Origin of the sequence: Diplocloster hominis (assembly GCF_032380655.1) — a bacterium.
GTDB classification, from domain to species: domain Bacteria; phylum Bacillota; class Clostridia; order Lachnospirales; family Lachnospiraceae; genus Diplocloster; species Diplocloster hominis.
Map to the genome: position 1 here is coordinate 173,014 of NZ_JAWDIY010000005.1, position 57,671 is coordinate 230,684.

A 57,671-nucleotide genomic window follows, 5' to 3' on the forward strand; every position below is an offset into this window, starting at 1 on the left:
TAATCGAGCTTTGCCACAATTGCTCCATAAACTATGGTAATCGGACAGGACTGCAGGGATGGTCTCATCTGGCCGTAAAAGTCAGTAATCTTAAGGATTCCGTTTCCTTCTATGAAACTCTGGGCTTTTCCAAAGCGGGGGAAGGGTATCTGGATACCCCGGACGGCCGGCTGTACATAGGATTTGTCGACAATCATGGATTCCAGCTGGAGCTGATCCAAATGGTGGGAGAAGGGCTTCGGGATCTGAAAAGGCGGGGGAAAGGCCATATTGACCATATAGCCCTTGACGTAAAAGACGCAAAAGAGGCTTTTTATGAGGCCAGAAAATCAGGGTGCCGTGTCCTTGATCTGGTTTTGAAGGAGCTTCCATTGTTTGAGCATGGGATTCGCTATTTCACCATTCTGGGGCCTGACGGGGAAAATATTGAGTTGAACCAGAAACTATCCTGGTAAAAGGTTTCTGTTTTGCCTGCCGATGCCGGTGAAAAAGAAGGTCATATTTAGCAAAAAAATTATTTGAAAAATTTGTAAAAAAAGTATTGACTTTTAGTCGAACTCAATAGTATAATAGCAAAGCGGGTCAGCGGTAAGACAGGCCCGCAGGAAATGGGATCTTAGCTCAGCTGGGAGAGCATCTGCCTTACAAGCAGAGGGTCACAGGTTCGAGCCCTGTAGGTCCCATCCTTTAAAAATTATTATATTGATATGGCGGGATAGCTCAGTTGGCTAGAGCACGCGGTTCATACCCGCGGTGTCGGGGGTTCAAATCCCTTTCCCGCTACTAAAAAATCCGGATATTTGATCCGGATTTTTTGTATGGTCAGATAGGAATAGATATGATATAAAAGCACTTATATAATAAATAATTCCTCCAAAGAATAGTACTGCTGCTGCAATGAAGATAACACTTCTGCCGCAGCCGGAGATTTTCACAAATCCCCAAAAGGACTCGCATCGGGACGTCCGCAGCTGCGGATCTGCTCCGCCGTATTGGAGGAATTATTGCTCTATGAACTGCGTCTAATCGAAGAACAACTGGTACAGCTGGGAATTCTGGAGACAGGGACCCTCCTGATCCCCGGCGAAAACGAAGTCTGGGATCAGGAGGATTCGGATATGGGCGGCAGTTTATTTAATTTGACGGTAAATAGGGAGCCGATATTTTTAGTGCTTGTCACTTTGATTTCTCCGCCGTGCCGTTCCAGGATCATACGGACCACAGACAGACCCAGTCCGGAACCGGGAATCTGCTGGGAGCGGGAAGGGGCGGCCCGATAGAAGGCCTCAAAGATATGAGGGAGGGCGTCCGCTTCGATGCCGCTTCCGCTGTCGGCTACCTGGACCAAGACGGCTGCCGCTTTCTGTTCCAGGGTTATTTTCACGGTTCCGCCAGGGCAGTTATACTTGATCGCGTTTTCGATCAGGTTGAAAAACGCCCGGTAGAGAAGGTTTGCATTTCCCTGTACAGGTGCCGCCTGACCGGAGACGGATAGCGTGACGGAGTGATCCTTTGCCTTCCCGGACAGCTCCCGGACCGCCTGGTCCAGCAGGGGACGCAGTTCTACCGTTTCCCCTACGGGGGCGGACTCCAAAGTGGCCAGTGAGAGAAGTCCTTCCACTGTCTTTATGATACGCTCCAGGCTCTCACCGGTATCTGCCATGAATTCCCGGTAGTCGGATTCTGTGGGGTGCGGGTCCATCTCCAGCACTTGCAGGGAGGACTTTATGACAGCCAGGGGCGTCTTCAATTCGTGGGCCGCGTTGGAGGCAAAACTTTTCTGGATCAGGAAGGAGCCTTCCAAACGGTCCAGCATTCCATTATAGGATTCCGTGAGGGCAAGCACCTCCCCCCTGGCGCCGGCCTTTGGAACACGCCGGTCCAGATGCCGGTCATCCACTTTCCGCACAGACGCCGTCAGATTTTTTAAGGGGCGCAGCACATGCCCTGCAGCAAAAAAAGTACAAACCAAAGCCAGGAGCACGATAAGTGCCATGACAAAAAGGGCCTGGGTGGAGAATTTTTGAGATGCCTCCTGATAGAATTCGCGGGGGGACTGGAACGTGGGATCAAGCTTCGCGAGCTCTTCCAGGGCGGGGTCGGTATCTGTCAGTCCCGATTCAATCAGCTCGACGTAGTGGCCGTAATAGGTGCGGGCTGCAAAAAGAGAGTTGGTAGTCAGCAGCAGGCAGGTCACCAGCAGGATTACCCCTACGATAACCGTCAGACGAATCTGCAGATTCCATTTTTTCATGAGAGATCCTCCCTGGGGGGCTGAATACGGTAGCCCTGCCCTCTCTGGGTAATGATATAATCCCTTGCCCCCGCTCCGTCAAGTTTCTTGCGCAGAGAGTGGATGTGGAACCGGAAGGAATTGGAGAAAGGGTCAGCCTCACTGTCCCAGGCATGCTCGATAAGTTCTTCCGCGCTGATCACCCGATCGGTATGAGTCAGCATATACTCCAAAAGCGTGTATTCCTTACGGGTCAGTTCCACCGGTTTCTCACCGCACCATACCTGGCGGGCAGCCGTGTCTGCCCGCAGAAGGCCGCATTTTTGTCATAGAGCGGGGCCTGGAGGATACCGGCAGGGAAGATCAGTGTGTTGGTGTTCCGGCTGGCGGCTGCGTTGACGGTGAAGGCTGCCATGGGAAAACGGCGGGGGTCCACCGGCTCGTCCAGTCCTTGTACCATTTTTTCCCACTTGTCCGCTTCAGAGGCCGCTACGTTTGCAAAATAGCTTCCGCCGTCTGTGACGCTTTTGATCTTTGCATTGTTAAAGTCCCATTTATCCGGATAACCGATGAGTACAGTGAGGGAGTCCAGTTTCTTAATGGCCTCCTGTTTGGTGGTTTCATCCATCCAGTCCAGACGGCCGATGCGGGTCTTAAAGGCTTCGGTCAGCAGATGAACCATTTCCTCGATTTCAGATTTGGACTCCGCTGGGAAATAGCGGGCTACATAGAGCTGGCCCAATTCTTCGGACAGATAAGACTGTACGGCTTCGTTGGCGGCCTCATTATAATCCGTGTCCGGGCAGCCGTTCATATTAGCCAGCTCCTGGCTGAGGTAACGGCTGAATCCGGTGACCAGGGCAATCTTCTGTATGGCCTTGAAGAGCTCCAGATTCTCTTCTGTGAACCAGGCGGTGTAGGCGGCAAACTGTTTGTCGTCAAAGACCTGCATCCGGACATTCGATTTTAATCCGATGGCGTTTAGAAGTTCCGAGGGTTTGGCCTGGGGCATGAGTTTGTCCAAAGATTTCGGGGTATAACGGTTGGTCTGGCTCTGTAAGTTCCCTAATTCTTCGGAACTGGAGGCGTTTTCTGCCAGGGCCTTTTCTATACGGAGGATTCCATCGGCCAGCCGTTCCGCTTCAGTCCGGCTCTCACCTGCCGCCGCGAGCTGATCCACCATGGAAGCCCGGTATTCCTTTATCATCTCATTGTCTGAGGCAGCGTAATCCTCCGGGGAAAACATGGGGGTCAGGGTCATCAGCTGCATGACCTTCCGGCTGCTGTCCTGGGTATCGGTGACCGCCACCATGGGGAAGAGGCCGTTGCCGAAGTTGCCAAGGTCCCGGACTGCCTGGGCGATGGCTGCGTTTAACTCGGAGAAGTTCTGGGCAGCATCCGCAGCGTCCAGATATTTACGCAGAGGCTCGATCCCTGCCGTGCTGCGCTGCTCTACCGCCAGGACGCTTGTGTAAAAGTCCCGGATTTTTTGTTCGGAGCTGCCCGTAGGATAGTCTGTGCTGCTGTTAACGATCTCCAGAATCAGGTCATGAAGCTGCTTGTCTGTGGCGGAGGCAACCGCGCTGGAGCCACCTGCGGCGGAACCGTCTGCGGGAAGCTCAAGAGCGTCCATCTCGCTCTTATTGACAGCTGTGTAGAAATTGTCTTTCAGGTTGGTACCGAATGCCTGGAAGAACCGCTGTGCGAGGATCTCGGCATCCTTTTGGGTGACGGTGGCGTTCATCTTATCGTTACCGGAGCTGCCTTTGGAGGCTGTCGGCTCCATTTCAGTCAGGCCCAGGTCAGAGGCTGCCAGTATACCGCCGTTAGACAGACTGCGCAGTGCGCTCCAGGACCATTCGGGGGCGTCCGTCAGATCTACGGCTGGAGGTGCGGTGTACCTGCTGCTGCCGGAAGGAACAGGCAGTTCTCCAAAGGCCCGGCCGGCCAGGACATACATCTGCAGCCGGGTGGCCGGTTCCGACCCGGTCAAGCCCTCCAAAACCTCGGCGCGGTCTGCATTGGGATGATAGTCATCCGCCGCCTTAATGAAGTAATCGGCAAGCTGTCCTGTTGTAAGGGCCGCCCCATTATCCGCCGGAGCCGGAGAGGTTCCGGGCGCCGTACTGTCTCCAGGGGCGGGGCCTGCACAGGCGGTCAGTGTCATGATAAGCAGGAGAGTCACTGCGGTTAGCCGGGTAAAAAGCTTCGTTTTCATAAAAATTATCCTTTCTGTTCCCGCGGTGTATCAGAGTAATACGGGGTACTGGGGAAATAATAGCATATGGATTGTTAGATTTTTGTTAGGACGAGAAGGAATGTGAGATTTTCTTTACTTTAAATCATACTATTCCGGACATAAATTAGGAAAACAAATCAGGATAACGGAAATTTTTATTTTCACGAAAAAGGAACTGTGATAAAATACGTATGTGTATTTAAAAGACTGTTGGAGAGGAAACCTTGTTATGGCCGGACCTGGATAATGCGGAACATTCGTACCGGGACCGGACAGAGCTTTGGGAGATAGATGGAATTAAGGATGCCGGATAACGGCTTCGGATACATATTGTATGGAAAAAACAGGATACTAGTGTACAGAAAGGATGAGAATCATGAGAGTTGGTATGGGTTATGATGTTCATAGATTAGTTGAGAAAAGAGATTTGATTCTGGGCGGTGTTCACATTCCATTTGAAAGAGGGCTGCTGGGCCATTCGGATGCCGATGTGGTGGTGCATGCGATCATGGATGCCCTGCTGGGAGCCGCTGCCATGGGAGATATCGGAAAACATTTTCCGGATACGGACCCGGCTTACAAAGGAGCCTCAAGCATCGCACTGCTTCAGGAGGTAGGGCAGCTGCTGGCACAGGAATGCTATGTGATTGAAAATATAGACGCCACGATTGTCGCCCAGCGGCCTAAGCTCAGGCCGTATATCGAAGAGATGGAACAGAATGTGGCAGAAGCCCTGCTGCTGGCGAAAGACCAGGTGAATATTAAGGCTACCACAGAGGAAGGCCTGGGATTCACCGGCACAGGTGAAGGGATATCCGCGCAGGCGATATGCAGTCTGACAACCCCGGCCAATATGGTTAGCCTGGATCCGATGATGCAGCGCTCCTGCGAAGGCTGCGGGGGATGCAGCCGGAGGATGAATCAGGCAGAGGATGATAAATGATGCAGATCAGATATCTGGAACAAAAAGACAAAACAGCTACCAGAGCGCTGTATGAAAGCGCGTTCCCTTCCGATGGCAAAGGGTTCGTGGATTATTATTATCAGGAGAAGATAAGGGACAACCGGATACTGGTCCTTAAGGAGGAAGGGCATATTCGATCCATGCTGCACCTGAATCCGTATGCGGTGTCGGTGCGCGGCCGATGTTACCCATCGGAATACATCGTGGCGGTGGCTACGGATGCTGCTTACCGGCACCGGGGATATATGCGTAAGCTGCTGGAACGTACGCTGGCAGACATGAATCGGGAGGAGAAGCCGTTTGTCTATCTGATGCCTGCTGCCGAGGCCATCTACCTGCCGTTTGGGTTCCGGACGGTTTCGTCCCAGGTCAGCTGCGAGCCGGTGATGACGGGGGATAGCGGTCTGAGCGCCCGGGAGGCAACGGAGCAAGATGTTTCCCGGTTGGCCGCGTTTGATGAGAAATACCTGCTGCCCGGATATGATATCGTGACGGCGCGGGATGCCGCCTATTACCAACGGCTCCTGGCCGAACAGAGAAGCGAGGGTGGATGTATCCGGATCTTTGAGCAGGACGGTAAGATCTCAGGGCATGTGATCTGTGACCGGACAGAGGAGGAAGCAGTCGGGGAAATAGGGGAAGCTGGCCGGGAAAAGGTGGAAATAATCCGGGAAGAGGGGCAAGCAGACCGGAACTGTAAGGAAACCTATCGGGATCCTGTGTTTCTGCCGGGGGGCGGGGGGATTATGAGAACGGCGGCAAAGGAAAAACCTCCGCTCATTATGATTCGCATCACCTGTCTGGAACGGATGGTGGAACAGATCACCTCGTCAGAACCGGTGGAGCTGATCCTGGAAGTGGAAGATCCGATCGTGGCGGACCAGGCAGGGATTTTCCGGTGGAGCCTGAATTCCGGCGGAAGCTCTGTGCAGGCTTGCAGCGAGAGGCCGGAATGGAAGGTTACGATCGAAGAGCTGGGAGAATTTCTGTTCGGGGTAAAGAAAGCAAAAGTGTGGGAATCGGAACCGGTATTTTGTAAACTTCGGGCTATCCAGCCGTTCCGCAGCATATATATACAGGAAATTGTATAGTAATCTCCTTATTTTAAGGTTATTGACAAAATCAGGGTTATTACATACACTATATAAGATAAGGCTCTCACGCAAATTCAAAGGTTTTTTGGAGCTCGTGACTGTAAACAGAAAAGGTTGAGGATATGGGGATTATACGTTATATTAAGGAAGAAATAGAAGTAATCAGGGAGCGGGACCCTGCCATCAAGACCGGCATGGAGGTTCTTTTGTATCCCAGTTTTAAGGTGATCCTGCACTACCGTCTGGCGCATAAGCTGTATCTGTCGGGCCATTACTTCTGGGCCAGATGGATCTCACAGCGCGGAGCCAGGAAGACCGGGATCGAGATTCACCCGGGAGCCACGATCGGAAAGGGGTTTTTTATCGATCATGGGAGCGGGGTAATCATAGGAGAGACCGCCATCGTCGGAGATAACGTTACTTTATATCAGGGCGTCACCCTGGGTGGTACAGGCAAAGAGCACGGCAAGCGGCATCCGACTCTGAAGGATAACGTCATGGTGAGTGCAGGGGCGAAGATTCTGGGTTCCTTTACGATCGGAGAGAATTCCAAGATCGGGGCCGGAAGCGTGGTGCTGGAGGAAGTACCTCCCAACTGCACGGTTGTGGGTGTACCAGGGCGTATCGTAAAGCAGGATAATATCAAGATACCGAGAAGTGACATGGACCAGATCCATCTGCCGGACCCGGTGCTGAGCGATCTGTCGCAGCTGCGCAAAGAAAATATGGAACTGCGGGAGCGTCTGTCCCGACTGGAAGAAAAGCTGGATAAAGGAGAAGAAAAATGAAGTTATACAATACACTGACCAGAAAAAAAGAGGAATTCATACCGCTGGAGCCGGGCAAGGTGAAAATGTATGTCTGCGGCCCTACGGTCTATAATCTGATACACATCGGAAACGCCAGGCCGATGATTTTCTTCGACACAGTGCGCCGGTATATGGAGTACAAAGGATACGATGTGAATTATGTATCGAATTTTACGGATGTGGATGACAAGATCATCAACAAAGCCATTGAAGAAGGCGTATCGGCCAATGAGATCGCAGAGCGGTATATAGAAGAGTGTAAAAAGGATATGGCCGGCATGAATGTGAAGCCAGCCACCGTTCATCCTCTGGCAACCCAGGAGATCTGCAGTATGCTGGATATGATCGGCACGCTGATCGAGAAAGGGTACGCCTACGATGTGAATGGCACAGTCTATTACCGGACCAGAAAATTCAAGGATTACGGTAAGCTGTCTAAGAAAAATATCGATGACCTGGAGGCAGGAGCCAGAATCGCCGTGGCGGAGCAGAAAGAGGACCCCATGGATTTCGTGCTCTGGAAACCGAAAAAAGAAGGGGAGCCTTACTGGGAGTCTCCCTGGAGTGAAGGACGTCCCGGCTGGCATATTGAGTGCTCTGTTATGTCAAAAAAATATCTGGGTGATGAGATCGACATCCATGGCGGCGGCGAGGATCTGATTTTCCCGCACCATGAGAATGAGATCGCTCAGAGTGAGGCAACCAGCGGAAAGTCTTTTGCGAAATACTGGATGCACAACGCATTTTTAAATATTGACAATAAGAAAATGAGTAAGTCTCTGGGCAATTTCTTCACTGTCCGCGATATCAGTGAAAAGTACGATCTTCAGGTACTGCGTTTCTTCATGCTGAGCGCTCATTACAGAAGCCCGCTGAATTTCAGCGCAGATCTGATGGAAGCGGCCAAAAACGGCCTGGACCGGATCGTAACCGCGGCTGAAAATTTAAAACATCTGGTGAAATCGGCCGGACAGGGGAACAGGAGCGAAGAGGAAGGAAAGCTGATTGAGGAAGCGGATTCCTTTATTAAAAAGTTCGAGGAGGCTATGGATGACGATTTCAACACGGCAGATGCGGTATCCGCGCTGTTTGAGCTGGTGAAGTTCGCCAATACCCATGCCGGCGCAGAACGGTCCGCAGATTTCCTCCAGAACCTGTTGGATATGATTGTGAAGCTCAGCGACATCCTGGGCCTGATCGTATTGAAGAAAGAGGAGATTCTGGATGAGGATATCGAAGCACTGATCCAGGAGCGCCAGGATGCCAGAAAGTCGAAGAATTTCGCGCGGGCGGACGAAATCCGGGATCAGCTGGCCGATATGGGAATCCTGCTGGAAGATACCCGGGAAGGTGTAAAGTGGAAGAGAGCGTAAGGGTAAATGTAGGGAGCGGCATAAGTACGGAAAATAGTAAAACTGTGGATACAAGTAAAAATATAGCAAATGGCAGCGTGGATTTGATTGCCTACATGAAGGGAGCTTTCCAGCTGCCGGCGGTGGATGTGGGCCTATACTCTCCGTTAGCTTTGGCTTATATAGGGGACGGAGTCTACGAGCTGATTATCCGTACCATACTGGTGGAGCAGGGCAATACGAAGGCAGCCAAACTGCATAAGCGGGCCAGCGCGCTGGTAAAGGCATCGGCACAGTCGGCCATGATGGAAGTGTTAAAACCGCTTCTGACAGATCAGGAAATGGCGGTTTATAAGCGCGGGCGTAACGCCAAATCACCTACTATGGCGAAAAATGCCACGGTGGCGGATTACCGCAGGGCCACTGGGTTTGAGGCGCTGATCGGCTGGCTGTATCTGAGCGGGGAATATAAGCGTATGGTGGACCTTGTGAAGGCCGGGTTAAAAGAAGTGGCCTAAGGAAGCAGACAAAAGAAGCAGTCTGAGGAAGTAGCCATAAGAAGCATCATGAGGAAGTAGCCGAAAGAAAGAGCCAGAGGAAGTAGTTGAAAGAAGCAGTCAGAGGAAGTAGTTGAAAGAAGCAGTCAGAGGAAGTAGTTGAAAGAAACAGCCAGAGGAAGTAGTTGAAAGAAGCAGTCAGAGTAAGTAGTTGAATGAAGCAGCCTATGGAAGCAGCTAAAATCGGAATTTTAAGAATATAAAAAGATAAAAAATAGAAGTTGAATAAGGAGCGTATAGAGAGTTACGCCAGAAGGAGTTTACAAGCAGGATGCGATATGAAGAATTTACGATAGAAGGCAGAAATGCCGTATTGGAGGCTTTCCGCTCAGGCAAGACCATCGACCGGCTGTTTGTGCTGGATGGATGCCGGGACGGGGCGGTTTCCACGATAACCCGGGAAGCCAGAAAGCATGACACGATGATCCAGTTCGTCACCAAAGAGCGGCTGAATCAGATGTCGGAGACCGGTAAGCATCAGGGAGTGATTGCCTATGCCGCAGCCTATGAATATGCCGATATCGATGACATGTTCCGGCTGGCTGAGGAGAAAGGCGAACCGCCGTTTCTGATTCTGCTGGACAATATCGAAGATCCCCACAATCTGGGCGCGATCATTCGGACGGCGAATCTGGCAGGCGCGCATGGTGTGGTTATACCGAAGCGGCGGGCCGTGGGACTGACAGCCACTGTGGCGAAAACCTCTGCCGGGGCGTTGAATTACACGCCGGTAGCCAAGGTCACGAATCTGGGCGCCACCATCGAGGAATTGAAAGAGCGGGGCATGTGGTTCGTATGCGCGGATATGGACGGAGAGCTTATGTACCGGCTGAACCTGACCGGACCGATCGGACTGGTGATCGGCAGCGAGGGAGAGGGCGTCGGCCGTCTGGTAAAAGAAAAATGTGATCTGACCGCCTCTATTCCGATGAAGGGCGAGATCGATTCACTGAATGCATCGGTAGCAGCGGGAATTCTGGCGTACGAGATCGTCAGACAACGGTTGGGGTAGAAGATGAAAACATACGGTGATTATTCCGACGAAGAATTGATACGGATGCTTCGGAGCGGAAAGGTAGAAATCACGGATTTTATCATGGAAAAATATAAGAATCTGGTCCGCAAGAAGGCGCGGGCCATGTACCTGATCGGCGGGGACAATGATGATCTGATCCAGGAGGGGATGATCGGACTGTTCAAGGCGATCCGGGATTACCGGGAGGAAAGGGAAGCCTCCTTCTTTCATTTTGCCGATCTGTGCATCAGCAGACAGATCTACAGTGCGGTGGAGATGTCCAGGCGGAAGAAACATCTGCCGCTGAATACATATGTCTCCCTGTATGAGGATACCTCGGAAGGCGGTGAGGACGGACTTACGCTGGTGGAAGCGCTGCAGTCCATTTCCGATAAGAATCCGGAGGAGCTGCTGATCGACCAGGAAGCCGCCGTGTCGCTGGAGAAGCGGATCGATCGGTCATTGAGCGATTTTGAGAAGGAAGTGCTGGACCGTTATCTGGCCGGCAATAATTACGCACAGATCGCGGCAGCCCTGGAGAAAACGCCGAAATCGGTGGATAACGCATTGCAGAGGGTGAAGAATAAGCTGATGGATGTGCTGGAGAAACAGGGGTAGGGAAATGCTTTAAAACCGGAGCGGGACAGAGTTAGAAAATCGAAAAAAAAGAGTCATAACTTATTTAAATAGGTTTCCTTCGATTTCGTAAAATCATGGGAATTATTTAAAGGCTATGACTCTTATTTCTATTTTAAGCGATATTAGAATTTCTGATGCTCAGTAATACGTGTGATACTTCTTATTATTAATGATAAAATACCGCAGTGAATGAATTATATCCTACGATATAATCTTTTGACAGATTTAATTTTTCCTGTAAAGCCCCGGTATTGTAATGTGTTTCTTTTCCAAAATAGCCATCTTCTTTGATCGAGGTTCCCAGGATTTCATTGGTACGATTCTGCCAGTATTTTACAAGAGCCCCTCTGGAGCCGACCGCTATTTTTAATCCGGATTTTTTTGCTTTCAGTGCGACCTTTTTACGCACATACCGGGTTTTCGGTCCATCCAAGCCGTCTTCGACCAGAGGATGTCCGTTCATATCCCGATAACCGTCGGTGTTCGCAGCCTTTTGGAATTGAAGGATGTGAAGGTTGCGGGCGGGTATCGATGGATTAGAAGGAACGGCTTCCTCAGGTGCAGCAGTATTTTCGAAATCCGTATAGAATTCGTTGACATCGACTTTTCCGCTGATACCGGGGATATTTCCGGATGAAGTTTTCTGCCAAATGGCGCAGGAGCGTTTTTCCGTATCACTCAGCTTGGAGGTGTATCGGGCGTACCACAGATAGGCATCGATCCGGTCGAGGTCGAAATAATTTTTCAGATAATCTTTATTGGAATACAGGACAGGAATGTAGCCGGCAATAGACACTTCTTCACAGAAAACACGGGCCATTTCCGTTGCAAGTTCACGGTCTATAGGAACGCCTTTGGTACGGGCGTACCGGACGGAGTCGTATTCCAGGTCATAGGCAATGAGGCATTTTGTATTATATTTACGGACCGCCTCGATTGCATAGCGGGCTTCCTGACGGGCCATATCCACGGTCAAAGCGTAGCTGAACCAGTAGATGCCGAAGGGGATCTCCTGGTTTGCACAGGCGGCGGCATAGCGCTCGAAGGCCTGATCTATGTTGTTCTTGCCGTATCCGGCCCTCAGGATTATATATTGGCAACCGGCGTCTTTTACGCGGGAAAAATTAACAGATCCATTGTGATAACTTAAATCGATTCCAGTAAACATAGTAATACTCCTTCCTAGTAATGATTAGTTGACGATATGGGGAGTGAGGGATTCTTTTTCGGTCTGCATAGCCAGAAGTTCGTCTTTTAATTTGGTGGCCACATCGTTTCCATCCAGCTTATGGTAGGGATGGTACATTCTGCGGATACTTTCCTTGGCGTATATGGGACAGTAGCCCTTATCCTTGTAGTGATTGTAGGACTGTATGATATTTTCCCGTAAGAGTGCCTGTATACCTTCCGCGATCGCATCATTTTTTTCTTTCTGTTCTTTGATAGAGCGGCTGATCCGGTGGTAACCGAATAATGCGAGAGTGGCTGCCGCACCGAAAAGCCACTCGACGATGTGGGTGCTAAAATAGGTGATTATCGCTTCAATGGGTATCACTTCCTTTCTGGTTAACCAAATGCAATAAAATTATAGTTTTTATTCCGGGCGTGGCCGTCCGCGATCAGAGGAAGTGTCACTCCGTTGGACTGTCTGACGGCGGTTCCCCCAAGGGCCCCGTGGGTTTGACCGTTGCCCCATTTCACACTCCAGACGTTGTTGGACGAATCCATGGACAGGATGTACCAATATCCTTCAATGTCGGCATTGGCCATAATCATCTGCGGGTAGAATCCGCAGCTACACCAGAGCCGGTCGTCGCTGCTGGATATGCCTATGCCGGTGGTGTAATACCGGACACCTGCTGTCCCGGTAAGTTTGGAACCGTTGACCCAGGCGGTGTATCCGGAGTGGATGTTTCCGGCGGAAGCGGTGGCGGAGGTCTGGCTGACCAGGCTGTTGGCGGTAATTCTGCCGCTGCCGCTGTGGTAACCTGAGGGTATCGTGTAGGAACCGCCGCAGTTGAGGGAAGAACTTACGCTGCCGCGGTTCGGCATGGTACCGGTTAATTTACTTCCGTTGACCCAGGCAGTGGAGCCGGTCAGGATAGAAGAGGCGGAAGCGGTGGCAGAGGTCTGACTGGCCAGGCTGTTGGCGGTGACCTTTCCGCCGCCGGCGTGGTAGCCGGCAGGGACGGTATATGATCCGCCGCAGTTTAAGGTTTGGGAGATATTGCCCCGGTTGGGCATACTGCCTGTCCTGACGGTGTCCGCCTCCCCGGCGTAAAAGGTTTGCCCGGAGAGCACCTGCGCTTCAGCGGCGGTGGCGTCGGAGGTATCTGTGCCCCCGGATATTGTATTGAATCTAACAGGCATATGAACACCTCCAATCTTTTATAATTGGGCGAGAATTTCTTCTTTTTCCGAAGCTGTTAATTTCGTATATTCCTGAATAATGTCCGCCGCGGTTCTGTCTTCGCGTTCCATACGGACTTTGATTGCATTTACAAAAATATTTAATTTCCATTGCGGCATCATTTACACCCCCAGTAATTCGGCCATAGCCAGTGTCAGATCGTCGATCTGTGTTTTCAGTTCATCCATGGTGATCATTCCTTTATGGATCACCGGTGTGTGCGGCGTTGTGGTAACATCCATGCTTTCCACGTAGTCACCGGGTTCCAGCTGCAGTTCCATGTACTGCAGACCGTCCGGGGTGCCCAGGCCGGAGCCTTGATACCATACTTTACCGGTATTGTCGTAAATAACAACGACAGAGTTTAATTGATTCATTCTGATTTCCTCCCTTGATTAAATTCTTCGTAATCGTATTTGTCGTAGAGTCTTTCTTTATAGAGATGATTGTGGATATCAACCGATTTTACATAGAGATCCCTTGGCGGGACTCCTCCGGCGGCGATAAATAAGAGCCGTCCTTCTTCGATGAGACATTGTATACCATATTTTGGAATATCCGGTATGCTGCGCGGATCGAAGGTAATATCGACAGCGCTGACCCCTTCCAGGAATACATCGCTGTACATGATAAACAGATTGTTTTCCCAGGAATGGGCGGGGATGGTAAATGAGGGAAAATGAACGGAAACATCCCGGACCGATGTCTCACGGTCCGGAAGATAATTGGGATTTTGCTGCAAGTAATTTCGCTCCTCTCAAATTATTATGCACTGCAGGTGACGGAATAGTTGCCGGATCCGCTGTGGCCGTCTCCGCCGAAGCCTGGAATGTCCGGTCCGTCGGAATAGCGGGCAACGCCGCCATTTAACCAGCAGTGGTCATTCTGCTTTGTGAGCCATGAGATCGTTGCATCGTAAGGATCTAGTGATACGGTGTACCACCAGTCTGCTAAATGAGCCCGGCCAAACAGAAGAGTAGGATTAAAACCAGGCCGGACCTGAAGGTAATTACCATTAATGATATAACCTGTTCCGGACCAATAGTATCTTACCCCGGCGGTACCGGTGATTTTTGCACCATTTACCCAAGCGGTATAACCGGAACGGATATGCCCGGCAGATGCTGTGGCAGAGGTCTGACTGGCCAGACTGTTTGCAGTGATCCTGCCGCTGCCGGCATGATAGCCGGCAGGAACAGTATAGGTGCCGCCGCAGTTCAGGGAGCCGGATACATTACCTCTGTTTGGCATTGTACCGGTTATTTTACTTCCACCGACCCAGGCGGTTTTTCCTGTTAGTATATGGGAGGCAGCAGCAGTGGCGGAGGTCTGACTGGCCAGGCTGTTTGCGGTGATCTTGCCGCTTCCGTTGTGATAACCTGCCGGGATGGTATAGCTGCCTCCACAGTTTAAAGAAGAAGTGACGCTGCCCCGGTTCGTCATGGTTCCGGTCCGGATGTCTGTATCGGAGCCGGAGAAAAAGGTATTTCCGGACAGCACCTGGGTTTCTGTCGCATTTGCCTTCGAGGGATCGATCCCTCCTTCTAAATTAAATCGTACTGGCATTAGGGATTCACCACCTTTATCACGTCAATTGTTAATTGGGCCAATGGGGTTTTTTGAGCTGTGAGTACCAGCCGGCCGGAGAAAGTTTCCCCTGTGATTCTGGATTTGGCTGCTTCTGCCAGAGAATCGTTAGAAAAATATACATCACAGATACTGTTTGCTTTAATCAGAGAATTTGTGATGGTATAGGTATTCGTAGACCAGAGTTTTATAGGAATCTGGATGGAAGAGATCGTTTGAATTGCATTTTTTATCTCGTTAACAGCGGATACAATGTTTGTCTTTGATGTGGTCTGTAAGGATTGCAGAGTTCCAATTTTATTGTCAACAGCGTTTAACTGGGCATTCGTGACGACGTCGGCTCCGTTCACGAGATCTTCTGCGGCCTGTGCGGCTTCGTTCGCCCGGGTAATAGCGGCGGCTGTGTCTGTCTGACGCTTTGTTTCTGCAGTCTGTCTGGCGGTTTCCGCGGTTTTTCTGGTGTTTTCCGCTGATACACGGGTGGATTCGGCACTTGCCCTGCTTTGTTCCGCAGTGACCCGGCTGGTTTCCTGGGACTTTCTGGTATTTTCAGCCTGAACTCTGGCGGATTCTGCGGAAGCTCTGGCAGTCTCTGCAGTAACTCTGGCAGTCTCTGCGGTAACTCTGGATTTCTCTGTCTGAACCCTGGAAGATTCTGCTGTGGCCCGGTTCGTCTCTGCCGTTTTGCGCTTGTTTTCCTCTGAAACCCGTCCGGATTCCGCAGTTTTACGGTTGGATTCGGCTGTTGCTATAGTGGATTCTGTTGCTTCCCGGGATTCTTCGGCGGTTACGCGGGCAGCTTCTGCATCGGCTCTGTTTTCTTCCGCGGTTTTACGGCTGTTTTCCTGGGATACCCGGGTGTTTTCTGCGGTTACACGGGCAGACTCTGCATTTTTTCGGGCTGTTTCCTGACTGGATCTGGTGGATTCTGCCTGAGCCCTGGCGGTTTCGGCTTTGGCCCGGTCAGATTCTGCGGAACTGCGGTTGGTTTCCGCGGTTACCCGGGAGGACTCTGCGGTCTTCCGGTTGTTTTCAGCAGTTACCCTGGCAGATTCCGCGGTTGCCCGGGATGTCTCGGCGGTGACTCTGGCAGTTTCCGCCTTTGCACGGTTCTGCTCAGCGGTAACTCTGCTGGTCTCCTGAGTCTTACGGGTGTCTTCTGCAGCAGCACGGGCAGTTTCAGCATCCTGTCTGGTGGTTTCCTGGCTGACCCTGGTATCTTCGGCCTTGTTTCTGTTGGTTTCTGCTGTGCTGCGTACGGTCTCCGCGGACTTGCGTTTGTTTTCCTCGGCTACTCTGGCGGATTCCATTGTTTTACGGCTGTCTTCCGCGGAAACTCTGGCAGATTCCTGAGAGGCTCTGGCAGATTCCTGGGTGTCTCTGGTAGTTTCCGCGGTGGCTCTGTCTTTTTCGGCGTTTACCCTGGAGGTTTCCGCTTTTACACGGTTCTGTTCAGCAGTTTCTCTGTCGGTCTCCTGTGCGATTCTGGCATCTTCTGAAGCAGCGCGGGTGCTTTCAGCGTTCTGCCTAGCGGTTTCCTGGCTGACCCTGGTATCTTCGGCCTGGTTCCTTTTGGTTTCCGCTGTGTTTCGGGCGGTTTCCGCCGTATTGCGTTTGCTTTCCTCTGATACTCTGGAGGTTTCCTCAGTTTTACGGCTGTCTTCCGCGGAAACTCTGGCGGATTCCTGGGAGGCTCTTGTGGTTTCCGCGGTGACTCTGGCTTTTTCGACGTTTACCCTGGAGGTTTCCGCTTTTACACGGTTCTGTTCAGCAGTTTCTCTGTCGGCCTCCTGTGTAATTCTGGTGCTCTCTGAGGATGCGCGGGTACTTTCGGCATTCTGTCTGGCGGTTTCCTGACTGGCTCTGGTATCTTCTGCCTGCCCCCTTTCGGTTTCCGCAGCAGCACGGGCAGATTCCGCAGATTTGCGTTTGTTTTCTTCTGTAACTCTGGCGGATTCAGCAATCTTACGGCTATCTTCTGCAGAAACTCTGGCAGATTCCTGGGATGCTCTTGTGGTTTCGGCAGCGGCTCTGTCTTTTTCGGCGTTTACTCTGTCAGATTCCGCTTTTACACGGTTCTGTTCAGCCGTTACTCTGGCTGTCTCTTGAGTTTTCCGGATGTCTTCAGCAGAATCGCGGACGCTTTCGGCGTTCTGCCTTTCGATTTCCTGACCGATTCTGGTATCTTCAGCCTGGTTTCTGTCGGTTTCCGCAGCAGCACGGGCGGATTCCGCAGATTTACGTTTGTTTTCCTCTGTAACTCTGTCGGATTCGGATGTTTTCCGGTTGTTTTCTGCGGAAACTCTGGCAGATTCCTGTGAAGCTCTTGTTGCTTCGGCTGTGGATCTGGCTTCTTCAGCGCTGCTTCTGGAGGTTTCTGCTGCTTTTCTGGAATTTTCTGTCTGGATTCGAACGTTCTCAGCGTTCTGCCGGATTTCTTCATTGGAACTGCGGGTGGATTCCGCGTCATCTCTGGCTGTTTCCGCAGATATTCTCGCATTTTCCTGAAGATCCCGCTGTTCTTCTGCGGCAGTTATTTCATCGCTTAGCTGACGGCTGTCCTCCGTGGCTTGTATACAGTCGTCAGAGATCTGCCGGAACTCCTCATTGAGGATCGCGAAGTCGTTGAAGACTTTGTCTGCCCGGCCGAGGATGACTAAAAGATCGCTGAATTCATCGGAGCTTATAATATGGGCTTCATCGATCATGCCGCCGGAGATTTTGATTTTGAAAAGGGCGGATTTTAATATGGTGATTTCCTGGGTGGCTTCACCGGCTTCGTTGAATTGGGTATCTGTATAAAAAGAAATCTTGCAGACGCAGATGCCTTCGGTTGTGCACATCTGCTCGGTGAAGGGGATGACCACTTTGTTATCTGTGATCTCTACATTTTTGGTTACGGTTTTGCGGTCCGGTTTGTCGTACTGGATCTTTGCTTTTACTCCTTCGGGGATGGGATAGGGTTCCCCGTGTAGGCGGGGTTCTACCAGGAGAACGCGGCTTCCGCGCTCTCCCTGCTGAAATTCTGCAAAGATTCGGTCTTCGAACCGGCCGATGTCAACTTTAATTAATTCTTGCAAATTAGTTCACCTCCTGGTTCGTGGGTGGGGTTTTTGTGGGTTGCGTTTTTGTGTGTTGCATGTTGGTTTGGGGGGCGGTAAGCTGATTGATCTTTTCTTCGAGGGCGGATACTTTGGCGGCCAATTCCTTGACGCCGCCCCAGAGGACGCCGATTGAGGAGTACATGTTAATCCGCTGGCCATCTTTGCTTAGAATCTTGTCACTGGTTTTGTAGCCGTCGCCGATTACAAATCCGTAGGTTGTATAGTCTACTCCACGGGCCAGTGAACTATTGTAATTATAGGAATATACATCGGTGTTCAGCACATCATCCAACAGATTATCTGGAATAAAAAAGTTAGATTTCAGTTCAGCTCCGGATCTTTTTTCCGGACCATCCGTAGTGTAGATAGTTCCGTTACCGTTGTCCAGTACGGATACAAATTGGGAATGAACCTGCGTTTCTTCTTTGCCGTTTTTCACTACCAGAGAGTTCGTGTTGGCTTTGACAACGATGTCTTTGTTAGAGGTCTGAAATATGTGGAAACCTCCTCCATAGAGGTCGGTTTGGTAGGTCCCACCAGTGTTATGTACGATACATTTTACACTGTCTTCTTCACCGCCGTTGATGATAACGTTTTCGGTGTACAGCAATCCGTTATGTCCGATCCTGGTCAATGCATCATTTCCATCCGGATTATGGCCTCCGGCGGCAAAGGCATATTTCGACGGGTTAGAACTGATAAATACGTCGTTACTGCTGATACTGTCATTGGTGATCTGCCAGCCGCCGATCGTACCGCCGGTGGCAGTGAGATTCCCGGAGATGGAAGCGCCCGTGGCGGTCAGCCTTCCATCGGGTGTGATCTCTGAGGAAACGGTACCGGTACTGTTGATGATTTTCAGATGGCCGCCGATAATATTAGGAGAACGAATCTCCGTGGCGCTGATATAGGTGCTATTGAGGTAATCGGGAACTTTGGGTATTTCATCCTTCGTGGCCATATTATCCGGTTTGTTTACCTTATCCCAAGTGATCGTCCCGCCCAGGATTGTTATACTTTTGGCAGTTACATCGCCGTTTGGTGTGACTTTAAAGTTGTTTCCGTTGGTAATTTCATTAGCGACTAAATGAGAGGTGGCGACATAACCGGATAAAACAGCTTCGGCCATCAATCCGTATATTTTTTGACCTTCAACCTCAAATTGTCCCAGACCGGTCTTGGCTGTTTCCATGTTATCGCTGGAATAGATTAACTTATTCCCGGTCAGGATCGCTTCGCAGCTGCTGTAGCTGCCATCTTCCTCAAGCATGCGAAGATGGATACCGTTTTCATCGATTGTGATGTCGTTTCGGTTAGATGAGGAATGAATGGAGGTGATCGCCGTATCCAGGCCATCTTTAATCATTTTGTCGATATCCGTGATTTGATCGGCCGATTTCTGCCAATAGGATTTCCAGTCTGCTACAGTTTTTCCGGAAGTCACGGCCTGATCCAATAAGTCTGAATGGTTATCGAACTCACTTTTGCTGCGCATGGCATTACCGAATTCACAGGAGAATTCGGTTGGATTGTCAAATGAGATCGTATATTGCAGAAGCCGTACCAGGAAGGAATAATTTTCCCGAAGTGTTACATGAATGTAGTTTCCTACATCAAACCGGCCGGCCAGGGGGGTGAATTCCTTCAGGGCGAATATATTGCTCATATCCATGGAGAATGTGAGCTGTGGCCTGGAGATTTTTGTAAGATATTTTTTACCATATTCGAACAGCTCATTTCTGGTATTCTGTTCATCAACCAGAGATTCGTGATCGGTGACGACAAAGTTCGAATCCTGCCAGGTGTCTTCTCTTATGAAACGGGTTATTTTCTTTTGCTGCTCCGGTGTCAGATTATTCTTCCAATGGACGTCGGATGCTATCGCATTCATTTGATTTAGAATCTGTTCGATCTCTTGATTGACAGCGGTAATTTCATTCCGGCGTATCTCGAGTTCTTCTTTTGCAGCAGATAATTTATCGTATTCTTTTTTATATTGCTCATAATTCGGATTATCTTTATCCGACCAGCCCAGTTCAATCTTAAAGAGATTGGTGGTTTCTAAACTTTTGATTTTTCGTAACAGTGCTTCACGGCCGTATTTTGTCCAGTCCTCCTCTTCAGAACCAGGAGCCGGCATTCGGTTGATCAGTTCAGAGCACTCGAGATCTTTGGCATCTACCTGTGCGGCCAGATCCCCGTATTCTTTTGTTTTGGAATTGAATTTATCCAGATATGCGGTCCAGGCATCGTAAAGTTCCTGTCCCATCCACTCGGAAGTGTGATAGTAGGAGAGATCCAGTACGCTGTCCTGCCCCATGTTCAGGTTTCGAACGTCCAGGCCGTCGGCGCCGAGAATCGTGAGCGAAGTCACGATATCGTCCGCATTATAATTGACAGAGACGGTATTTGCCAGATTCTCATAGGAAATGTAGATGCTGGTGTCTTCCCCTATGTTATCCTCGGCATAGACCTCGATGGTGTTCGTGATGGTATCAAACACAAAGACACAGCCGAAAGTATCAGCCACGTCCTTCGTAAGAAAACTGTATACATCCTGTTCATCGATTTCAAAGGAGCGCATATGCGTTCGGATGCTGGCATCTACGTTACCGATCTTCCACTGGGGAAATTTTTCCAGGCACAGGTGCAGCAAAGACTTGGAGTGATCGATGTTCCACAATTCTACCCCTTCGATATCTTCTCCATTATACTGGTTGATATAAAAGGATTTCAGCCGTTTTTTTGTCAGTTCATATTGCAGACTGTAGGCTCTGCATTCCTTATGTTCCGAGACCGCATCTTTTTCGATGGAAGGTTCCTGTATTTCAAAATAACCAAAGTTTTCAATGTAGATCAAACGGAGGGCTTCTATTTTATCATACAAGGGTGTAAGGATTTTAGTACCGTAAATATCGGTGTATTCTCTGGGTACCTGGAAGGTGATCTCGTCGATATCATTGAACTTTCTGGTCAGATTGATGTCAGCAGCCGGAAGCGCTCCGAGGATTTCTTTATCCACTTCACACAGATAGAGGGTAGGGGGATCAGGCATGTCGTATAAATGAAACGGATATGACATTACAGATCACCGCCTTTCAGAAGGCAGCGATAGGTAAATTTCAGGGAGCTGTTTCCATTGACTCTGATTTCATTAACTCCGCGTTTCAGATGGATCCAGCCAAGATTGAAGTCTGAACCCAGATTTTTATAGCGGCCGTTGATCAGGATGATCTGATTCTGATTATCTACGGTGACCGTGTCGCTGGAGAGGATGTGATCTAACTGAAACGTATCGTTGGTAGTCAGGTTCTCGATCTTCAAAGTGGGGAAGGAAGGGGCCATTTGTAAGGTAATGAGCGGCCGGACCGGTGTCTCCTCATCGGAGTCGTTATAAAGGGTAAAGGTGTAATCGGGTTTATCGATGATAAAGCTTTTGGAGATCTCATCGGAAAAGCCGAAGGATGAATTACAGGTAAATACGATACTCAGGCCGATGACTTTTCCATATTGTTTTCTTTTGTAGATCTCCGTGGCCCGGCAGCAGTAGCGGACATCATCGTACTCCGGATCAAGGATCTGAAGCCAGCAGGGATGCCGGCGGCCGGTGAGCCAGGCTGCGATTTCCCGGATCTGAAAATAGCTGAAATAGGAACCGTCTTTGTGGGTTACGGTGATTCGGAAGGATAAGGGATTCGAATACTGGATACCGTAATCCTGCTTAAAGGGAAGCGGGCTTTCGGATACCAAAGGCTCGACATTCAGGCCCATGTCCACTTCGTCATCGGTTTCGTCGCCAATGCTGGCGAGTAATAATTGGTAGCGGTCTGAGCTGATTCCGTCGTATATAAAGCTTGATCCATAGACGGGCATAGCAACACCTCCTAAATGTTTTTTTGCTTTGTTGGTTACATTTGGTTCATTGTTGGTTTGATTGAGGCAGGTTGATGGAGACATGTATAACAGCTTGGGACATGTCCATTTCGAAATGGACATGTCCCGGATTATGTATTCTGGATTGAGGATTCCCAGATAACAGGTTTTTTTGATTGGACTTTGGTGTGTATGGCAGGGTAACAGATTTTTTTTAAATTTTAATTAGAAAAATATCTAATAGTATTTCGGTAATTGTCGGATATTGGTTATCCCCTTCTTGCACCTGATTTGTAAAGAGATTGGTTCAGCTTTCCTACTGCTTTGAGGATAGAATGGTCTATCTGTTTTTGGATTTTCTGGATATTCTGATTATCTACGCTGCCCTGAATGTAGACTGGACATTTGATGTCAATGTTGGTTGGCGAGTTGGTTTGCTGCTGATTGGATGCTCCGATTCCGGGGAGAGCGGGAGAGGCCATGGCGGATAAAAGCAGGGAAGGGGCTGCGGTGGAGAGACGGTAGAGATTGTCAGTCTGCTGCTTGGTGAATACCTGGTCGCCCTCGTTCATTAGGTGGAAGGAACCGGTTGGGGTTCTGGAGAAGATGGCTTCGGTACCCTGCTCGTTGACTAGGGCCAGACCTGAGGAGGCGTGGCGGGTACCCCGGGCATAGTATACAATATGATACCCCTTACCATCTTCAGCGTTATGCCTACTTAACCAATCTTCCGCATCCTCAGTAGAAGAGAATGTTCCCATAAGTTTTCCTAAGGAAGTAACAATCTGACATCTTCTCCAGTCCTTACTTTTTTGTGGGGAAGGTTTGCTGGATGTGGAAGAACCGCCTGAAGAAGAACCGCCTGAGCCTGAAGAGGAGGAAGAACCTTCGCTAGCTGATGAATCCATGGATTTATAGGACTGATCTATCTGACTGAGCATATTCAGTATTTTTTTAGCTGTTTCATCTGCTTTTTTGCCGAGTTCTTCGAAATCATTTCCCAGATTGCCTAATTCCGTAGTAAAATGGCTCTTTTTTTCGTCAAAGGATGTAGTAAATTCGGCCAGTGCGCCCGAGCTTTCTATCCATGGATTAACAATAGCGGCGGACAGTTGAATGCCATATTCGTCTCCCATTTGTGTTAGGGTATCATAAACAGCTGTGTGATTGTCCTGAACTGTTTGAAGACTGGTTTTGATAAGTTCTTCTTCGTTGGTAAGAGATTCTTCGAGAAGCGTAATTTTATTTTCCTGATCCGCCTTATAATTTTCAAGTTCAGTATCAAGAGCCGCTTTTTGCTGATCAATAGATTCATCATAATAAATCTCGTCCAGCTCTTTTTGCTTGTCAGTCAGTTCCGACTGTATCTTTTTTTTCTTAGCGGCCGCTTCCTGTGAGTCATCTGTTGAGAGACCATTTAACTGTCTTTGAAGCTTGTATATCTCATCCTGTTTTTCCTTGACGGAATCCTGAAAATCATGGCTTTCTTTCTCAATATCCAGAGCTTCTTTTTTCTTATTAATAAGTTCTTCGGTAGCGCTGATTTCTTTTTCAATACCCTTTTTCACGGCATCTACTCTGGCTTTGTTTAGAGCTACGATTCCGTCCTTTGCATCCTGGGCCGCTTTGACTGCATCCCATTGTTTGTTGGTTAATTCCTGGAGTTTTTCATTGTATTCCAGAGTGGAATACTCACCCCGGGCATATGCTTCGTTAAGTTTAGCGATCGCATCGCTGTATTCTCTGGCTTTCTTAATGGCCAGTTCATAAGCTTCACCATATAATGCGAGAGAAGTGAGTCCCTCATTAGTCCATTCTCCGGTATCCTCATCCACAAGATCCTTTTTGCCGAGGATATCGATGATATTATGGATCTCATTGTCTAAGCCATCGAGGCGATCAATGAATTTGTCGAATTGTTCCCAATGCAGCTCATTGATTTTATTCTGGAAATCTTCGACATTGGTGGTGCATTTCATAATTTCATCTTTGGTGTCCTCGACGGCTTGAGTCATTTTAAACCATTGTTCTGTGCCGACTTCAATTTGCCCCGAGGATACGCTGTCGTTAAGGAAAGATTCCAGATCGCTTCGTTTTTGAGTCAGAATTTGTATTTGTTTGTTTTGAGAGTTAATTAGTTCTTCGTAGAATGATTTACCTACGAGATTACCTTGGGACTCCTGAAGCTTAATGGCATCCTGGATTTTGTCATCACGGTCAGTAAATAAACTTAGACGCAGATTATGGCCTTTTCCTAATTCATCGAATTTTTTGATCAATTCATCGAGAGCTTTTTTGGCCTCGTCGGCAGCATCTTTTACAGTATCAGCTGTGTTCTTTGCTGTATCAGCAACAGATTTTGCATTATCCTTAAATGATTTTAGAAAGTTTCCCTCTTTAGAGTAATCGATTATTGGTGAAGTTACTTTAGGGGGCTTAGTATACACGGAATTTCGGGCAGCAGCGATCTCATCTAAAGCATTTTGCCTTAATTGTTCCATGGTTTCGGGACTTAGTTGGTTGGCGCTTAACGCATAGGAATACGTTTTAAGAGCAGAGTTGGCTCCACCTAAAGCGCTTATTAATGCACTAAGATTGTCTATATCGGCGCTGGTGTTTAATGAATTTTCATTTGCCAATGCTTTTTGAAGTGCATATGTATAGAGTGCCTGCTGGGCATCACTGCTAATGATATTCTCTTTAGAAAGTGCATCGATTTCTGCAGCTGTAATATTTACCAGATTAATGCCATGTGCGTTACTGACATCTTTTATTTGCGCATATTGTTCTTGTGTTAAGCCCAGCGCTGCCAAAACCATCTCATTTGCATTCAAAATCCCTAATTCTGTAAGTTGGTTTGCGACAAAATCGGCATTAGAAAGATTTAAATCTTCCATAATTCCCTGTTGCTTGATATATTCTTCTGTCAACCCATTAAAGGATTCCTGTATCTCTTGAATAGAGGAAGCGGAATTACTAATTACACTGATGAAATTCTCGAAACTATCTAAATCACCAAATGTTTGCGATAGTGAGGAATAGTTATCAAAAGTTAGTCCTTCAGGATCTTCTGTTAATGCATGATAAGCCTCACCTAAATTACCCATACCTTCTTTTAATGAGGAAAGTCCTGCTATTTTATCAGAAAGTCTGCTGAATGAATTGTCTGCATTTTTTGCAACCTCAGCTAATTGCTTGACCCAGTCTATAATTTCTGGCGGTTTATCTTCTCCGATAATTTCTAATAATGCAGATAATTGATTATCAATAAGATCGCTAATTGCATCTGACAGGTCTTCGGAATGCCCTTCTAATGTTGGAAATACGCGAACCAGCTCACCGATGTCTGATTTATCAAGATCTCCTGATCTAGATTTCTGGAGAGCATTTCCTAGTGTTTCAACGGTTGACTTGTAGTTGTCGATACTTTCGTTTTCATCGATTGTAAGTCCTATAGTCACCTTTTCTTGAGATGCGGCATCCTGTACTTTGCCGATCTCTGCCATGATCTTAGCATGAGTTGTATCGGCATCCAGGTTAAGTGTGGTCAGAATCTCTAACTGTTGATCATCCAAAGTATCTAAGTCGGAAGTTGAGAGATTATCAAATTTTAACAAGGCAGTTTCCTGCTGAGCTTTTTTTATACTTTCTAAATAGGAATTCGCTTCATCTAATTTACTTTGCCATTCATCTCGCTGAGTTTCCGCAGTCTTAAGGTCTTCACCGGTGAGATATCCATTATCAATAACTTGCTGTGCCTGTATGAGATTCTCATTAAATTGATTTCGCTTTTCAATTAAAACACCATATTGTTTTGATGCTTGATTCGTATATATATCTGCTTCAGATTTGATGATGTTTAATTTTCGAAGATTAGATTCATAAGACGAACTTCCTTCTGTATTTTTTAAATCTTCTTCGGCCTTCTTTAAGCGTTTTTTTAACTCATTGGTGGTATTTAATATATTGTCTGAAACTTGAGATACTGTCCTAAAACTATCTGAGCTAAACCAGCTGTTTTCTTTTTCTAACTGGCGCTGTAAACTGTCTTTCGCAAAACCTGTTCCAGGTACTCCTATAACATGTTTATCATATTCCTTTTGTTGAATTTCTAAACTCTCTTTTTCATATTGCAGCTGATTGTCAATGTTAACCAATTGGTTCTTTGACGCACTTTTATCGCCCTCACTATTATTAATATCTAAAATAAGAGAAACACGGGTGTCCTGGAGACCACTTATTTTAGTTTTTAAAGTATCGATATTGGACTGGATCTCTTCGAGCGATACATTCATTTTATCCCACATTGCGGCTAAAGCACTTACCGCTATATTTGCTGCAACAAATATTCCTGCACTTAAAGCGGAATTGAGAAAGGTGGTGCCGACAGTGGTCAAATCAATGGCAGAACCTAAGGAATCAAAGGAGCTAGTACATTTGTCTAAATAGGGGGATAAATCATCGAACTTTTTCTCCCCAGATTCTACTCCTTGAAAAAATGAATTTAGTTCAGGAAGCGCTTTTTTAAACTGGGACATTCCAGCGGCATCACCTGATTTTAAATAACTTTGATATTGTTTTATAATAGATTTTACAGGAATGCCTTGTGTCATAGAAAGCGCTGTAGGTTTACTTTTTGTTGGATTTACCAGACTACTTTTTGTTGTGATTAATATTAATATTTGCTATAATAGACTAAAAAAGGAGGCGGTTTTATGAGTGATATGGAGGACTATTTTTATTATTGCACAAAATGCGGATGGAATACTGTGATGCCAAGGGATAAGTGCCCTCATTGTAATATTGAACTTAATAAATATGATTGTAATACGGAAGATTTTTTTGATCTTTCAGATGAAGAACGAGAAAAGTTACAAGCAACTGTTGAAGAGATAATTGCTAATAGTCCAGATTTTGATCCTGTATTACGTGATGAAAGGTTAGCAAAAGAGAAAAGGTCAGATGAAGAGCTTAAAAGGAATATGCATAGAAATAGAGTAACAGTAACTTGTCCTTATTGTAATTCTACAGATACCAGAAAAATTAGTGCAGGTTCAAGAATTATATCCGCTGATTTATTTGGCCTTGCATCGTCAAATCTAGGAAAACAATGGCACTGCAGAAACTGTGGCAGTGATTTCTGATTTTTATACTATGCCATTCTACCGAAACATGCTGGCTAACATGTCACAACTACACACGAGTCCGTCGGTAGATACGGACTCATAATTTATATCGGAGCGTGTGCTGCTCCGTAGCCCTGAGTACACCTTAATGAATTGTTGATACAACAATCCAAATGACCCTGATACTCGATGAACCTAGTTCTCAATGAGAACTGTCGGCTGCGGATTATCCAAAACACTGGAGTTTTTACTATACCGTTAGTTTTCACTATTGCCATCATAAAGTCGCCATTATGATTTAGTATCCAGGGTTTATCGGACGTTCCCGTCCCCCAATTATGAAAGGGAGAGTATGGCATCACCCATACTCCATTTCTGTCATTTAACTATGGAAGTCCTTGCTGTAAAAAACAGCTCGTACACATCACTGCTAAACTTCCCAGTGGCATATTTTAATAGAGGGCAAAACAGCATAATTTGACCCTACCACTGCTTGTAATGATATCTGTAAACGAGGTAATGGTTCTTGTTCCCACACTGGTAATCATTGATTTCATTGTACTTGCAGTAATGTCTTTAACACCCTTCAAGGCCCCACCAATAGAACTATTCACCTTCCCCGTATCCACAGATATCTTCTCAATCTTCAAATTCTTAGATATCTGAGCCGATAACTGATCCACCGTTTTCTTCAACGAACTCTTATCCAATGTATAACTCAGCTTCACCGGATTCCGATTCAAATAATTCTGTATTTCTTTCAGGTCACTCCGGACACCGGAAGGATCCAGTCCGACAGCAACCATGTTTTCTGTATTTTCACTCATATATAATCACTCCTTTCGTCATTCCGGCACTCCTCCAAACGCCGGAACAACCTTTCACAATACCTGTTTTTTGGCCTGACTTTCCAAGCCAAGCCCATCCTATGCCACCACACCTTTCCGTTCCAATCCGACAGCCTCATCAGACCCCGATCCCCTGGAATCCTTACTGAAAGCGCCAACTGTATTACCGGTTGCGACCTGCCCTTCCAATCCAGACTCATTGCCAGCCCCGACAGTTCTGTCGCCATACATACCGCTATACATACCGTCAATCCCTCCTACACCGTCAATCTGCTGCATCCAGCTGAAATCCCCAGCCTTCGCCCGGTCCACCAGCGCCTCCATCAACTGACTGAATCCATCCTTCCCTTTCAGAGCCATCGATTTCCGATACTCAATCTTCTGATCACACAGCTCCTCCAGTCTTTGCAGGAATCCGATCGCATTGGTCTGTGTCCGGACCAGTTTTCCAACGGGGGACAGGCTGCACCGGTACATTTCCTCTGCATCAAAGTCCCCGAGCTTCACATCCGCGGAGAGGCTTAACACATAATACAACACCAGCAGGTCCCTGATCTCCGGGTGATACCCGCCGTCCTCCGGTACAACGACTTCTGCCACCTTTTCAGAAACAGCCGCGATCGTAGCAAAATCAAAAGGACGAAATACGATTTTCACCAATCCATCGGAATTCTCCACAAGCTCCTGCGGTACAAACCCCGCGTGGTCCTCGTGATAGCAATATACAGCAGTATAGTCGGCTGCTTTGACAATTTTCTTCATTTCAGTTTTATTCATGAAAACTTCCTCCTATCGAAACATTACTTTAAAAAGTTAAATTACAATTCCTCTTAGCTATATTCCAAAATGAAACAACGGATAACCGGCGTAGCTGATAACAAAGTATACTCAGCTCAATACAGCTCATGTCTGCACCAAAGCTCATAAGCCTTTTTCGTATCCTCCCTGTTAAATACAAACACGAGCGTATCCCTTGACCAAAACAAATCTACAAGCGGAATATTATGCTTTATATACATCCCCGCCTGCTTCGTATTCACGATGCGCACCGTATCCTCGATTTCATATTCCCTATGGAACATTTCCGAATATTCTTTAATGGCTGCTCACTCCTTATTAATTATAAAATTTTAAAATAAACGAATAATCCAAACGTACTCCAAACGAAACTCCAAATGAAGCTCCAAACGAAACTTCAACAATTTCGTAAAAAATGGACTGTACGAAAAGCGAATAGCGTTCCGTACAGCCCACATAGAAACAAAGGAAAAATCACTATTCAATATAGAGCGGTTGCCCATGTACTCATTTATGAAAATCGAATGTTCGTAACCGTGTGCATTCGAAATTATGAATGAAGAATCTCCTCGATTCTGGCCTGAATCTCCGGCAGGTAGGTGTCAAGATCAGAAAGATCGCATTCCGTCAGCGCATCCCGGGCCGCCTGGCGGCCCACAGAGCGGATTTCAAAGTCATGCAGAATCGAAAAGATTTTAAAGTGGCTGACCGTATCCGTAACCGTCCGCCAGGGTTTGAACTGCCTGGTTTCCAGACAGCTTTGGCAGACGTGGTATCCGGCGCCGCAGATCGCGCAGTGCGCATTTATATAATCCATATTTTCCTCCATGCGTACTTTACTGCGCATATCGGCATGAGTGAATATTTTTTGTTCAATCATCCTACTTGCGCATGTATTCACGCACATTCAGGTAAGGGTGAAATTTGTTAGCCATTACCACCCATGATAAAATGCCTGATGCATTCATTTGTTTGAGTGCCGAAATACACACGATCGAACATTCCGGCACTCAGTCCATTTTAATTAATCTCTGGACACCAAAATATCAAACAGCTTAGCAGAATCCGCACAATACGGTTTCTTCAGGGAATAAGTAAACGGATGCTTTCCGTCAGATTTCAGTGACAGGCTGATCGCCGTGGGATCCAGCTGCGCTCTCGGGCAGACGATAATACCGGCGTATACCAGATTCGCATCACAGGGATCATGGAAGATGGCATGGATGAGCAGTTTCTGCACTTCCGGAATCTTATCGGTGGATTTGCTGATCGATACGGCGTTATCACTTTCGTAAGCATAATTTACGAATACACGTCCGGTTGTACCTTCGGGTAAAGTAATGGTTTTGGTAGCTGCGGCCAGAGTAAACTTGCCTGCGCCAGCAGCAGCGGCTACTTCATAAGTTTCGCCAAACGTGTTATTATCGTTGATCACTTTGACATACTTGATTTCCGCGCCGGATGCACCTACGGGCACATGCTTCAGAACTACGGTCGCGTCCGATCCGATGGTGACGGTCTCAGAAGCATACATCGTAATCTTGTTATCTGCGGTAGCGACTACTTTCTCAGCGCCGAACTGGCTGGCAGCCAGATCCAGGGAGAACAGGGAATTGCTTCCGCTGAATTTACCCTGCTGTGCATTGTAGAATGTGTGAATCGGGGTTCCCATGGCGTCTACCACGTCCAGGGCGGTGGCGGACGTCTCCAGAACCGGTTCTTCGATCTGTGTCAGTCTGCCGATTAATTCGTCTGTAGCGGGATTATAGGCTTCTACCGCTCTGATCCTTTCGAGAATTAACTCATTGGGGTTAAAATTGAATTCCATATTGAATTCCTCCTTGTTTTTTATTTGGATTACCGTTTGCGGCATCCGATTTATATAAACCGGCCGCGTCAGTCCCTGACTGCGGCCGACTTATTTCTTAAAATATCTTAATTACTTATTCCAGATCTCCCATCCAGTCCAGCTCCTTCTTATTGATCTCCTTGAGCGAGATCCCAAAGCCGGAATAGCCGCTTTCCAACAAAAGTCCCGCGTTCTTGATCTTAGCGATCCGTTTCACGCTGTCCATAAAGGCATAGATTTTCATGTTCCATACCTGATCCAGATTGTATTTAAATCCTTCGCTGTTGACCATTGCGGAGATCAGGTTCCTCAAATGACTGTGGTATGGTTTATCTTTAAACCGAAGATACTCTTCTCTGGCATCTTCGATCAGGATCTGCTTCGTGGTCTCATTGGCCGGTTTCTTCTCGTCTTTGGTGAGGCCGTGCATCTGACGCAGATAATCTGTCAACTCCCCGTATAACGCAGCGTCTATGACAATATCCTGTGCGCTGTTATACATAACGACCTCCCTGGTTTCCCCATGGACAAACGGCTCAAACTGCTGCAGATCCAGATCCCCCAACAGGATACCGGTCTGTTCCCGGCTGTAGTATTTGGAGAGAAAACTGTAGAAGAGCTGAAACTCGTCAATCTGTGTATAATCGATCCCCATGTCCCAGAGCTGCCATTTTAAATCAGCCGGGACACTGCAAAGTGTGATCACCATCTGATAATATTCTTTTTCTCCATACATACAGATCTCGTCCAGAGTGGGCTGATGGATGAGAAGTTGGCCGGAGAGCGGATAATCCGCCCCCCGGTAGAGCAATAGTTCATCGACGGCTGCTTCTGATCGTTCCAATCTACCTACCCCCTGTCCTCACAGTAACTGTTCAGACAGCTGGTTTCGAACAGCAGCTTACGGTACAGGCAGTTATTTTCCAACACGCCTTCCGTATCAGAAGTCAGCAAAAACGGGCCGAAACTGCCCAGGTCATTTCGTCCGTGGAATCTCTGGGTCAGCAGGTCTGCCAGATAGTCATTCCGGTTGCGGAATTCCGGATCAGAACCTGCGGCGGCCGCTAAATGCTGTTCATGGGAAATAATCTGCAGTTCCAGAGTCGGGACCAGCCATTTCTTATCCTCGCTGACTTTTGGAATGTGCAGCTGCACCGTCAGATAGGTAGCTGTCTTATCCCAGGCGGCCGGATTTTTCTGGTGATCAAACAAAAACTGCCCATACGGATCGTTGGCAGTCACGGTGTCGCCCAGTTCTTTTGTCACGGCGGGGTCATTGCGGATCTCGTTGATCACGGCCTCTTTAAGCCTGGATAAATTCATACAATTTGCCATTGGCGTATGCCTCCTTAATTTGGTTCTTCGTAGGTAAGGGCGCGGCCGGAATCATTTACCCCCTTCGTGGTGGGGTCGATGAGTATGCCGAGGCCTGCCAGCATGTTAACGAGCAGCGGGAGAAGGGACAGGATATCATTCTGAGCCACAGCCGGGGTAATCCCCAGCAGCGCAAGAACCTGATAAATAAAAGCCACGACGGCTGTGATAAAAGCGATAACAAATGTTTTGTTTTTAAATCGTACTTTCCAATTGATTTTCATATTTACCTCCATTGGCACATGAATACTGCGCCTTACATTTAGCGAATAGGGTCCTGCTGACAATTCAGCAAATGGGTCTGCCGGTATTCTTCCAGCAGTTTACGGTTCTTCCTGTTTTCAATCATGTAGTACTTCTTGTATTTGTGTGTTTTATTTGTCATGGGGCAGAAGATACCGTGGCTTCTAAGATAGAAACATTCGGCTTGGGTAATTGGTATAATATGGCTTCACTCACTTTCTATTTGTATTTGTGTTGTTCCTGTTCATAATTTGGAAAACAATGATACGGCTTCCGGCAGCTCTTCGGCCTCCGTCATCCCGCTGCGTTTGTTCCGGTTGTTGATGAGGCGTTGCGGATGTATGCCGAAGAGCTGCCGGAAGCCGTATCCCGTTATCGCAGGGAGGCGGCTTACGTATGGCAGAAGAAAGAACAGAAGTGTGATTTTGATATCGAATCATACAAAACGTATGTTCGCGTTATGGCGCGCCAGAATCGCACACCGGATGTACACATTTTGCCTGCACTTATCTCTAGTATTCATAAACAGTCAGGAAAACACATTTTCATATAATTTGTGGATGTCATTTTGAACCAGCTCATATTCTCCGCTGTTGTGCAGCGAAGCCTGTATGCGGTACTTCGTGTTCTGCGGAGTGGACCAGGTATAATTGTTTTTGGGTTTTTCCAGTTCTTCCAGATATTCAAAATCGATCAGTTCCTGAATATAACGCCGTTTAAGCTGGGAACGGTGCATATCGATCCACGCACCCAGGGATACGGAGGAAATATTGAATTCCCGGTTTTTATTTCCAAATGCTTTGGCATAGCACAGCAGCGCCAAAGCCACCAGCCTTGTTTTGGGGTTATTCGTGATCCGGCTGATCGTATCCCGGTCTTTCCGATTGATTTTGACGGTTTTCATTTGCAGCGGGAGAGGATTGCTCATCACATAGGTGATGATGGCGTTCAGGTCATGTTTTATGTAAATGTGGTACTGGCTGGCCCAGTGGAAGATGGCATTGCGGATATCTACATGCTTTAATCCCTCCTCTTTGTAATAGCGCGCTATAATCAGGCAGGTCCGGTACATATTGTCCTCCTGAATATGTTTTCCCTGTAAATAGTCCAGTGCTTCCTGCTTTTCGTTTATCATATTTATTCCTCCGTTCGATTTGGGTTGATCGTTCCATTGCGATATTTGAATCCGGGTTAACGGTTAACTTTTTGATCCTGATTAATTTAAAACGTGTGCTGGTAAGCAGACAGACGATACCGCTTGCCCAGGTATTCATAATCGCCCTGCTCATCCTGCAGCGGAAATTCTGCCTTCTGTGTGCGGATATTTTGGAGGAGCCCGTCTGCGGCCACCCTCCAGATGAATTTCTTGTTTTTGTTCGGATATTTTTCATAGCATAGCAATACCGCGATATTGGCTAATACTTTCGGATCGGGGCAGACATCCCGGCAGGCCTTCTGATATTTGTTATAATAAAACTGCCAGTTTATCTGGAATTCATTCGCCTGTTCCCGTGTAAGCCAGCCCTCCAGCTCCTCTTTGTATTTGTCATATTGGTGGATCATGGACTGCTCTTTGCCCAGCTCCTGCATCTCCCGGCAGAAGTCCAGATAAATCTGCTCCACAGCCGGAAATAACCCGGACGGAATCGTGATATCCGGATCTAACATAATTCTGTAGTTAAAGTCCTGACTGGATTTTGTGAAACGGATGGTTTTGTCCCATTTCTCTAATTCCTTACACAGCCGGTTCATATTGCTGCGGGATTGGGAAAATTCCTTTAGTTTGGCATAATAAGGTCCGGCGTATTTCATAAAATAGGGCAGCGGCCGTCCGTATTTGGCGATATTTCTGGGTATCTGATAAAATACCCCGGTTTTGGCATAGTCGATGGCCTTTCCATTGATGATGCTCAGAAGATCGATATAGGAATCGTAGAGCTGCCTCTGTTCCTGCGTCCTCGGCGTTTTGTTGTGATAAGCGGTGGCACAGTTACTGGTTTCGCCGATCAGATTGTTCATGGTGCGAAGGATCATATCTGCCCGCGCTTCCGGTGTGTCGGGCTCCTCCATAGCAGTGACCTTGTCCTCCCGGTCCATCACGATCGGAATATCCGGGTCCACACCCTGAATCATCTGCGGCTCATCGATGACCAGCACCAGATCCCCGTCGAAGTCCGCACCGTTCAGACGCTGGGGGGTTATACTGAGGCCGTTGATGATACAGGTGTTGGCCAGATGGCCGCAGTATTTTTCCAGCAGATCACTGGTAACGGCATTCAGGAGCACGTGCTCGGAACGGCAGATGTGGGGATTCCGTTCGATCAGCCGTTTCCCCCGGTAAGTGCCGTGTATGTCAAAGGAATAGAACTCATCGCTCTTAAGGGCGCCCACCGGTTCCAGTCCGCCGATATGTTCCATCAGTAAAATGGGGTCGGCGACCAGGAATTTAAAGGTGGATTTCAGATACAGCTTGCCGCATTTGAATTCATCCCGGTACTTCCGAAGCTGGATGGTCAGATAGTTTCGCACGCCGTCTTCCTTCAGCATTTCAGGATTTTTCAGAACGGCTTTGCTGTAGTCGTTACATGTCTCTGGCGGGGAATCGGCGAACAGGCCGAGGAAGCAGCAGGCCGTAAAGGGATCTCCCTCTACGATGCGTTCCGCCCAGCGGATGGATTCCCGTGCCAGACCGGCGAATTCCTGGTAGGAAAGGTTGAGATCCTGCAGGATCTGGTAATTCGCCCGGGTATAGAGCGGCTCTTCCTCCACAGAGTAATTCCATTTTGCGGCGCCGATGCAGTGATGGTATTTTCTGAATATTTCCCAATAACGTTCCCAGTCGCTGTAATCCTGAGCCTTCTCAAAATATTTTTTTCCTTTGTACATCGATTCGGTCATGAGGATCATAGGCTGAGAGAAATCATGGGCCTGTCCCCAGATATCCACGATATGGTCCACGCCTCGTTCCCGGTAAAAGGCCTCATAGTCCATCTGATTGGTCACGCCTTTGATGAACGGCGCTCTCCACAGGATCGTGGTGGGATCAGTCCGGCTGCCGGTGAGCTCCTTAACCATGGCGGTGACAGCCGGGTGATGGATTCCGCTGCCGTCAAAGACGTTGATACGGATATCCGCGGTAGTTTCTTCGATTTCCTTCTGAACCCAGTCCCGTTCGATCCCGTCCCGGTCCGTGAACCGGCTGCGGTGATCGGCTGCGTAACGGATATGCTGGGAAGGGATCACCCTCTCATAATCCGGGACGATGACGATCTTTGGAAGCCAGCCCTCCAGGCAGTGGCAGGAGCTTAGGGAAAGTCCCCGGTATGCATAATATTTGGACAGGACGGTTTGATCCATGTGAAGATCCATCGTGACTCTTCGGTTTATTTCGGTTTCGATGGAGGAATCGATAAAGCTTAAGATCGAGGTGCGGGTCATGGACGCGGAGCGCTCGCTTAACAGGTATTTGCGGCCGTTCAGCCACAGACCGTCCCTGATCAGGACTGAGAGCTCCTCCGCATAGGATTTGCCGCCTTTGCAGTTCACGAAGATCAGATAGGGCAGATAGTCGCGGCTGTCCCCGGTAACCAGCCGGATCTGGCGGAATAACTGGTTGTCCTGCTGCTTGATATGATAGCGCTGTTCCTCCTGTGGGGAGAGCTGCAGGCGGAATTCATGATCGATTAATAATTTCAGCGGAAATTTCCGAACGATATAAGATTTGGGTGCATGCATGGATAGAAAGTACCTCCCTTTTTGTCTAAAGCCAGACTTCGAAATAACGGCCGGCCGGTTCGTAACGTGTCTTCAAAGTGTCGTGTTCATACCTCAGAAGATCGCAGATCTGGTAAATGTAGTAGCAGTATTCGATGTTTCCTTTTCGGATCTGGCGCAGTACATCATTTATGTAATATTTGTAGCGCTGGTATTGGGTATCACCGGATTCCGGCAGGCTGTAAATACCGCTGATGCGGATATGGCTGTTTCCGCCTTTCATTTTCGAGTTACCGGATGGTACGGTGTGCTGCTTGAGATCCGTAAAAAGGTATTGCCATTGCTCGTTGGTGAGCTCGGCCGGCGGAAGTCCAGTCTGACGGATTCTGGGACTGGGGTTCGGGCCGGGGTGATTCGCTGTGTGTTCCATTCTATTTTCTCCTTCCAGATATCGTTATAAGATAGTTCATTCGCCATTCTGCTGTCAGCTGCGGGTTGGTAAATAATGGAAAACGAACATACGTACGATTATAATACATCGAAACACAATACGTGTCAATATGTAAGATAATTAAAAATAAATATAGAATTTTGTTACATTTTATTCTTTGAATTTGACACATAAAGTGAATGAGTCCTAATGTTTTTTGAAATAAAATAATAATAATGTAGTTAAGGTCTTGACTTATCAGAACGTATGTTCTATAATATTAATTACAAAGCGTTATATATTTCAAGTGTGTAGAAATGAAAATTTAATTTCCAGTTGGCAAGAGTAGAACTTCCTTTTTCATTCAAGCTATATTTAAGCACATTTAATATGGTGTTTTTAATAATTGAATTTTAACGAAATAAGTGAGAATTCTCTCACCTCTGCAGGTGGCGAGATGAATCACCCAAAACAAGATTAACGGCAGTGGTGGGCGGAGAGAAATCGGTATCCCCCACTGACATGAGGTCAAGGCACGCAGCAATAAAAGTCGTATTCTGTGAAATTACCGAGCGTGGATTGAAACAATGGTGTTATTTGGGGAAAGTCATAGATTGACAAGATTTGTAATTATTGCTTAATGGGGCTTGTTTTTCGTGGAATTTTAGAATAGTTCCGTAGAGGATGCAAGATAAAGAAATAAAGATATAAAGAAAAAAAGATATATAAATATATAGGGGTATAGGATAAAACGATAATATATATATGACTACTAATATGGAAGATTATTTTGGATGCACCGTTTTACATCAATATCTTCATTAAAATAGGAGACCCAATCGGATCTCCATTAAAATAAAAGTCAACATTTTATTTTATGAATCGTAAAAGACAATAGTATTCCGGCCTTTTTTCTTTGCCCGGTACAGAGCCTGATCCGCTTCAAGGTACAGGGTATCAAAGGTTTTCCCATTCCCCAGATACATAGCGCCCCCTACACTGCAAGATACAAAGAGTTCCTTATTGTTTTCCACTTGATACAGAGGTACCGTCTGAAAGATCATGGAAGCCCTCTTTTTAGCATCCGCTTGTGAGGTGACATTTTTAAGAAGAATCAGAAATTCATCTCCCCCGATTCTGCCGATCACATCATCTTTCCGGAAGAGCAGCCTTAACATTTCCGCTATTTTCTGCAGGACAGTATCGCCAAAGGGGTGGCCAAGCTGATCGTTGACCTGTTTAAAATGATCCAGGTCAATAAATAAAAGAGCATGGTTTTTCTGAGGTTCATTCTCTCCGATGCATTCGATAATCTGCGAGATAGTGCTTTCCCGGTTATAGAGGCCGGTCAGAGTGTCGATTTCCGATTTTATTTTTAAACGCTCTTTATCGCGGATTTCTTCATCCAGATCATTTAAAACAATCGTAATTCGTAAAGTGTTTGTTATTCTGGAGAAGTAAAGGCGGGCCTTGAATTCCATCCATTTATAAGTTCCCCTGCTTATTAATATGTAAGTAATAAGGCTTAAATCCCTTTTTCCTTCCTTATATTGGTTCAGCATTAATTCAACATTAAAAAAATCCACAAATGCTTCTGCATAATCTTTGTGTATTATGTGGGCAGCCAAAAAGTTCATGGCTTCCGAAAAGGAGACGGTTTTTATCATGCTATGGGATAAGGAGCTGCCTTCCGCGAGCAATAATTTGTCTAAGGTCAAATCTGCTTCGATCACGCCTTCAAACATCTGCCTGGACAGCTTGCGGTTTTCTCTTTCCTCCGCCAGCTGTACCTGAGCGGTTACATCGCGGCCTACCCCATAGATCCCGATCACTTTTCCGTCTTGATTTTTAATCGGAAATTTTGAAGTGGAGGAATAGCTTTTCCGTCCGTCCTGATCCGGGATTGGTTCGATTTGCTCTTTTATTGGATCTCCGCTTTCAAGAAGCCTGAGATCATCCTGTGTGTAACGTTCAGCCAGATCCCATTCAAAAATATCAAAATCTGATTTACCGGACAGAGCATCCGCATTTTGATATCCGACCATATTAGCGAAAGCCTGGGATGCAAAGATATAATTCAGGTCGGTATCTTTTATAAAAATCAGATCCGGCGTATTGGACAGAAAAGACCGGAAGGTCATTAACATAAAAGTATCTTTATCCTTTTGACTATTCATAGAAAATAGCTCAACTCCTGCTCAGATGATTTTTTATACATTTCCGAACTTTCTATAAGTAAAAGTAAATTCCATGATGTCAATTCCTGAAAGACGGCGGAAATCTGTTCTTAACAAACCAGTAATAAGTTTAACATAAAGAAAAAGAGATGTCGAATATTTTAAGTATGTTTAAGAATCGTGATAAAGAATCAGCCATATGCATCGGCAATTATAAATTTATCGAATTGTGTAAAAAAAATACAGAATTTTGGAAAAATGATATTGACAATTAGTGGCAGCATATAGTATAGTATACAAGGTTGCTGAAACACGCTGTCATAGCTCAGACGGTAGAGCGCAGCATTGGTAGTGCTGAGGTCACGAGTTCGATTCTCGTTGACAGCTTATCGAAAGACTTTCCAGGGAATTTATCTCTTGAAAGTCTTTTTTTCATTTACTGCTGACCGTAAGCTTCCATGTATATTATACCACATATATTGAAAGTAAAAATGGAATACTAGTATAAGCGATAAAGGTTGAACGAATGTCCGCCTATATCTAATTTGAAAGCTTTTATTACAAATCCACCTGTAGGATATATATCAAATACCTTTATGTGCTAAGTTTAAAAAATACCTGTATGGGTTACTAATTGTGCTAACAAACGCACGCATGGAGGAAAACATGAGCCAAAAAGAAACAGAAAACAGAAAAGACCAGGAAGTCCAGGCCCGGAAAAAAGAAAATGAAGAATTCAACAGCATCACGAATAAAGTAAAAGTAGAAAACCAAAACCAGCGGCATAATGCACGTAAAGAAGGTATCGGGGCCATATACAAAAAAAGATAATAAGTTTAACTTCAAACCAATTCCCAAAACGGGTGTCGTAAAATCATTATAATAGATGATGAAGCGGCACCCGCTTCTGTTATCGGGGTGAAAAGTGAAAGCATTTTTGTCTTACGACAGTAGCCGGCCTTGTTCTTTGAGTTTTTTTGTATAGTATGTTAGTATTTATAAATAGATTAGCATAATTATATTTTTAATAATCTATATCCATGACACATCGTACGAAGTTTATATTAAATATAGGATAGACAGCGGGTAACGGAAGAACAGCATGATAAAAAATAAGAGAGATAAAAAGCAAGAGAGATAAAAAGCAAAAGAGATCAGAGGCCAGCGAGATAAGACCAAAGGGATAAATTAAAAACAAAGCTATAAAAGGAGGAATTAATCTGTGAATACGCAATCAATGTATCAAAAATTATTATCCGTACTCAAAGCAGGCACCTGCTGCCAGATCCTTTCCAAATACGCCGCGGATGCCGGCAAGCCGGCCGAAAAGTTGTTCCTGCCATCTGAAAGCGAAGAGGAATTTGCCGCTCTGTTTCCAAATGGCATGACTACCGTAGAAGAGACAGACGGAACCGTCACGATCCGGGAACCATTTTTTCCGGAGGAGCGGCTGATCATACTGGGCGGAGGCCATGTGGCTTTAGCGTTGGTGGAATTCGCCGCCAGAGTTGGATTTACAGTTACGGTTGTGGATGACCGTCCGTCGTTCGCCAACACAGCGCGTTTTCCGCTGGCCCGGCATGTAATCTGTGACGCTTTCCCAAAAGCAATAAAAGAACTGCAGATCACAGCTTACGATTATGTGGCGATTCTCACCAGAGGGCACAGATACGATCTGGACTGCCTGCGGATGATCTTAAACGGAACACAGCCCTATTACCTGGGTATGATCGGATCAAAGCGGCGCGTTAGCGGGATCAGGGAAATGCTGCGGGCAGAAGGCTGTACGGAAGAAACTCTTTCGCGTCTGTGTGCTCCGATCGGATTGAATATCGGAGCATTGACACCAGAAGAGATAGGAATCTCCATCGTGTCGCAGCTGATCAGCAAGAGAAGGCTCTGCGAAGTGACGGAGGCTGAGAAAAATCATAAGATCGTAAACGGTTCCGATGTGGATTTTGAGGTGTTGTCTGAACTGGCGGCAGAAGGCAGAGGTCCCAGAGCAGCAGTAACCGTGATATCCTCCAAAGGCCCGACCCCCAGAAAAGCAGGTGCGAAGATGGTGGTCTATTCCACCGGACAGTTGGTCGGCAGTATCGGAGGGGGATGCAGCGAACACGAGGTGATCGTACGCGCGCGGAAGCTGATCGGCACAGGTGCGTATGAGTTCTTTACTGTGGACTTAACCGGTGATGTGGCGGAAGAAGAGGGAATGGTCTGCGGAGGTATATTGACGGTATTGATCGAGGATCTGTCCTGATAATTTTGTGGACCATTTATGGATATCATAATGTATAATTTTACCAATTTCTTGCAACACTCTAACAAAGGAGTGAGCAAGCATGAAACAAGAAATGAATTATATCGTTAAATATCTGGAAAAATTTGATCAGGTGCCATTCTGTGTGGCGGTGGACCAAAAGGAATACCGGATCGGAGCCGGAGACCCAAAATTCCGGGTTGTGATGCGAAACCCGATCTCAAAAACCGCGCTGCTGACCAGTACCTCGCTGGCGCTGGGGGAATCCTACATGAAGGGGGATCTGGAGGTGGAAGGAGACCTCTTCGCGGCGCTGGATCTGTTCCTGGGCCAGATGGAACGGTTCATGACCAACAAGACAGCGCTCCATAAGCTGATCCACACCTCCACCTCTATGAAAAACCAAAAAGCGGAAGTATCCTCTCATTATGATATCGGAAATGATTTTTACCGGTTGTGGCTGGACGAGACGCTGTCCTATTCCTGCGGATATTTTGCGAAGCCTCAGGATACGCTCTATGAGGCGCAGATGGGAAAAATCCACCATACGCTGGATAAGCTGGAGCTGGAGAAAGACATGCTTTTGCTGGACATTGGCTGCGGCTGGGGATATATGCTGATCGAAGCGGCGAAGAAATATCACGTGAAGGGAATCGGGATCACACTCAGTGAGGAACAGTGCAAAGCCTGCCGGCAGCGGATCGAGGAGGAAGGACTGCGCGGGGAAGTGCAGGTGTATGTGATGGACTACCGTGAACTGGCCGGCTCCGGTATGCAGTTTGACCGGGTGGTCAGCGTTGGGATGCTGGAACATGTGGGCCGGCAGAACTATGAACTGTTTTTAAAAAGTGTGGACTCCGTCCTGAAACCATCCGGCCTGTTCCTGCTGCACTATATCAGTGCGCTGAAAGAACATCCGGGAGATCCCTGGATTAAGAAATATATTTTCCCTGGCGGAATGATACCTTCCCTGCGGGAAATGATCCAGTTGTTTGGTGACTACCGGTATTATACCCTGGATGTGGAAAGCCTGAGACGGCACTACGTGAAAACTCTTCTCTGCTGGAGAGACAATTTTGAAAAACACCGGGAAGAAATCGCTGAAATGTTCGATGCGGAGTTCGTAAGAATGTGGGAACTTTACTTATGCAGCTGCGCGGCTTCCTTCGATAACGGAATCGTGGATATTCATCAGATTCTTCTGTCCAAGGGAGTGAACAACCGGATTCCCATGACCAGGCCCTGTTAGGGAGCTCTGTCAGATCAGGATTGCGGCAGGGGCATGGAGCTTGCAGGGGCATGGAGCTTGCAGGGGCATGAAGTTTGCAGAGCTGATGAAAAATGTAGGTTTGCAGAGTTTATAGAGTTTGTGAAAAAATACTTTTCCAATACTAAGGTTTATGATATGATGATATATAGCATTCTGAAGAGAAGTGAAAGGATACCGGCGGAGTAACAGACGCCGGTATCCTTATCCGGTCTGAGCGCAGCCGCAAAGTATCATCAACCTGGCCTCAAACGCGGAACGCCGCAGTCCGGAAAATAAAAAACAGAAGATCATCGGAACGAGGAGGGCGTAATTCGCTATGGAAGAAACAGTTTCCAAAAATTTTATTGAGCAGATCATTGAGAAGGATCTGGCAGAAGGGCATTGTACCGCAGTATGTACCAGGTTCCCGCCGGAGCCCAACGGATACCTTCATATAGGACATGCCAAGTCTATCCTGCTGAACTACGGTCTGGCAGAAGAGTACCACGGAAAATTCAACATGCGGTTTGACGATACGAATCCGACCAAGGAAAAGGAAGAGTTCGTGGAGTCCATAAAGGAAGATATCAAATGGCTGGGCGCGGACTGGGAAGACCGGCTGTATTTTGCTTCCGACTATTTCCAGAAGATGTATGAGGCGGCGGTTACCCTGATTAAAAAGGGAAAGGCCTTTGTGTGCGACCTGTCGGCGGAGGAGATCCGGGAATACAGGGGAACGCTGACGGAACCGGGCAAAGACAGCCCATACCGGAACCGCAGTGTGGAAGAAAATCTGGACCTGTTTGAAAAAATGAAAAACGGCGAGTTCGCGGACGGAGAAAAAGTGCTCCGGGCGAAAATAGACATGGCTTCTCCGAATATCAACATGCGGGATCCGGTTATTTACCGGGTGGCCCATATTTCCCATCACCGGACAGGCGATCAGTGGTGTATCTATCCGATGTATGATTTTGCGCATCCGCTGGAGGACGCGTTCGAAGGAGTGACCCATTCGATCTGTACACTGGAATTCGAAGATCATCGGCCGTTGTATGACTGGGTGGTGAAGGAGGTTGGTTTTGAATGTCCTCCCAAGCAGATCGAATTTGCGAAGCTGTATCTGACCAATGTAGTGACCGGCAAGCGGTATATCAAGAAGCTGGTGGAGGAGGGAATCGTTGACGGCTGGGATGACCCGCGTCTGGTATCCATCGCCGCGCTGCGCCGCCGGGGCTTTACACCGGAATCCATCAAGCTGTTCGTGGATCTGTGCGGTGTCTCCAAGAGCAACAGCTCTGTAGACTATGCGATGTTAGAGTATTGCATCCGGGAGGACCTGAAGCTGAAGAAACCCCGGATGATGGCGATTCTGGACCCGGTGAAACTCATCATCGACAATTATCCGGAAGGCCAGGTGGAATATTTCGATGTGCCCAATAATTTGGAAAATGAGGAGCTGGGCAGCAGGAAAGTTCCATTCAGCCGTGAACTGTACATTGAGCGGGAAGATTTTATGGAGGAACCTCCGAAGAAATATTTCCGCCTGTTCCCGGGCAATGAAGTACGCCTTATGAACGCCTACTTTGTCACCTGCGTGGATTATAAAAAAGACGTGGACGGCAGGATTACAGAGATTCACTGTACCTACGATCCCAAGACCCGAAGCGGTTCCGGCTTCACGGAACGCAAGGTAAAAGGGACGATCCACTGGGTATCCGCGGCACAGGCCATACCGGCACAGGTGCGGCTGTACGAGAATATCATCGATGAGGAAAAGGGCGTCTATAACGAGGACGGATCCCTGAATCTGAATCCCAATTCCCTGACCGTATTGGAGAATTGCTGGCTGGAGCCGGCATTCGCAGAGGCAAAAGCCTATGACAGCTTCCAGTTCGTCCGGCAGGGGTACTTCTGTGTGGATGCCAAGGATTCCAGACCGGAAGCTCTGGTATTTAACCGGATCGTTTCACTGAAGAGCTCATTCAAGCTCCCGAAATAATGCAAGAGCTGACGATGGAGCTTGACAGTAAAAGTAAGACTCCGCTCTACGAACAGATCTATGAATTTATAAAATCAGAACTTCAGGCGGGAACGATACGGTACAAAGAGAAATTGCCATCCGCCCGCGCTCTGGCTGCGCATCTCGCGGTGAGCAGAAGTACGGTGGATCTGGCCTATGAGCAGCTCCGCTCAGAGGGTTATATAGAAGCGGTACCCTGTAAGGGATATTTTGCCTGCCAATTAGAAGGGGTATTCTGCTGGGATGAGAATCCCGGAATCCGGCAGAAGGAAGACCGTGACCCGCGCAAAGACTTTCTCTATGATTTTACGCCGAATGGAGTGGACCTGGAGCGGTTTCCGTTCAATATCTGGAGGAAAATCAACAGGCAGGTCCTGTCTGAGGAACATACAGACCTGTTTTTATTGGGAAATCCGCAGGGGGAGGCTGGTCTGCGGGAAGCCATCGCGCGTTATCTGCATCAGGCCCGGGGAGTAAACTGTACACCGGAACAGATCGTGATCGGTGCGGGGAACGATTATCTGCTGATGCTTCTGTCCCGCATGTTGGGGACAAAACGGCAGGTAGCGATGGAGGACCCTACCTACCGGCAGGCTTACTGTGTATTTGAAAATCTGGGATACTCCATGTGCGCTGTGGAGATGGACGCCATGGGTATGATGGTGGAGGAGCTTGAAAAGACAAATGCCGATCTGGCCTACGTCATGCCTTCCCACCAGTACCCAATGGGAATCGTCATGCCCATCGGCAGGAGATATCAGCTGCTGCAGTGGGCAGCACAGCGGGAGGACAGGTATATCATCGAAGATGACTATGACAGCGAATTCCGATATAAAGGAAAGCCGATACCGGCTCTGCAGGGGTATGACAGGAAGGGAAAGGTAATCTATCTGGGAACCTTCTCCAAATCCATTGCACCGGCCATACGGATCAGCTATATGGTTCTGCCGCCTGCCCTTTGCCGGTTATATGAACGGTCGGCCATGCTGTTTTCATCAACGGTTTCCAGAATCGATCAGCGGACGTTGGAGGTATTTATCCGGGACGGTCATTTTGAGCGTCATTTAAACCGGATGCGGACGGTCTACAAGGGCAAGCACGATCTTCTGGTGGAGCATTTAAAGAAGCTGAAGGCCGTGTGCAGTATATCAGGAGAGCAGGCAGGCGTACATCTGCTGGCCCGATTTGAGGACGGAAGAACGGAAAAAGAGTTAATCGACACGGCCCGGGAGCACCGGATAAAAGTATACGGGCTGTCTGAAAATATCGTGCGGCAACCGCAGCGGGAGGGCGCCGGCAGTCAGTCGGCCGGAATTATACTGGGATATGCGGCGCTGAGTGAAGAGCAGATCTGTCAGGCCACGGACATCTTAAATACAGCCTGGTTTTAAATACCATAAGTAGCCTGGCTTTAAGTCGTATTCTGTGAAATTACCGAGCGTGGATTGAAACAAATACCAGAATGCAGTCTGGCTTAAATATCATATAGAAGAAAGGGTGCCGCACAATCATTCAAAGAGATGATTGTGCGGCACCCTTTCTTATGAAAGCAATAGCTCATTTGCAGCAAACGCTGCTAAATTACGGCTGAGCTTCAGGTTCAATCTTTTTCGTCCAGGGAATCTTCATCCAATTCAAAGTCCAGATCCAGATCATCGAATTCCGGAAGATCATTTTCCAGATCCGCGATCTCTTCCGGAGTCAGAGCATCCTCCAGCTCGATCCCCTCGATATCAGAATCGGCTTCCTCCTCAACGGGTTCTTCTTCATCTGTTCCAGGAGCGGAAGCCGCATCTTCCATATCTGCGTCGTCCATATCCAGATCTTGTGCATCTGTATCTTCCAGCGCAGCGGATAACTCATCATCCGCGAGAGCTTCTTCTGCCTGGGACGCATCCGCCTGTCCTGCGTCTTGTACAGAGGAATCCTTTTGGGCAGAAGAGTCTGCCTCAGCAGGAGAATCCGCTTCGGCAGGTTGTTCCTCCTGCGTATCAAATTTCAGCGGTACATATTCTCTGGAGGCTGTGGAAGAGCCATGCTCCTCATCGATAAAATCCACATCTTCGTCTTCCTCTTCCAGATCATCATCGAAATCATCATCATATTCATCCTTGCAGGAATCCAACAGCTGCCTGTATTTTTTATAATAAGCGATGCCTGCGGCTGCTGCCGTACCAATAATCGCAGTAGCGGCTAATAATTTGCCCCAACCCTTCTTTGCCATATAAAAATCTCCTTCCTGTTCCTATCTAGTTTATGCATTTATCAACATTGTAATACTATTTTTTACAATTGAAAAGGGATTCTATAGAAAATTTCATTTTGTTATCAAATTTTAATAAATTCCGGTTTCCGGTTCCGGAACACAGTATAATAGCGGAAACCACACCGGGTCAACAGTTCCTCCAGCTGCGGGAAGGAATATGCGATGTGCTCCGGCCTGTGGGCGTCGCTGCCGATCGTCAGAATTTCCCCGCCCAGCTCTTGATATCGTTTCAATACATCGGGATGGGGATTGGGCTGTCCAAGGCCGTATTTATAACCGGCAGTGTTCACCTCGATTCCCAGACCCCGGTCAATCAAAGCCTTCAGGATCGCGTCCAGAACATCCCGGTAGGCTTCATAGGAATAGTACCGGTTCTGATTCGGCCCATACCGCACCACATAATCCAGATGACCATAGATCTGATAACCGTCAAATGCGTCTATATTTTCCAGAATGGACTCAAAATATTCCCGGTAACCTTCCTCTTCGGTGATTCCCTCGAAATAGGCTTTCTGATAGGGGTCTTTTCCGTGAGCCAGATGGGAAGAACCGATGATGAAATCAAACGGATATTTCCGTACATATTCCCGGTAGCCTTCCGCCAGATAAGGCTGAAGCCCCAGCTCGATGCCAAGAAGCAGTTCGATCTGTCCGCTGTATTTTTCTTTATATTTCAGATAATCTTCCACATAAGGATCCGTGTCAAAGTGCCATACCATACCCTCGGTTTCGTAATCCCAGTCCTGGTGGTCCGTCAGGCAGATGCGTTTTAAGCCCATTTGTATGGCACCCCGGATCATTTCCTCCATCGTGCTGTCGGAATCCGGGGAATAACTGCAGTGTAAGTGAAAATCGGAACATATCATGGATGTTACCTCCTGATCTGATGAGAAATAGTGGTTAATAAAATAATTTAAGTTCAATATTCTGAGGATAATCTCCGAAGCTGTCACCGAAGATATTCACACCGCCGATATTTGGGGCGTCCTCTTTGATCCCGATCCGTACCGAGATATAAGGACTGTCGGCCAGGGCGTAATCTTCCAGAGGGCGCAGGCTGACCTTCACGCCGTTCAGATAAGTCCCGTTCCTGGTAAAGCGCCAGGTCTTGAGCTTCCCGTATTGGGAATTCTTATTGGGCCACCAGTCGGGATTCAGTTTGCCCCGTCTGCCTCCGAAGTCCGACGGGCAGGTCCAGGTGCCGGCGTCCAGTCCGTTCACCCACAGGGTAATGTCCGAGGGGCAGTCCAGATTATAATCCACGGTTTCCGAACAGAGCTCCGCGGACAGCTCCATGCTTTTTAAACGCATATTCTGCAGGGAGGCATTGGGAAAACGGTACTCCACATACCCGGAGCCGAACCAGAGAAGCTTGGCTTCAGAGCGCTTCGGATTATAAAAGACACGCGGTTCATCCTCCTCATCGATATGCCCTTCATTGCTGACGATCCCGCAGGTGGGCGTTACCTGATAATCCACAAAGCTTCCTATGGGCATACTGATGACCTCGGATTTCTGCGGCTCTTCCACGGGAGGGTCCAGGCAGATGTGCAGCAGATCCAGCTGACGGCAGCATATTTTCATGGAGCCCCGGGTAGCCGGTTTCAGGGATGTGGTGATCAGGCCGCTTTCCTCCAGCACCTTGACATGCATAGCGGAAGAGGAGGCTGGGATATCCAGCCGGTCGGCGATCTCATTCACATTCAAAGGCTCCTTGCCCAGCAGCCGGAGAATCCGGATCCGGATATCCGAGGACAGAGCCTTTCCGACCAAAGAAAGCCGTTCATCATTTAAGTCTATCGTTTGTTCCTGCAACATGAAATAGTCTCCTTAAAGGTTGTATTATAACAGGATTCTTGTTTTGAAAACATTGTAACACATGATACCGTTTTGTCAACCTTTGGGTCCGTGCGTTACCAATCATGGGCAATTTTGATAAATGGGGATTTTGATACTGAGGTCCGGGCTGAAGGGAAGCGGCGTGTCTTGGGGAGCCGCTTCCCTTCAGCCCTGCTTTACAAAAGGCTTTTATCGTGTGGAAGGTTCGTAAACGGTGAAATGTGCTACATTCTTTAGCTTACAGTGCTTTTAGTTAGGATATGAATGTCAGAATAGTAGAATGGTCACCTATGTGTGCAGATGTGATAGCTTCATAACGAAAAAATAAGTCACTAACAATACTACGAAATCTGTCAGCCTCCCTCCCTTCCCGGACCTATGTACAAAATCCCCATTCCCCAAAATTGGACCAGAATAGCGGCTGGCCGGTGCCTTCTTAACAGTTTTCTGACTTTCCAGGAATTGGAACTTATGATATACTTAGACTGCTATGCTGATTTTAACAGTTTGGATGGTAAGCATCATATTCTAAAGAAAAAGTATGTGGGGTGTGAGATAACGTGGATATTCAGGAAATGATAAAGAGTGTCAATGATTTCGTGTGGGGACCTGTGATGCTGGTTCTGCTGGTGGGAACAGGGATTTTTCTTACGGTGCGGCTTCATTTTTTGCCATGGAGAAATCTGCCGCATGCGTTCAAAGCGATCTTTTTGAAATCGGAAGGGGACAGTGAGGGGGATATTTCCCCGTTCCAGTCCTTGATGACCGCGCTGGCGGCTACCATAGGGACCGGAAATATCGTTGGTGTCGCTACGGCCATGGTGTCCGGCGGGGCCGGCGCTCTGGTTTGGATGTGGCTGTCCGCACTGTTTGGCTTGTCCACGAAGTACGCGGAGAGTGTCCTTGCGGTGAAGTACCGCACCGTAAACGCGAACCAGGAGATGGCCGGCGGACCGATGTACGCCATGAAAAATGGATTTAAGATCAAATGGATCGGGTCTGTGCTGGCTTTTTTGTTTTCCCTGTTTGCGGTGCTGGCCTCCTTTGGGATCGGTAATCTGACACAGGCGAATTCCATCGCAGATGCGGTACATACCACCTTTGGCGTGCCGGTATGGGTTACCGGGGCGGTAATCACCCTTCTGGCTCTGCTGGTACTGATGGGCGGTATTAAGAGTATCGGGCGTGTATGCGGGTTTATCGTTCCGATTATGGCGGTATTCTATTTCCTGGCCGCACTGATTACGATCCTGCTGAACCATGCGAATGTGGCGGAGGGAGTCAGTGAGATCTTCCGTATGGCCTTTTCCGTCAAGGCGGTAGCCGGCGGCGTGGGCGGGACGATCGTAGCCGGTATGTTCCAGGCCATGCGCTGGGGCGTGGCCAGAGGCGTCTTTTCCAACGAAGCGGGCCTTGGCTCCGCGCCGATCGCGGCAGCGGCGGCAAAGACGGATCACGCGTCCCGTCAGGGTTATATCAATATGACGGGTACATTTCTGGATACCATCGTCATGTGTACCATGACAGGCCTGGTGATCGCGTCTTCCGGTGTGCTGGGTATCACGGATGCAGCAGGTAAGACGGTTGACGGCGCGCAGCTGACGATCCAGGCGTTCTCCACTGCCATGGGACCCGCCGGAGCGTGGATTATCACGATCGGGATCGCTCTGTTTGCCTTCTCTACCATCCTGGGCTGGGAATACTATGGGGAAAAAGCATTGGAATATCTGGTGGGTTCCACAAAGGCGAACAAATTATACCGGTTGGTCTTTTCGCTGGTGGTATTTCTGGGGGCGACGACCACACTGCAGATGGTATGGAATATTTCTGACACCATGAACGGCCTGATGGCGATTCCGAATCTGATCTGCCTGCTGGTTCTGAATAAGTCAGTGGCCGAAGAATGCTTTGATTATCAGAAAAATGTACTGAAACGGAACAAGAGGGATTATATATAATATATCGAAAATAATCATTCAGAAAGGCTTATGGATGAACAAAAGTTCACCCGCACCTGTTTGTGCAAACGACGCACGTTTGGAGGGAAAATGTTTATAAAATATTTTTGGGTGTTTTTCATTTCTATGGTACCGCTCATTGAGCTTCGGGGAGCGATTCCGTTTTCACAGGTGGAAGGACTGCCGCTGTTTACGTCCTATGTAGTTGCGATTCTGGGCAATATGCTGCCTGTGCCGATTATTTATCTGTTTGCCAGGAAAATCCTGGAGTGGGGAGCGGATAAACCGGTGATCGGAAGATTTTTCCGTTTCTGCCTGGAAAAAGGGAAGCAGGGGGGAGAAAAACTTCAGGAAAAAGCGGGACGCGGACTTTTTATCGCATTGCTGGTGTTTGTGGGAATACCATTGCCCGGGACTGGGGCCTGGACCGGCACCCTTGCCGCCAGTCTTCTGGATATGGACTTCAAATCCAGTGTGCTGGCCGTTATGGGAGGCGTCCTGGTGGCAGGTGTAATCATGGGCCTGGCCAGCGCGGGTGTTCTCGGATTCCTGAACAATATTATTTTTTAAGAAACCAAAGAGTACAGAGCTTTTTTGTAATGTTTTCTGCTGTCGGTACGGCCTTGACTGCGGGCTTTACCGGCTTTTTTAGTCCTGATTCTTTGAGGCAATGTCAGACGATTGCTTTTTTCATCCACTCATCTAAAAAGGCGGTCTGTTCCCCGGTATGGAACCAATGTTCCCCGTTTTCCATTATTGTAAGATTGGCGCTATGAGTGTCAGCAAAAATATCCACTGTTTTGCGGGAGGTGAGGTTATCTTTTCCTGCATACAGAATTTCTGTGAAAATATCCCATTTAATAGGATTTTCTCTGACAAAACATAAATAGTTCCATGAGAGTGTCTCGCCAAAATCCGTTGGAATTTCCTCTTTTTCACGAAGCTCGGTTTCTGTTACATTGGCCCATTTCATCATGTCTAGAATAAGTCTCTCCATATCCAATACCGGAGATATAAACAGAGCTTTTTCGATTTCGGAATTTTGTAGTGCGAGCATTGCGAAATAAGCGCCTATGCTGTTGGCAATAATAGAAATCTGTTCATACTTTTGATGCAGCTGATCATATGCGGTCTTGATTTGCTTTTGCACAATCCACGGAAAATAATCCTTGTAATCCACACCGAGAATATCAAACCCGAAACAATTTTTTTTATATTGTTCCGCTTCCCTATAACTTCCGCCTTTTCCGTGGATATATAATATGGCTTTTTTCAAAATATCACCGTTTCTCCTTTGCATTTATCGTTTGAGCAGCCGGCCACAGTCCCGTTCCTTTTCCATTACACATTCGGCATATCGGCTTAGAGGATGGCCCCCTATCATTCGGCCGACTGGATGCGGACATGCGCAGTGCTTCCTTTTTAATGTAATAATATAATAACAGATATTCTGAATTCTAAAAAGATAAGAGAACTAAAATCATTAAAAAATCCTTCTGGAAGTTCTGGGAGTGATCATCGAAATGAGTTATAAACTGGTTTTATCAATATCCCGATGTTCGCTTTTCAGAAGCTTGGAAAGTGTATCAAGCGATTGGTAAATATAACGAATAATTTTCTTTTATAGAACAGAAAATTTCTATTTACAATTGGCCAATCTGTGTTATAATGAGCTCATAAACAGGAAAAATGTTTTATAACAGAAAAAGTGAAATAAAGGAGATGCGTCATGAAAGAGCAATTGATGGGGAAGTTTGCAGAGTTGTTCGGAGGGGATGGAGATATCCGGGCTTACTTCGCGCCGGGACGGGTCAATCTGATCGGAGAGCATACGGATTATAACGGAGGGCATGTATTTCCCTGTGCTCTGACCATCGGAACCTATGCCATAGCCAGAAAAAGACAGGATCAAAAACTTTGCTTTTATTCCATGAACTTTGAGCAGCTGGGTATCTTAGAGTCCGGGCTTGACGAGCTTACATACGAAAAAGAGGCGGGTTGGACGAATTATCCGAAGGGGGTTATATGGGCGTTCCGGTCCAAAGGTTATTCCATCGGGCAGGGCTTTGACCTGCTGCTGTATGGTAATATACCAAACGGTTCGGGACTGTCTTCCTCCGCGTCGGTAGAGGTGGTGACCGGAGTGATACTTAAGGATCTGTATGGATTCGACGATGTGAGTATGACACAGATCGCGCTGTATGGTCAGTATTCGGAGAATAATTTTAATGGGGTCAACTGCGGAATCATGGACCAGTTTGCCATTGCCATGGGGAAAAAAGATCATGCCATTTTCCTGGATACCAGCAATCTGGCCTATGAGTATGCGCCGATCAAGCTCGAAAATGCCAGAATCGTGATCGCCTGCAGCAATAAAAAGCGGGGACTTGGGGATTCTAAATATAATGAGCGCAGGAGCCAGTGCGAAGCCGCGCTGGCGGATATTCAGAAGGTGAAGAAAATAGAGGCTCTGGGAGAGCTGACGGAAGCGGAGTTCGAAGAGGTGAAGGGAGCCATATCGGACCCGGTCTGCAGAAGAAGGGCCAGACATGCGGTTTATGAAAATCAACGGACCATCCGGGCGGTGGAAGCGTTAAAGGCTAATGATATCGAACAGTTCGGAGCGCTCATGAACGCATCCCATGTGTCTTTGCGGGACGACTACGAGGTGACCGGGAAAGAACTGGATACCTTGGCCGAAGCGGCCTGGGAAATGGAAGGCGTCATTGGATCACGTATGACCGGAGCCGGATTCGGCGGATGCACGGTCAGCATTGTACAAAAGGATAGGACAGACGCCTTTATTGAAGAAGTGGGCAGCAGGTATTTAAAAGAAATCGGATATGCTGCGGATTTCTATGTGGTGGATATCGGAGACGGAGCAGGGAAACTGGAAAATTAAGTTGCCTAGGAAGATTAGAAGAGAAGGAGGAAAAGAATTATGTCCATATTGGTACTGGGAGGAGCCGGATACATCGGTTCCCACACCGTATACGCGTTAAAAGAAAAAGGGGAAGATGTGGTCATCATTGATAACCTGGAGACGGGTTACAAGGAGGCGGTACATCCGGAAGCCAGATTCTATCAGGGGGATATCCGGAACAGGGCATTTCTGGATGAAGTATTTGAAAAAGAAACCGGGATACAGGCGGTGATACACTTTGCGGCCAACTCCCAGGTGGGTGAGAGCATGGCAGACCCGTTAAAATACTATGATAACAACCTGTGCGGCACAAAAGTTCTTCTGGACGCCATGGTCGCTCATAATATGAAACACATCGTCTTTTCCTCCACCGCGGCGACTTACGGCGAGCCGGAGCGGATTCCGATTCTGGAAACGGACCGGACAGAGCCGGTAAACACTTACGGAGAGACAAAATTGTCCATGGAAAAGATGTTTAAATGGGTGGGAAAAGCCCATGGTCTGACCTACGTGTCCCTGCGCTATTTCAATGCCTGCGGGGCACATATAAGCGGTGAGATCGGTGAGGCCCATAATCCGGAGACTCATCTGATTCCGCTGATCCTGCAGGTCCCGCTGGGACAGCGGGAGGCCATCAAGATCTTCGGAGAAGACTACGACACAAAGGACGGCACCTGTATCCGGGATTATATCCATGTGACCGACCTGGCCCAGGCCCACATTCTGGCGGTGCAGTATCTGCTGGATGGAAAAGAAAGCAACATATTCAATCTGGGCAACGGCATTGGATTTACCGTAAAAGAAGTAGTGGAAACGGCCAGAAAAGTAACGAAACATCCGATCCCGGCCGTCATCGAAGGACGAAGAGCGGGAGATCCCGCCCAGCTGATCGCATCCAGCGAGAAAGCGAAAACCGTCCTGGGCTGGAAACCGGAACATGCGGATCTGGAAGAAATCATCGGGACAGCATGGAAATGGCACAGTACCCATCCAAACGGTTATAATAAGGAGGACTAAAATGCTGTTCGAAAATATCAAAAAACTAGTACAGTATGGATTGGAGACCGGGCTGATCGAAGCGGAAGACGCCGTCTATACGACCAACCGGCTGCTGGAGCTTTTCGAAGAAGCGGAATATGTTGAGCCTTCGGAAGAATATTCCGGCATCGAGCTGGAACCGGTCTTACAAGAATTACTGGATGAGGCTCACGCCCGTGGAATCCTGAAAGAAGACGGTATCGTCTACAGGGATCTGTTTGACACCAAGATTATGGGCTGCCTGGTGCCAAGGCCCAGTGAATTCCAGAGAAAGTTCTGGGCTCTCTACGAAAAAGACCCGAGGCAAGCCACGGACTATTTCTACAAATTCAGCCAGGATACGGATTATATCAGGCGCTATAGGATCTGCAAGGACATGAGATGGACCGTGGACAGCGATTACGGTTCCATCGATATCACGATCAACCTGTCTAAGCCCGAAAAAGACCCCAAAGCCATCGCGGCAGCCAAACTCGCCAAAGCCAGCGGTTATCCGAAATGCCTGCTGTGCAAGGAAAACGAGGGGTATATGGGGCGGGTGAACCATCCCGCCCGCCAGAACCACAGAATCGTACCGGTCACGATCCAGGGAGGAGCCTGGGGGTTCCAGTATTCCCCCTATGTCTATTACAACGAGCACTGCATCGTATTTAACGGCGAGCACATCCCGATGAAAATAGACCGGGCAGCCTTTGCCAAGCTCTTTGACTTTATCAAACTGTTCCCCCACTACTTCCTCGGCTCTAATGCCGACCTGCCGATCGTCGGCGGCTCGATCTTAAGCCACGATCATTTCCAGGGCGGAAACTACGAGTTCGCCATGGCGCGGGCCGCCATAGAAGAGCAGATCACGATCCCGGGATATGAGGATGTGGAAGCCGGCATCCTGCACTGGCCGTTATCTGTTATCCGCATCCGCCACAGGGATTCCGCCCGTCTGGTAGAGCTGGCAGACTACATTCTGAAAAAATGGAGGGCATACACCGACGAGGATGCGTTCATCTATGCAGAGACGGATGGAGAGCCCCACAACACCATCACCCCGATCGCCCGTAAAAAAGGCGAAGTATACGAGCTGGACCTGACTCTGCGCAATAATATTACCACAGAGGAGCATCCCTTCGGGGTCTATCACCCCCACGCGGACCTGCACCACATCAAAAAGGAAAACATCGGATTAATCGAAGTGATGGGACTGGCTGTACTGCCCGCCCGCCTGAAAGACGAGATGGAAAACCTGGCATCCGCCATCCTGAACGGAGATGATATCCGCGGGGATGAGGAACTGTCAAAGCACGCGGACTGGGTGGACGAGTTCCTGCCCCGCCATCCAAATCTGAACCAAGAGAACGTACACAGCATTCTCCGGCAGGAAATCGGCCAGGTCTTCGTAAAAGTCCTGGAAGACGCCGGCGTATTCAAATGCAGCCCTGCAGGACGCGAAGCTTTTCGGAGATTTACTGCTGGGTTGTAAGGGGGGGAGATCCCCTGTTGCATTTGGCAGGTTAACCCGCCCTGCCGGGGTTCTGCCCCGGGTTTGGGTATGCCCGCTGCTTAGGATGAGAGACAGTGGGCGGTATCCGGGGAGACTCCCGGCTCTGGGGGGGCTTTTGTGTCTTTGCGGGAGCGCTTAGGGCTTGCGCTGGCATCCGCTAAGTGGAATCGAAAAGCCGGGTTCAGGAATCGAGCCTATTCACCAGGAACACATGAAGTGTTCCCGGTTCAGAGGCTCTTGCCCGTCGGACGTGAAGTCCGCCGTGCATCCTGAACCCGGCTTTCCGATTCCACTAAGCGGATGCACAGCCGCCCTATGCGCTCCCGCAAAGACACAAAAGCCCCCCAGAGCCGGGAGTCTCCCCGGATACCGCCCACTGTCTCCCATCCTAAACGGCGGGCATACCCAAACCCGGGGCAGAACCCCTGTAGGGCGGGTTCGCCTGCCAAATGTAACAGGGGATCTTTAGACTTCTCCATAAGAGTGTTAATGACGATCCTGGTAAAAGTTAAGCACTATTGGACTACGTTTGGGGCATCACTAAAGCAGGAGCGGGCCGGGGCAGGGATTGCCTTCCTATGCGGGGCCAACGCGCGGGGGCGGCCAATCCTTACGGGAGCCTAATCGCTTGAGGTCAGACCTTAGTACGGGTTACGCAGATGGTGGGAGAACCTCGCAGGGCCTGGAACACTGTCCGAGCCGTTTTTTTGGCGAGTTTGTTCCGGGCCCTGCTAATAAGAGGTTCTCCCGCCATCGGAGTTACCCGTTCTTAGGTCTGGCCGATGCGATTTGGCTCCCGTAAGGATTGGCCGCCCCCGCGCGTTGGCCCCGCATAGGAAGGCAATCCCTGCCCCGGCCCGCTCCGGACCCATCAGATACCTCCCAAAATCACCAGTCCACGCCCCGGATTTTTCTGTAATTTCGAAGGCTGATTTCGATACTCTCGAATTCCGTGGGCCTGCGTGTGAAATCTTGCTTTAGGAGGATGTAGGATACGGTGCCGATTTCGTTGGCCAGGTCTATGATAGGCTGCAGTTTCAGGATACCTTCCCCGATTTCTGTGAAAAGTTCACATTGTACGGGATGGATGTTTTGGATCTCGTTTCCTTGCAGTAATTTGTCATAGCGAATGTTTTCCGCTATGGGATGGTGGTTTTTAAAATTCCACATGTTGAATTTGTCGATCTGATCCAGTGGGTAGTCTTCCTGGACGATGGAACCTATCCGGTCCGGGTATTTCTGAAAGAACGCGTAAGGGTCCACCAGGCCCCTCATGAGCCAATAGGTGTTGAGGGAGAGATGAAACAGCTCAGGATCGGTCTGAGCCAGCAGGAGATCCATGACGGTCTGGCCGTCCATCAGCTGGAATTCGTGGTAATGATTTTCATAAAAGAGAGAAAGGCCGTATTTCTGACAAAGGCTTCCGGCTTTGTTGTAGAAACGGCATTTTTCGTCTAAGATCTCACGGGAAGGAAAGTAGTCAATGGGAACCACCATTCTGCTGCATCCCAATTTCTGAAAATAAACACATGTTTTTTCTAAGTTTTCATCCGTCAGGTTCGTGACATAACCTCCGATGATCATGATACCGGCGTCATCCGCTTCTTTTTTCCATTCTTCAGCGCTTAATCCATAATAGGAACTGCCGGAAGCGTCGTAATTCGGCAGTTCTATGTAACGATAGCCAATCCCGGCGGTTTTGCGAAGCGCGCCCAATGGGTCAAACCGCATGTATTCCCGTACCGTATAACCCTGCAGACCAACTTTAATACCCATAATAATACCCAACCTTTCCGCTGACATCAATTTTATTGTTACCTGCATTTTGTAACATCTCACATGTTATGCAGTTATTATAAAATAAAAAATGAAAACTTTCAACATGTTTTCATTAAAAATTACGATATTTTCATGAAAAATGTAAAAAACCATTGACGAAAGTCATGAAAGAACCTATAATAACAATAAAATATTGTGAAATAACGGATGAATAGAGGATGGGAGGGTTTTGCAATGAAAATTTTCAACAAAGAACTGGCCAACGGAGTCCAGGTATCCTGTATCGGTATCGGCATGGACCAGGTTACTGATCAGAGACAGGCATATGATGCGCTTCAGTGTGCTTTTGAAGCGGGTTATCGAAGTATCGACACCGCGTCGTCCTACAAAAACGAGGAGGCGGTTGGAA

At 47.9% G+C, this 57,671-nt stretch carries 51 protein-coding genes, 3 tRNA genes and 1 pseudogene (2 of these 55 only partly in view); 24 read left to right on the top strand and 31 right to left on the bottom strand.

What is annotated here, in order from left to right; genetic code table 11:
- The 3 genes from ABC831_RS06740 to ABC831_RS06750 form a co-directional block, all read left to right on the top strand.
- Nucleotides 1-455 carry the 3' portion of a VOC family protein gene (locus ABC831_RS06740; RefSeq protein ID WP_343247461.1) on the top strand. 400 nt of this gene lie to the left of the window's left edge, so only the last 455 of its 855 coding nucleotides appear in the window; the start codon falls outside the window, past its left edge; it ends in the stop codon at nucleotides 453-455.
- Between the two features lie 155 nt (nucleotides 456-610).
- Nucleotides 611-683, top strand: a tRNA-Val gene (locus tag ABC831_RS06745).
- 26 nt (nucleotides 684-709) lie between these two features.
- Nucleotides 710-783: transfer RNA gene (locus ABC831_RS06750), tRNA-Met, on the top strand.
- A gap of 319 nt (nucleotides 784-1,102) precedes the next feature.
- Here the strand turns inward: ABC831_RS06750 and ABC831_RS06755 are convergent.
- From ABC831_RS06755 to ABC831_RS06765, 3 genes are read right to left on the bottom strand one after another with little or no spacing between them, the layout of a single operon-like run.
- The gene (locus ABC831_RS06755) at nucleotides 1,103-2,254 is read right to left on the bottom strand and encodes a sensor histidine kinase (RefSeq protein WP_343247462.1); all 1,152 of its coding nucleotides are present in this window, start codon (nucleotides 2,252-2,254) and stop codon (nucleotides 1,103-1,105) included.
- Nucleotides 2,251-2,457: a winged helix-turn-helix domain-containing protein gene (locus ABC831_RS06760; RefSeq protein ID WP_343247463.1), complete on the bottom strand. Its 207-nt coding sequence runs from the start codon at nucleotides 2,455-2,457 to the stop codon at nucleotides 2,251-2,253. Before ABC831_RS06760 ends, ABC831_RS06755 begins: the two co-directional genes overlap by 4 nt.
- A gap of 29 nt (nucleotides 2,458-2,486) precedes the next feature.
- Nucleotides 2,487-4,451 (bottom strand): M13 family metallopeptidase, encoded by a 1,965-nt coding sequence (locus ABC831_RS06765; RefSeq protein WP_343247464.1) that lies wholly within the window; start codon nucleotides 4,449-4,451, stop codon nucleotides 2,487-2,489.
- A 397-nt stretch (nucleotides 4,452-4,848) separates the two neighbouring features.
- On the opposite strand from ABC831_RS06765, the gene ispF reads away from it, so the two are divergent.
- From ispF to sigH, 7 genes and pseudogenes are all read left to right on the top strand, one after another.
- The gene (ispF, locus tag ABC831_RS06770) at nucleotides 4,849-5,415 is read left to right on the top strand and encodes a 2-C-methyl-D-erythritol 2,4-cyclodiphosphate synthase (RefSeq protein WP_343247465.1); all 567 of its coding nucleotides are present in this window, start codon (nucleotides 4,849-4,851) and stop codon (nucleotides 5,413-5,415) included.
- Nucleotides 5,412-6,527 (top strand): GNAT family N-acetyltransferase, encoded by a 1,116-nt coding sequence (locus ABC831_RS06775; protein ID WP_343247466.1) that lies wholly within the window; start codon nucleotides 5,412-5,414, stop codon nucleotides 6,525-6,527. Before ispF ends, ABC831_RS06775 begins: the two co-directional genes overlap by 4 nt.
- A gap of 125 nt (nucleotides 6,528-6,652) precedes the next feature.
- Entirely contained in the window at nucleotides 6,653-7,318 is a 666-nt protein-coding gene (gene epsC / locus ABC831_RS06780; RefSeq protein WP_343247467.1) for a serine O-acetyltransferase EpsC, read from the top strand.
- Nucleotides 7,315-8,712, top strand: coding sequence for a cysteine--tRNA ligase (cysS, locus tag ABC831_RS06785; RefSeq protein WP_343247468.1), 1,398 nt, complete (start codon nucleotides 7,315-7,317; stop codon nucleotides 8,710-8,712). The genes epsC and cysS overlap by 4 nt, the downstream gene beginning before the upstream one ends.
- 95 nt (nucleotides 8,713-8,807) lie before the next feature.
- Nucleotides 8,808-9,209, top strand: coding sequence for a Mini-ribonuclease 3 (locus ABC831_RS06790; protein WP_343247530.1), 402 nt, complete (start codon nucleotides 8,808-8,810; stop codon nucleotides 9,207-9,209).
- 289 nt (nucleotides 9,210-9,498) lie between these two features.
- Nucleotides 9,499-10,260 (top strand): annotated as a pseudogene (rlmB, locus tag ABC831_RS06795) (23S rRNA (guanosine(2251)-2'-O)-methyltransferase RlmB); the annotation flags it as partial.
- Between the two features lie 3 nt (nucleotides 10,261-10,263).
- Nucleotides 10,264-10,881 carry an RNA polymerase sporulation sigma factor SigH gene (gene sigH, locus ABC831_RS06800; protein WP_343247470.1) on the top strand — a complete coding sequence of 206 codons (618 nt, stop codon included), beginning with the start codon at nucleotides 10,264-10,266 and terminating at the stop codon, nucleotides 10,879-10,881.
- Between the two features lie 187 nt (nucleotides 10,882-11,068).
- Here sigH and ABC831_RS06805 read toward each other — a convergent pair whose 3' ends face one another.
- From ABC831_RS06805 to ABC831_RS06850, 10 genes are all read right to left on the bottom strand, one after another.
- Entirely contained in the window at nucleotides 11,069-12,070 is a 1,002-nt protein-coding gene (locus ABC831_RS06805) for a GH25 family lysozyme (protein WP_343247471.1), read from the bottom strand.
- A gap of 24 nt (nucleotides 12,071-12,094) precedes the next feature.
- Nucleotides 12,095-12,457, bottom strand: coding sequence for a hypothetical protein (locus tag ABC831_RS06810; protein ID WP_343247472.1), 363 nt, complete (start codon nucleotides 12,455-12,457; stop codon nucleotides 12,095-12,097).
- An 11-nt stretch (nucleotides 12,458-12,468) separates the two neighbouring features.
- Nucleotides 12,469-13,272: a hypothetical protein gene (locus tag ABC831_RS06815; RefSeq protein WP_343247473.1), complete on the bottom strand. Its 804-nt coding sequence runs from the start codon at nucleotides 13,270-13,272 to the stop codon at nucleotides 12,469-12,471.
- Nucleotides 13,273-13,434: 162 nt separating this feature from the next.
- Entirely contained in the window at nucleotides 13,435-13,689 is a 255-nt protein-coding gene (locus ABC831_RS06820; RefSeq protein ID WP_343247474.1) for a hypothetical protein, read from the bottom strand.
- Nucleotides 13,686-14,054 (bottom strand): hypothetical protein, encoded by a 369-nt coding sequence (locus tag ABC831_RS06825; protein WP_343247475.1) that lies wholly within the window; start codon nucleotides 14,052-14,054, stop codon nucleotides 13,686-13,688. Before ABC831_RS06825 ends, ABC831_RS06820 begins: the two co-directional genes overlap by 4 nt.
- A 23-nt stretch (nucleotides 14,055-14,077) precedes the next feature.
- Complete coding sequence (locus tag ABC831_RS06830; protein WP_343247476.1) at nucleotides 14,078-14,878, bottom strand: hypothetical protein; 801 nt, start codon at nucleotides 14,876-14,878, stop codon at nucleotides 14,078-14,080.
- Nucleotides 14,878-17,979 (bottom strand): hypothetical protein, encoded by a 3,102-nt coding sequence (locus tag ABC831_RS06835; protein WP_343247477.1) that lies wholly within the window; start codon nucleotides 17,977-17,979, stop codon nucleotides 14,878-14,880. The genes ABC831_RS06830 and ABC831_RS06835 overlap by 1 nt, the downstream gene beginning before the upstream one ends.
- A 1-nt stretch (nucleotide 17,980) precedes the next feature.
- The gene (locus tag ABC831_RS06840; protein WP_343247478.1) at nucleotides 17,981-21,085 is read right to left on the bottom strand and encodes a phage tail protein; all 3,105 of its coding nucleotides are present in this window, start codon (nucleotides 21,083-21,085) and stop codon (nucleotides 17,981-17,983) included.
- Nucleotides 21,085-21,876 (bottom strand): phage tail domain-containing protein, encoded by a 792-nt coding sequence (locus tag ABC831_RS06845; RefSeq protein ID WP_343247479.1) that lies wholly within the window; start codon nucleotides 21,874-21,876, stop codon nucleotides 21,085-21,087. Before ABC831_RS06845 ends, ABC831_RS06840 begins: the two co-directional genes overlap by 1 nt.
- A gap of 269 nt (nucleotides 21,877-22,145) precedes the next feature.
- Complete coding sequence (locus ABC831_RS06850) at nucleotides 22,146-26,489, bottom strand: hypothetical protein (RefSeq protein WP_343247480.1); 4,344 nt, start codon at nucleotides 26,487-26,489, stop codon at nucleotides 22,146-22,148.
- A gap of 102 nt (nucleotides 26,490-26,591) precedes the next feature.
- Here ABC831_RS06850 and ABC831_RS06855 point away from each other — a divergent pair, with 102 nt between their 5' ends.
- Complete coding sequence (locus ABC831_RS06855) at nucleotides 26,592-27,020, top strand: hypothetical protein (protein WP_343247481.1); 429 nt, start codon at nucleotides 26,592-26,594, stop codon at nucleotides 27,018-27,020.
- Nucleotides 27,021-27,454: 434 nt separating this feature from the next.
- On the opposite strand, the gene ABC831_RS06860 is transcribed toward ABC831_RS06855, so the two are convergent.
- The 13 genes from ABC831_RS06860 to ABC831_RS06920 form a co-directional block, all read right to left on the bottom strand.
- Nucleotides 27,455-27,829 (bottom strand): hypothetical protein, encoded by a 375-nt coding sequence (locus ABC831_RS06860; protein ID WP_343247482.1) that lies wholly within the window; start codon nucleotides 27,827-27,829, stop codon nucleotides 27,455-27,457.
- Between the two features lie 99 nt (nucleotides 27,830-27,928).
- Nucleotides 27,929-28,627: a hypothetical protein gene (locus ABC831_RS06865; protein ID WP_343247483.1), complete on the bottom strand. Its 699-nt coding sequence runs from the start codon at nucleotides 28,625-28,627 to the stop codon at nucleotides 27,929-27,931.
- Between the two features lie 116 nt (nucleotides 28,628-28,743).
- Nucleotides 28,744-28,932 carry a hypothetical protein gene (locus ABC831_RS06870; RefSeq protein ID WP_343247484.1) on the bottom strand — a complete coding sequence of 63 codons (189 nt, stop codon included), beginning with the start codon at nucleotides 28,930-28,932 and terminating at the stop codon, nucleotides 28,744-28,746.
- 266 nt (nucleotides 28,933-29,198) lie between these two features.
- On the bottom strand, nucleotides 29,199-29,465 hold the full coding sequence (locus ABC831_RS06875; RefSeq protein ID WP_343247485.1) for a hypothetical protein: 267 nt from the start codon (nucleotides 29,463-29,465) through the stop codon (nucleotides 29,199-29,201).
- A 207-nt stretch (nucleotides 29,466-29,672) separates the two neighbouring features.
- On the bottom strand, nucleotides 29,673-30,476 hold the full coding sequence (locus ABC831_RS06880; protein ID WP_343247486.1) for a hypothetical protein: 804 nt from the start codon (nucleotides 30,474-30,476) through the stop codon (nucleotides 29,673-29,675).
- Between the two features lie 115 nt (nucleotides 30,477-30,591).
- Nucleotides 30,592-31,341, bottom strand: coding sequence for a hypothetical protein (locus ABC831_RS06885; RefSeq protein WP_343247487.1), 750 nt, complete (start codon nucleotides 31,339-31,341; stop codon nucleotides 30,592-30,594).
- 5 nt (nucleotides 31,342-31,346) lie between these two features.
- Nucleotides 31,347-31,832, bottom strand: a complete 486-nt coding sequence (locus tag ABC831_RS06890) for a hypothetical protein (RefSeq protein WP_343247488.1) — start codon at nucleotides 31,830-31,832, stop codon at nucleotides 31,347-31,349.
- Between the two features lie 14 nt (nucleotides 31,833-31,846).
- Nucleotides 31,847-32,095 carry a phage holin gene (locus ABC831_RS06895; protein WP_343247489.1) on the bottom strand — a complete coding sequence of 83 codons (249 nt, stop codon included), beginning with the start codon at nucleotides 32,093-32,095 and terminating at the stop codon, nucleotides 31,847-31,849.
- Between the two features lie 38 nt (nucleotides 32,096-32,133).
- On the bottom strand, nucleotides 32,134-32,256 hold the full coding sequence (locus ABC831_RS06900) for a hypothetical protein (RefSeq protein WP_343247490.1): 123 nt from the start codon (nucleotides 32,254-32,256) through the stop codon (nucleotides 32,134-32,136).
- Between the two features lie 387 nt (nucleotides 32,257-32,643).
- Complete coding sequence (locus ABC831_RS06905; protein ID WP_343247491.1) at nucleotides 32,644-33,249, bottom strand: hypothetical protein; 606 nt, start codon at nucleotides 33,247-33,249, stop codon at nucleotides 32,644-32,646.
- 86 nt (nucleotides 33,250-33,335) lie between these two features.
- Nucleotides 33,336-35,849, bottom strand: a complete 2,514-nt coding sequence (locus tag ABC831_RS06910) for an RNA dependent RNA polymerase (protein WP_343247492.1) — start codon at nucleotides 35,847-35,849, stop codon at nucleotides 33,336-33,338.
- A 25-nt stretch (nucleotides 35,850-35,874) separates the two neighbouring features.
- A complete protein-coding gene (locus ABC831_RS06915; protein ID WP_343247493.1) occupies nucleotides 35,875-36,258 on the bottom strand; it encodes a hypothetical protein in 384 nt (127 codons plus the stop codon).
- Nucleotides 36,259-37,133: 875 nt separating this feature from the next.
- Nucleotides 37,134-38,435, bottom strand: coding sequence for a sensor domain-containing diguanylate cyclase (locus ABC831_RS06920; protein WP_343247494.1), 1,302 nt, complete (start codon nucleotides 38,433-38,435; stop codon nucleotides 37,134-37,136).
- 314 nt (nucleotides 38,436-38,749) lie between these two features.
- Between ABC831_RS06920 and ABC831_RS06925 the strand changes: the two genes are divergently transcribed.
- The 7 genes from ABC831_RS06925 to pdxR all read left to right on the top strand — a co-directional run bounded on the left by ABC831_RS06925 (nucleotide 38,750) and on the right by pdxR (nucleotide 45,355).
- Nucleotides 38,750-38,822, top strand: a tRNA-Thr gene (locus tag ABC831_RS06925).
- A 279-nt stretch (nucleotides 38,823-39,101) separates the two neighbouring features.
- Nucleotides 39,102-39,266: a hypothetical protein gene (locus tag ABC831_RS06930; RefSeq protein WP_238727539.1), complete on the top strand. Its 165-nt coding sequence runs from the start codon at nucleotides 39,102-39,104 to the stop codon at nucleotides 39,264-39,266.
- Between the two features lie 391 nt (nucleotides 39,267-39,657).
- Nucleotides 39,658-40,695 (top strand): XdhC family protein, encoded by a 1,038-nt coding sequence (locus ABC831_RS06935; protein WP_343247495.1) that lies wholly within the window; start codon nucleotides 39,658-39,660, stop codon nucleotides 40,693-40,695.
- A gap of 82 nt (nucleotides 40,696-40,777) precedes the next feature.
- Nucleotides 40,778-41,944 carry a class I SAM-dependent methyltransferase gene (locus tag ABC831_RS06940; protein WP_343247496.1) on the top strand — a complete coding sequence of 389 codons (1,167 nt, stop codon included), beginning with the start codon at nucleotides 40,778-40,780 and terminating at the stop codon, nucleotides 41,942-41,944.
- A gap of 33 nt (nucleotides 41,945-41,977) precedes the next feature.
- Nucleotides 41,978-42,151 carry a hypothetical protein gene (locus tag ABC831_RS06945; RefSeq protein ID WP_343247497.1) on the top strand — a complete coding sequence of 58 codons (174 nt, stop codon included), beginning with the start codon at nucleotides 41,978-41,980 and terminating at the stop codon, nucleotides 42,149-42,151.
- A 130-nt stretch (nucleotides 42,152-42,281) separates the two neighbouring features.
- The gene (locus ABC831_RS06950; protein WP_343247498.1) at nucleotides 42,282-43,943 is read left to right on the top strand and encodes a glutamine--tRNA ligase/YqeY domain fusion protein; all 1,662 of its coding nucleotides are present in this window, start codon (nucleotides 42,282-42,284) and stop codon (nucleotides 43,941-43,943) included.
- A complete protein-coding gene (pdxR, locus tag ABC831_RS06955) occupies nucleotides 43,943-45,355 on the top strand; it encodes a MocR-like pyridoxine biosynthesis transcription factor PdxR (protein ID WP_343247499.1) in 1,413 nt (470 codons plus the stop codon). Before ABC831_RS06950 ends, pdxR begins: the two co-directional genes overlap by 1 nt.
- A 209-nt stretch (nucleotides 45,356-45,564) precedes the next feature.
- Here the strand turns inward: pdxR and ABC831_RS06960 are convergent, their stop codons facing one another.
- From ABC831_RS06960 to ABC831_RS06970, 3 genes are all read right to left on the bottom strand, one after another.
- Nucleotides 45,565-46,188: a hypothetical protein gene (locus ABC831_RS06960; RefSeq protein WP_343247500.1), complete on the bottom strand. Its 624-nt coding sequence runs from the start codon at nucleotides 46,186-46,188 to the stop codon at nucleotides 45,565-45,567.
- 104 nt (nucleotides 46,189-46,292) lie between these two features.
- On the bottom strand, nucleotides 46,293-47,096 hold the full coding sequence (locus tag ABC831_RS06965) for a histidinol-phosphatase HisJ family protein (protein WP_343247501.1): 804 nt from the start codon (nucleotides 47,094-47,096) through the stop codon (nucleotides 46,293-46,295).
- A 34-nt stretch (nucleotides 47,097-47,130) separates the two neighbouring features.
- Nucleotides 47,131-48,048, bottom strand: coding sequence for an ArsR/SmtB family transcription factor (locus ABC831_RS06970; RefSeq protein WP_343247502.1), 918 nt, complete (start codon nucleotides 48,046-48,048; stop codon nucleotides 47,131-47,133).
- Between the two features lie 596 nt (nucleotides 48,049-48,644).
- Here ABC831_RS06970 and ABC831_RS06975 point away from each other — a divergent pair.
- Both ABC831_RS06975 and ABC831_RS06980 read left to right on the top strand, forming a co-directional pair.
- Nucleotides 48,645-50,027 carry an alanine/glycine:cation symporter family protein gene (locus tag ABC831_RS06975; RefSeq protein WP_343247531.1) on the top strand — a complete coding sequence of 461 codons (1,383 nt, stop codon included), beginning with the start codon at nucleotides 48,645-48,647 and terminating at the stop codon, nucleotides 50,025-50,027.
- Between the two features lie 90 nt (nucleotides 50,028-50,117).
- A complete protein-coding gene (locus tag ABC831_RS06980; RefSeq protein ID WP_343247503.1) occupies nucleotides 50,118-50,597 on the top strand; it encodes a COG2426 family protein in 480 nt (159 codons plus the stop codon).
- A gap of 103 nt (nucleotides 50,598-50,700) precedes the next feature.
- On the opposite strand, the gene ABC831_RS06985 is transcribed toward ABC831_RS06980, so the two are convergent.
- Nucleotides 50,701-51,327 (bottom strand): alpha/beta hydrolase, encoded by a 627-nt coding sequence (locus ABC831_RS06985; RefSeq protein ID WP_343247504.1) that lies wholly within the window; start codon nucleotides 51,325-51,327, stop codon nucleotides 50,701-50,703.
- Between the two features lie 429 nt (nucleotides 51,328-51,756).
- On the opposite strand from ABC831_RS06985, the gene ABC831_RS06990 reads away from it, so the two are divergent.
- The 3 genes from ABC831_RS06990 to galT are packed head-to-tail and all read left to right on the top strand — an operon-like array spanning nucleotide 51,757 to nucleotide 55,462.
- The gene (locus ABC831_RS06990) at nucleotides 51,757-52,929 is read left to right on the top strand and encodes a galactokinase (RefSeq protein WP_343247505.1); all 1,173 of its coding nucleotides are present in this window, start codon (nucleotides 51,757-51,759) and stop codon (nucleotides 52,927-52,929) included.
- A gap of 39 nt (nucleotides 52,930-52,968) precedes the next feature.
- The gene (gene galE, locus ABC831_RS06995) at nucleotides 52,969-53,967 is read left to right on the top strand and encodes a UDP-glucose 4-epimerase GalE (RefSeq protein WP_343247506.1); all 999 of its coding nucleotides are present in this window, start codon (nucleotides 52,969-52,971) and stop codon (nucleotides 53,965-53,967) included.
- A gap of 1 nt (nucleotide 53,968) precedes the next feature.
- On the top strand, nucleotides 53,969-55,462 hold the full coding sequence (galT, locus tag ABC831_RS07000; protein ID WP_343247507.1) for a UDP-glucose--hexose-1-phosphate uridylyltransferase: 1,494 nt from the start codon (nucleotides 53,969-53,971) through the stop codon (nucleotides 55,460-55,462).
- A gap of 909 nt (nucleotides 55,463-56,371) precedes the next feature.
- Here the strand turns inward: galT and ABC831_RS07005 are convergent.
- Nucleotides 56,372-57,259, bottom strand: coding sequence for a sugar phosphate isomerase/epimerase family protein (locus tag ABC831_RS07005; RefSeq protein WP_343247508.1), 888 nt, complete (start codon nucleotides 57,257-57,259; stop codon nucleotides 56,372-56,374).
- Between the two features lie 237 nt (nucleotides 57,260-57,496).
- Here ABC831_RS07005 and ABC831_RS07010 point away from each other — a divergent pair, with 237 nt between their 5' ends.
- Nucleotides 57,497-57,671 carry the start of an aldo/keto reductase gene (locus ABC831_RS07010; protein ID WP_343247509.1) on the top strand. Its footprint extends 656 nt past the window's final position, so only the first 175 of its 831 coding nucleotides appear in the window; it begins with the start codon at nucleotides 57,497-57,499; its stop codon lies off the right edge, out of view.

What these genes read in the sequence shown, in the direction of transcription:
- ABC831_RS06895 (WP_343247489.1), bottom strand. Translation starts at nt 32,095, where the DNA reads ATGAAAATCAATTGGAAAGTACGATTTAAAAACAAAACATTTGTTATC.
- epsC (WP_343247467.1), top strand. Translation starts at nt 6,653, where the DNA reads ATGGGGATTATACGTTATATTAAGGAAGAAATAGAAGTAATCAGGGAG.
- ABC831_RS06930 (WP_238727539.1), top strand. Translation starts at nt 39,102, where the DNA reads ATGAGCCAAAAAGAAACAGAAAACAGAAAAGACCAGGAAGTCCAGGCC.
- ABC831_RS06990 (WP_343247505.1), top strand. Translation starts at nt 51,757, where the DNA reads ATGAAAGAGCAATTGATGGGGAAGTTTGCAGAGTTGTTCGGAGGGGAT.
- ABC831_RS06920 (WP_343247494.1), bottom strand. Translation starts at nt 38,435, where the DNA reads ATGAATAGTCAAAAGGATAAAGATACTTTTATGTTAATGACCTTCCGG.
- ABC831_RS06870 (WP_343247484.1), bottom strand. Translation starts at nt 28,932, where the DNA reads ATGTTCCATAGGGAATATGAAATCGAGGATACGGTGCGCATCGTGAAT.
- ABC831_RS06945 (WP_343247497.1), top strand. Translation starts at nt 41,978, where the DNA reads ATGGAGCTTGCAGGGGCATGGAGCTTGCAGGGGCATGAAGTTTGCAGA.
- ABC831_RS06970 (WP_343247502.1), bottom strand. Translation starts at nt 48,048, where the DNA reads ATGTTGCAGGAACAAACGATAGACTTAAATGATGAACGGCTTTCTTTG.
- ABC831_RS06805 (WP_343247471.1), bottom strand. Translation starts at nt 12,070, where the DNA reads ATGTTTACTGGAATCGATTTAAGTTATCACAATGGATCTGTTAATTTT.
- ABC831_RS06960 (WP_343247500.1), bottom strand. Translation starts at nt 46,188, where the DNA reads ATGGCAAAGAAGGGTTGGGGCAAATTATTAGCCGCTACTGCGATTATT.
- ABC831_RS06910 (WP_343247492.1), bottom strand. Translation starts at nt 35,849, where the DNA reads ATGCATGCACCCAAATCTTATATCGTTCGGAAATTTCCGCTGAAATTA.
- ABC831_RS06890 (WP_343247488.1), bottom strand. Translation starts at nt 31,832, where the DNA reads ATGGCAAATTGTATGAATTTATCCAGGCTTAAAGAGGCCGTGATCAAC.
- ispF (WP_343247465.1), top strand. Translation starts at nt 4,849, where the DNA reads ATGAGAGTTGGTATGGGTTATGATGTTCATAGATTAGTTGAGAAAAGA.
- ABC831_RS06980 (WP_343247503.1), top strand. Translation starts at nt 50,118, where the DNA reads ATGTTTATAAAATATTTTTGGGTGTTTTTCATTTCTATGGTACCGCTC.
- ABC831_RS06865 (WP_343247483.1), bottom strand. Translation starts at nt 28,627, where the DNA reads ATGAATAAAACTGAAATGAAGAAAATTGTCAAAGCAGCCGACTATACT.
- ABC831_RS06830 (WP_343247476.1), bottom strand. Translation starts at nt 14,878, where the DNA reads ATGCCAGTACGATTTAATTTAGAAGGAGGGATCGATCCCTCGAAGGCA.
- ABC831_RS06840 (WP_343247478.1), bottom strand. Translation starts at nt 21,085, where the DNA reads ATGTCATATCCGTTTCATTTATACGACATGCCTGATCCCCCTACCCTC.
- ABC831_RS06905 (WP_343247491.1), bottom strand. Translation starts at nt 33,249, where the DNA reads ATGATAAACGAAAAGCAGGAAGCACTGGACTATTTACAGGGAAAACAT.
- ABC831_RS06820 (WP_343247474.1), bottom strand. Translation starts at nt 13,689, where the DNA reads ATGAATCAATTAAACTCTGTCGTTGTTATTTACGACAATACCGGTAAA.
- ABC831_RS06940 (WP_343247496.1), top strand. Translation starts at nt 40,778, where the DNA reads ATGAAACAAGAAATGAATTATATCGTTAAATATCTGGAAAAATTTGAT.
- ABC831_RS06760 (WP_343247463.1), bottom strand. Translation starts at nt 2,457, where the DNA reads ATGCTGACTCATACCGATCGGGTGATCAGCGCGGAAGAACTTATCGAG.
- ABC831_RS06965 (WP_343247501.1), bottom strand. Translation starts at nt 47,096, where the DNA reads ATGATATGTTCCGATTTTCACTTACACTGCAGTTATTCCCCGGATTCC.
- ABC831_RS07005 (WP_343247508.1), bottom strand. Translation starts at nt 57,259, where the DNA reads ATGGGTATTAAAGTTGGTCTGCAGGGTTATACGGTACGGGAATACATG.
- ABC831_RS06765 (WP_343247464.1), bottom strand. Translation starts at nt 4,451, where the DNA reads ATGAAAACGAAGCTTTTTACCCGGCTAACCGCAGTGACTCTCCTGCTT.
- cysS (WP_343247468.1), top strand. Translation starts at nt 7,315, where the DNA reads ATGAAGTTATACAATACACTGACCAGAAAAAAAGAGGAATTCATACCG.
- ABC831_RS06855 (WP_343247481.1), top strand. Translation starts at nt 26,592, where the DNA reads ATGAGTGATATGGAGGACTATTTTTATTATTGCACAAAATGCGGATGG.
- ABC831_RS06900 (WP_343247490.1), bottom strand. Translation starts at nt 32,256, where the DNA reads ATGACAAATAAAACACACAAATACAAGAAGTACTACATGATTGAAAAC.
- galT (WP_343247507.1), top strand. Translation starts at nt 53,969, where the DNA reads ATGCTGTTCGAAAATATCAAAAAACTAGTACAGTATGGATTGGAGACC.
- ABC831_RS06975 (WP_343247531.1), top strand. Translation starts at nt 48,645, where the DNA reads ATGATAAAGAGTGTCAATGATTTCGTGTGGGGACCTGTGATGCTGGTT.
- ABC831_RS06880 (WP_343247486.1), bottom strand. Translation starts at nt 30,476, where the DNA reads ATGGAATTCAATTTTAACCCCAATGAGTTAATTCTCGAAAGGATCAGA.
- ABC831_RS06875 (WP_343247485.1), bottom strand. Translation starts at nt 29,465, where the DNA reads ATGGATTATATAAATGCGCACTGCGCGATCTGCGGCGCCGGATACCAC.
- ABC831_RS06790 (WP_343247530.1), top strand. Translation starts at nt 8,808, where the DNA reads ATGAAGGGAGCTTTCCAGCTGCCGGCGGTGGATGTGGGCCTATACTCT.
- ABC831_RS06985 (WP_343247504.1), bottom strand. Translation starts at nt 51,327, where the DNA reads ATGCAAAGGAGAAACGGTGATATTTTGAAAAAAGCCATATTATATATC.
- ABC831_RS06950 (WP_343247498.1), top strand. Translation starts at nt 42,282, where the DNA reads ATGGAAGAAACAGTTTCCAAAAATTTTATTGAGCAGATCATTGAGAAG.
- ABC831_RS06915 (WP_343247493.1), bottom strand. Translation starts at nt 36,258, where the DNA reads ATGGAACACACAGCGAATCACCCCGGCCCGAACCCCAGTCCCAGAATC.
- ABC831_RS06755 (WP_343247462.1), bottom strand. Translation starts at nt 2,254, where the DNA reads ATGAAAAAATGGAATCTGCAGATTCGTCTGACGGTTATCGTAGGGGTA.
- ABC831_RS06775 (WP_343247466.1), top strand. Translation starts at nt 5,412, where the DNA reads ATGATGCAGATCAGATATCTGGAACAAAAAGACAAAACAGCTACCAGA.
- ABC831_RS06845 (WP_343247479.1), bottom strand. Translation starts at nt 21,876, where the DNA reads ATGCCCGTCTATGGATCAAGCTTTATATACGACGGAATCAGCTCAGAC.
- sigH (WP_343247470.1), top strand. Translation starts at nt 10,264, where the DNA reads ATGAAAACATACGGTGATTATTCCGACGAAGAATTGATACGGATGCTT.
- ABC831_RS06860 (WP_343247482.1), bottom strand. Translation starts at nt 27,829, where the DNA reads ATGAGTGAAAATACAGAAAACATGGTTGCTGTCGGACTGGATCCTTCC.
- ABC831_RS06815 (WP_343247473.1), bottom strand. Translation starts at nt 13,272, where the DNA reads ATGCCTGTTAGATTCAATACAATATCCGGGGGCACAGATACCTCCGAC.
- ABC831_RS06850 (WP_343247480.1), bottom strand. Translation starts at nt 26,489, where the DNA reads ATGACACAAGGCATTCCTGTAAAATCTATTATAAAACAATATCAAAGT.
- pdxR (WP_343247499.1), top strand. Translation starts at nt 43,943, where the DNA reads ATGCAAGAGCTGACGATGGAGCTTGACAGTAAAAGTAAGACTCCGCTC.
- galE (WP_343247506.1), top strand. Translation starts at nt 52,969, where the DNA reads ATGTCCATATTGGTACTGGGAGGAGCCGGATACATCGGTTCCCACACC.